Origin of the sequence: Campylobacter sp. RM12654 (assembly GCF_020137585.1) — a bacterium.
In the GTDB taxonomy this organism is placed as follows: Bacteria; Campylobacterota; Campylobacteria; order Campylobacterales; family Campylobacteraceae; genus Campylobacter_E.
Map to the genome: position 1 here is coordinate 1 of NZ_JACGAR010000013.1, position 55,925 is coordinate 55,925.

The 55,925-nt window shown below is 27.3% G+C and carries 50 protein-coding genes; 32 read left to right on the top strand and 18 right to left on the bottom strand.

Going from position 1 to position 55,925, the window contains the following annotated elements; all coding sequences use genetic code 11:
• Together AVBRAN12654_RS05565 and AVBRAN12654_RS05570 are read right to left on the bottom strand one after the other, a co-directional pair.
• The coding region (locus AVBRAN12654_RS05565; protein WP_336614098.1) for a PDC sensor domain-containing protein at nt 1-1,019 on the bottom strand (1,019 nt) is incomplete at its 3' end.
• A gap of 166 nt (nt 1,020-1,185) precedes the next feature.
• On the bottom strand, nt 1,186-2,013 hold the full coding sequence (locus AVBRAN12654_RS05570; RefSeq protein WP_214120101.1) for a prephenate dehydrogenase: 828 nt from the start codon (nt 2,011-2,013) through the stop codon (nt 1,186-1,188).
• 67 nt (nt 2,014-2,080) lie between these two features.
• Here AVBRAN12654_RS05570 and AVBRAN12654_RS05575 point away from each other — a divergent pair, with 67 nt between their 5' ends.
• The gene (locus AVBRAN12654_RS05575; RefSeq protein WP_214120100.1) at nt 2,081-2,488 is read left to right on the top strand and encodes a hypothetical protein; all 408 of its coding nucleotides are present in this window, start codon (nt 2,081-2,083) and stop codon (nt 2,486-2,488) included.
• Between the two features lie 51 nt (nt 2,489-2,539).
• On the opposite strand, the gene AVBRAN12654_RS05580 is transcribed toward AVBRAN12654_RS05575, so the two are convergent.
• The 4 genes from AVBRAN12654_RS05580 to AVBRAN12654_RS05595 are packed head-to-tail and all read right to left on the bottom strand — an operon-like array spanning nt 2,540 to nt 7,515.
• Nucleotides 2,540-3,262, bottom strand: coding sequence for a fumarate reductase iron-sulfur subunit (locus tag AVBRAN12654_RS05580; RefSeq protein ID WP_214117694.1), 723 nt, complete (start codon nt 3,260-3,262; stop codon nt 2,540-2,542).
• A complete protein-coding gene (locus AVBRAN12654_RS05585; RefSeq protein ID WP_214120099.1) occupies nt 3,255-5,246 on the bottom strand; it encodes a fumarate reductase flavoprotein subunit in 1,992 nt (663 codons plus the stop codon). The genes AVBRAN12654_RS05580 and AVBRAN12654_RS05585 overlap by 8 nt, the downstream gene beginning before the upstream one ends.
• Before the next feature lie 18 nt (nt 5,247-5,264).
• Nucleotides 5,265-5,984 (bottom strand): fumarate reductase cytochrome b subunit, encoded by a 720-nt coding sequence (locus tag AVBRAN12654_RS05590; RefSeq protein WP_214117696.1) that lies wholly within the window; start codon nt 5,982-5,984, stop codon nt 5,265-5,267.
• A 52-nt stretch (nt 5,985-6,036) separates the two neighbouring features.
• Complete coding sequence (locus AVBRAN12654_RS05595) at nt 6,037-7,515, bottom strand: DASS family sodium-coupled anion symporter (RefSeq protein WP_214117697.1); 1,479 nt, start codon at nt 7,513-7,515, stop codon at nt 6,037-6,039.
• Nucleotides 7,516-7,966: 451 nt separating this feature from the next.
• On the opposite strand from AVBRAN12654_RS05595, the gene traF reads away from it, so the two are divergent.
• Complete coding sequence (gene traF / locus AVBRAN12654_RS05600; protein WP_336614099.1) at nt 7,967-9,685, top strand: conjugal transfer protein TraF; 1,719 nt, start codon at nt 7,967-7,969, stop codon at nt 9,683-9,685.
• A 38-nt stretch (nt 9,686-9,723) separates the two neighbouring features.
• On the opposite strand, the gene AVBRAN12654_RS05605 is transcribed toward traF, so the two are convergent.
• Nucleotides 9,724-11,124, bottom strand: a complete 1,401-nt coding sequence (locus tag AVBRAN12654_RS05605; RefSeq protein WP_336614120.1) for an alanine/glycine:cation symporter family protein — start codon at nt 11,122-11,124, stop codon at nt 9,724-9,726.
• Between the two features lie 400 nt (nt 11,125-11,524).
• Between AVBRAN12654_RS05605 and AVBRAN12654_RS05610 the strand changes: the two genes are divergently transcribed.
• From AVBRAN12654_RS05610 to AVBRAN12654_RS05630, 5 genes are all read left to right on the top strand, one after another.
• Nucleotides 11,525-12,733: an aromatic amino acid transport family protein gene (locus AVBRAN12654_RS05610; RefSeq protein ID WP_336614100.1), complete on the top strand. Its 1,209-nt coding sequence runs from the start codon at nt 11,525-11,527 to the stop codon at nt 12,731-12,733.
• Nucleotides 12,730-14,094: an L-serine ammonia-lyase gene (locus AVBRAN12654_RS05615; RefSeq protein WP_214117701.1), complete on the top strand. Its 1,365-nt coding sequence runs from the start codon at nt 12,730-12,732 to the stop codon at nt 14,092-14,094. Before AVBRAN12654_RS05610 ends, AVBRAN12654_RS05615 begins: the two co-directional genes overlap by 4 nt.
• Nucleotides 14,095-14,178: 84 nt before the next feature.
• Nucleotides 14,179-15,966, top strand: coding sequence for a translation elongation factor 4 (gene lepA / locus AVBRAN12654_RS05620; RefSeq protein WP_214117702.1), 1,788 nt, complete (start codon nt 14,179-14,181; stop codon nt 15,964-15,966).
• Nucleotides 15,966-16,382 (top strand): hypothetical protein, encoded by a 417-nt coding sequence (locus AVBRAN12654_RS05625; protein ID WP_336614101.1) that lies wholly within the window; start codon nt 15,966-15,968, stop codon nt 16,380-16,382. The genes lepA and AVBRAN12654_RS05625 overlap by 1 nt, the downstream gene beginning before the upstream one ends.
• Before the next feature lie 10 nt (nt 16,383-16,392).
• Nucleotides 16,393-16,806, top strand: a complete 414-nt coding sequence (locus AVBRAN12654_RS05630) for a DUF535 family protein (RefSeq protein WP_336614121.1) — start codon at nt 16,393-16,395, stop codon at nt 16,804-16,806.
• Here the strand turns inward: AVBRAN12654_RS05630 and AVBRAN12654_RS05635 are convergent.
• Both AVBRAN12654_RS05635 and AVBRAN12654_RS05640 read right to left on the bottom strand, forming a co-directional pair.
• Nucleotides 16,803-17,468: a uroporphyrinogen-III synthase gene (locus tag AVBRAN12654_RS05635; protein WP_336614102.1), complete on the bottom strand. Its 666-nt coding sequence runs from the start codon at nt 17,466-17,468 to the stop codon at nt 16,803-16,805. The genes AVBRAN12654_RS05630 and AVBRAN12654_RS05635 overlap by 4 nt on opposite strands.
• Complete coding sequence (locus AVBRAN12654_RS05640; protein WP_336608729.1) at nt 17,465-18,550, bottom strand: CinA family protein; 1,086 nt, start codon at nt 18,548-18,550, stop codon at nt 17,465-17,467. The genes AVBRAN12654_RS05635 and AVBRAN12654_RS05640 overlap by 4 nt, the downstream gene beginning before the upstream one ends.
• 75 nt (nt 18,551-18,625) lie before the next feature.
• On the opposite strand from AVBRAN12654_RS05640, the gene ileS reads away from it, so the two are divergent.
• From ileS to AVBRAN12654_RS05725, 17 genes are all read left to right on the top strand, one after another.
• Nucleotides 18,626-21,358, top strand: coding sequence for an isoleucine--tRNA ligase (ileS, locus tag AVBRAN12654_RS05645; RefSeq protein WP_336612606.1), 2,733 nt, complete (start codon nt 18,626-18,628; stop codon nt 21,356-21,358).
• 94 nt (nt 21,359-21,452) lie between these two features.
• The gene (gene gatA / locus AVBRAN12654_RS05650; RefSeq protein WP_336614103.1) at nt 21,453-22,814 is read left to right on the top strand and encodes an Asp-tRNA(Asn)/Glu-tRNA(Gln) amidotransferase subunit GatA; all 1,362 of its coding nucleotides are present in this window, start codon (nt 21,453-21,455) and stop codon (nt 22,812-22,814) included.
• Nucleotides 22,815-23,131: 317 nt separating this feature from the next.
• On the top strand, nt 23,132-23,752 hold the full coding sequence (locus AVBRAN12654_RS05655; RefSeq protein WP_336614104.1) for a hypothetical protein: 621 nt from the start codon (nt 23,132-23,134) through the stop codon (nt 23,750-23,752).
• Between the two features lie 87 nt (nt 23,753-23,839).
• On the top strand, nt 23,840-24,976 hold the full coding sequence (locus AVBRAN12654_RS05660) for a hypothetical protein (protein ID WP_336614105.1): 1,137 nt from the start codon (nt 23,840-23,842) through the stop codon (nt 24,974-24,976).
• Nucleotides 24,977-25,115: 139 nt separating this feature from the next.
• The gene (locus AVBRAN12654_RS05665) at nt 25,116-25,238 is read left to right on the top strand and encodes a hypothetical protein (protein WP_336614106.1); all 123 of its coding nucleotides are present in this window, start codon (nt 25,116-25,118) and stop codon (nt 25,236-25,238) included.
• A gap of 75 nt (nt 25,239-25,313) precedes the next feature.
• Entirely contained in the window at nt 25,314-25,685 is a 372-nt protein-coding gene (locus AVBRAN12654_RS05670) for a hypothetical protein (RefSeq protein WP_336614107.1), read from the top strand.
• 12 nt (nt 25,686-25,697) lie between these two features.
• Entirely contained in the window at nt 25,698-25,829 is a 132-nt protein-coding gene (locus tag AVBRAN12654_RS05675; protein WP_336612604.1) for a hypothetical protein, read from the top strand.
• 128 nt (nt 25,830-25,957) lie between these two features.
• Nucleotides 25,958-26,917: a hypothetical protein gene (locus AVBRAN12654_RS05680; protein WP_336614108.1), complete on the top strand. Its 960-nt coding sequence runs from the start codon at nt 25,958-25,960 to the stop codon at nt 26,915-26,917.
• A 288-nt stretch (nt 26,918-27,205) separates the two neighbouring features.
• On the top strand, nt 27,206-28,234 hold the full coding sequence (locus tag AVBRAN12654_RS05685) for a hypothetical protein (RefSeq protein ID WP_336609478.1): 1,029 nt from the start codon (nt 27,206-27,208) through the stop codon (nt 28,232-28,234).
• A 20-nt stretch (nt 28,235-28,254) separates the two neighbouring features.
• Nucleotides 28,255-28,404 (top strand): hypothetical protein, encoded by a 150-nt coding sequence (locus AVBRAN12654_RS05690; RefSeq protein WP_214117709.1) that lies wholly within the window; start codon nt 28,255-28,257, stop codon nt 28,402-28,404.
• Nucleotides 28,405-28,521: 117 nt separating this feature from the next.
• On the top strand, nt 28,522-29,583 hold the full coding sequence (locus AVBRAN12654_RS05695) for a hypothetical protein (RefSeq protein ID WP_214117710.1): 1,062 nt from the start codon (nt 28,522-28,524) through the stop codon (nt 29,581-29,583).
• Complete coding sequence (locus AVBRAN12654_RS05700) at nt 29,580-32,366, top strand: VWA domain-containing protein (RefSeq protein ID WP_336614109.1); 2,787 nt, start codon at nt 29,580-29,582, stop codon at nt 32,364-32,366. The genes AVBRAN12654_RS05695 and AVBRAN12654_RS05700 overlap by 4 nt, the downstream gene beginning before the upstream one ends.
• 71 nt (nt 32,367-32,437) lie before the next feature.
• Entirely contained in the window at nt 32,438-33,736 is a 1,299-nt protein-coding gene (locus AVBRAN12654_RS05705) for an HlyD family type I secretion periplasmic adaptor subunit (protein ID WP_214150390.1), read from the top strand.
• Nucleotides 33,733-34,998, top strand: a complete 1,266-nt coding sequence (locus AVBRAN12654_RS05710; RefSeq protein WP_239803651.1) for a TolC family protein — start codon at nt 33,733-33,735, stop codon at nt 34,996-34,998. Before AVBRAN12654_RS05705 ends, AVBRAN12654_RS05710 begins: the two co-directional genes overlap by 4 nt.
• A gap of 1 nt (nt 34,999) precedes the next feature.
• A complete protein-coding gene (locus AVBRAN12654_RS05715) occupies nt 35,000-37,096 on the top strand; it encodes a peptidase domain-containing ABC transporter (RefSeq protein ID WP_214117715.1) in 2,097 nt (698 codons plus the stop codon).
• Between the two features lie 286 nt (nt 37,097-37,382).
• Nucleotides 37,383-37,907 (top strand): hypothetical protein, encoded by a 525-nt coding sequence (locus tag AVBRAN12654_RS05720; RefSeq protein WP_336614110.1) that lies wholly within the window; start codon nt 37,383-37,385, stop codon nt 37,905-37,907.
• Between the two features lie 45 nt (nt 37,908-37,952).
• Nucleotides 37,953-38,582, top strand: coding sequence for a hypothetical protein (locus AVBRAN12654_RS05725; RefSeq protein ID WP_336614111.1), 630 nt, complete (start codon nt 37,953-37,955; stop codon nt 38,580-38,582).
• Nucleotides 38,583-38,631: 49 nt separating this feature from the next.
• Here AVBRAN12654_RS05725 and AVBRAN12654_RS05730 read toward each other — a convergent pair whose 3' ends face one another.
• The 9 genes from AVBRAN12654_RS05730 to AVBRAN12654_RS05770 are packed head-to-tail and all read right to left on the bottom strand — an operon-like array spanning nt 38,632 to nt 46,957.
• The gene (locus AVBRAN12654_RS05730) at nt 38,632-40,326 is read right to left on the bottom strand and encodes a proline--tRNA ligase (RefSeq protein ID WP_336614112.1); all 1,695 of its coding nucleotides are present in this window, start codon (nt 40,324-40,326) and stop codon (nt 38,632-38,634) included.
• Complete coding sequence (gene hemA, locus AVBRAN12654_RS05735) at nt 40,323-41,549, bottom strand: glutamyl-tRNA reductase (RefSeq protein ID WP_336614113.1); 1,227 nt, start codon at nt 41,547-41,549, stop codon at nt 40,323-40,325. The genes AVBRAN12654_RS05730 and hemA overlap by 4 nt, the downstream gene beginning before the upstream one ends.
• Nucleotides 41,549-42,436, bottom strand: a complete 888-nt coding sequence (locus AVBRAN12654_RS05740) for a polyprenyl synthetase family protein (RefSeq protein ID WP_214150441.1) — start codon at nt 42,434-42,436, stop codon at nt 41,549-41,551. Before AVBRAN12654_RS05740 ends, hemA begins: the two co-directional genes overlap by 1 nt.
• A 1-nt stretch (nt 42,437) precedes the next feature.
• Entirely contained in the window at nt 42,438-42,881 is a 444-nt protein-coding gene (locus AVBRAN12654_RS05745; RefSeq protein WP_214119934.1) for a hypothetical protein, read from the bottom strand.
• Complete coding sequence (locus AVBRAN12654_RS05750; protein WP_214117725.1) at nt 42,854-43,006, bottom strand: hypothetical protein; 153 nt, start codon at nt 43,004-43,006, stop codon at nt 42,854-42,856. The genes AVBRAN12654_RS05745 and AVBRAN12654_RS05750 overlap by 28 nt, the downstream gene beginning before the upstream one ends.
• The gene (locus tag AVBRAN12654_RS05755) at nt 43,003-43,497 is read right to left on the bottom strand and encodes a thermonuclease family protein (protein WP_214117726.1); all 495 of its coding nucleotides are present in this window, start codon (nt 43,495-43,497) and stop codon (nt 43,003-43,005) included. Before AVBRAN12654_RS05755 ends, AVBRAN12654_RS05750 begins: the two co-directional genes overlap by 4 nt.
• Nucleotides 43,497-44,513, bottom strand: coding sequence for a D-alanine--D-alanine ligase (locus AVBRAN12654_RS05760; RefSeq protein ID WP_214117727.1), 1,017 nt, complete (start codon nt 44,511-44,513; stop codon nt 43,497-43,499). The genes AVBRAN12654_RS05755 and AVBRAN12654_RS05760 overlap by 1 nt, the downstream gene beginning before the upstream one ends.
• A 9-nt stretch (nt 44,514-44,522) precedes the next feature.
• Nucleotides 44,523-45,077 carry a Holliday junction branch migration protein RuvA gene (gene ruvA, locus AVBRAN12654_RS05765; protein ID WP_214117728.1) on the bottom strand — a complete coding sequence of 185 codons (555 nt, stop codon included), beginning with the start codon at nt 45,075-45,077 and terminating at the stop codon, nt 44,523-44,525.
• The gene (locus AVBRAN12654_RS05770) at nt 45,074-46,957 is read right to left on the bottom strand and encodes a flagellar assembly protein A (RefSeq protein ID WP_336614114.1); all 1,884 of its coding nucleotides are present in this window, start codon (nt 46,955-46,957) and stop codon (nt 45,074-45,076) included. Before AVBRAN12654_RS05770 ends, ruvA begins: the two co-directional genes overlap by 4 nt.
• Nucleotides 46,958-47,019: 62 nt before the next feature.
• On the opposite strand from AVBRAN12654_RS05770, the gene murJ reads away from it, so the two are divergent.
• From murJ to AVBRAN12654_RS05810, 8 genes are all read left to right on the top strand, one after another.
• Nucleotides 47,020-48,432: a murein biosynthesis integral membrane protein MurJ gene (gene murJ / locus AVBRAN12654_RS05775; RefSeq protein WP_336614115.1), complete on the top strand. Its 1,413-nt coding sequence runs from the start codon at nt 47,020-47,022 to the stop codon at nt 48,430-48,432.
• A complete protein-coding gene (cysS, locus tag AVBRAN12654_RS05780) occupies nt 48,419-49,765 on the top strand; it encodes a cysteine--tRNA ligase (RefSeq protein ID WP_336614116.1) in 1,347 nt (448 codons plus the stop codon). The genes murJ and cysS overlap by 14 nt, the downstream gene beginning before the upstream one ends.
• Nucleotides 49,762-51,516: an ABC transporter ATP-binding protein gene (locus AVBRAN12654_RS05785; RefSeq protein ID WP_336614117.1), complete on the top strand. Its 1,755-nt coding sequence runs from the start codon at nt 49,762-49,764 to the stop codon at nt 51,514-51,516. Before cysS ends, AVBRAN12654_RS05785 begins: the two co-directional genes overlap by 4 nt.
• 10 nt (nt 51,517-51,526) lie before the next feature.
• A complete protein-coding gene (locus AVBRAN12654_RS05790) occupies nt 51,527-52,756 on the top strand; it encodes a M16 family metallopeptidase (protein ID WP_336614118.1) in 1,230 nt (409 codons plus the stop codon).
• Nucleotides 52,753-53,646 carry a 4-hydroxy-tetrahydrodipicolinate synthase gene (gene dapA, locus AVBRAN12654_RS05795; protein ID WP_214117734.1) on the top strand — a complete coding sequence of 298 codons (894 nt, stop codon included), beginning with the start codon at nt 52,753-52,755 and terminating at the stop codon, nt 53,644-53,646. The genes AVBRAN12654_RS05790 and dapA overlap by 4 nt, the downstream gene beginning before the upstream one ends.
• Nucleotides 53,646-54,428: an enoyl-ACP reductase gene (locus tag AVBRAN12654_RS05800; RefSeq protein ID WP_214117735.1), complete on the top strand. Its 783-nt coding sequence runs from the start codon at nt 53,646-53,648 to the stop codon at nt 54,426-54,428. Before dapA ends, AVBRAN12654_RS05800 begins: the two co-directional genes overlap by 1 nt.
• Nucleotides 54,428-54,967 carry a CDP-diacylglycerol--glycerol-3-phosphate 3-phosphatidyltransferase gene (gene pgsA / locus AVBRAN12654_RS05805; protein WP_214117756.1) on the top strand — a complete coding sequence of 180 codons (540 nt, stop codon included), beginning with the start codon at nt 54,428-54,430 and terminating at the stop codon, nt 54,965-54,967. Before AVBRAN12654_RS05800 ends, pgsA begins: the two co-directional genes overlap by 1 nt.
• Nucleotides 54,964-55,925: M50 family metallopeptidase (locus tag AVBRAN12654_RS05810; protein ID WP_336614119.1), on the top strand; the 962-nt coding region annotated here is incomplete at its 3' end. The genes pgsA and AVBRAN12654_RS05810, both read left to right, overlap by 4 nt.

Genomic DNA, 55,925 nt, shown 5'->3' on the forward strand with positions numbered 1-55,925 from the left:
GCTCCGAACTCATCTTTAGAATTTAAATCAATCTTGCTTGCTGTTTTTCTTTCGTGATTTATTAGTGCGAATACTTCTCTTAGACCTTTTTGAATGATTTCAAGTGGGCGAAGTGAGAATTTGATTAAGAAGAATAAGCATAATAAAATAATCACTAAAGAAGCGAAAAATAATGTTATATTTTGTTTTAATAAAGAATTTAAAGTATCGTCTATATCGCTAGTTAAATTGGTGCTACAGAATTTCCAGCCTGTTGTATTTGAATTAATACATACTGCAGTTTTTTCATCACCTTTAAAGGTATAGCGAACTGAAATGCCATCTTTTAGATTATTTTCAATCATTTTTATAACATCATCTTGCTTTAATTCAAATTCTTCATTTGGGTGCATTACAAATTCTAATTTATCATCATAAGCAAATATTGTGTTGGTCTTAGAAAAATGTAAAGTTAAAATTTGATTTTTTAAATCTTTAAATGCCATATCTCCACCAATTACTCCAATGATTTTGCCATTTTTAATAATAGGTGCTGAAATTGTCATAACTTTTTCTTTTAATCTCTCATCAGGATAAACTTCTTTACCTAATAAAGCCCTATTGGCACTAATAGCATCTTTATACCAACCCCTACTTCTTGCATCTTGGTCTTTTACTATATAAGGCTCGTTATTAGAGCTAATATAATAAAACTTGCCACTATCAGCCATACCAATAAATAAAGCAGAGAAATTTGAAATTCCTAAATAATTTTTAAGAATTTTAAAGATATTCTCATCTTGATTATCTTCACTAATTGAATTTGCTAAAATTGGTGAGAATTGCTCTATAAAATTTATTCTTGAATTAAAATAAGAATCTACATAAAGCATAGTGGCATTTAAGCCGTTTTCTTTAGCTTTATCAGTAAATGATAATGAATCAGTTTTTGAACTAGAATAATTCACTATACACAATACAATAAAGCAAACTACAAGTGGGATAGCAATTAATGCTGGAATTTTGTTTGTTAATTTCATAATACTCCTTTTTAAAAAATTGCGTTAATGTTACAATTAAAGAATTGAATAATATTTAATAGTAAAAAAATTTTTAAATATCTATGTAGCAATGGTTTAAGCGTTTAAGGAATAATAAGAAAAATTATGATTTCAATTAAAAAAATATTAATTGAAATCAATGAAATTATAAAATCTCTTTTAATTTATTAGCATTCTTAAGCCATTCGTTTAGCTTTTGATATTCATCGTTATTTATCATTTGCTTAAACTCATTTAGTTCATTTATAAAGCCATCAAGAGCATTTAAAACATTTGTTTTATTTTCTTTAAAAATACTTTCCCACATTGCAGGGCTACTCTTTGCAATCCTACTCATATCAGCAAAAGAACCACCTGCTAGGTGTAAAATGTTTTTCTTATCTTCGCAATCTAACACATAATTTGCTAAAGAAAAGCTAATTACATGCGGTAGATGAGATATGATGGCACTATGATGATCGTGTGAGCTTGCATTCATAAAAGTAATTCTCATTCCAATATTACTTAATAATTCTATGGTTCTATGTTGATGAAATACGCTCGTATTTTCGGTATTGCATAATACACAAACAGCGTTTTTAAATAAATCAATCTTAGCAGCACTAGGACCATTATGCTCTGTTCCTGCCATTGGATGAGCTAGTATGAATTGCTCTTTTAAATCATCGCTTATTGCGTTTTGAATACTTTCTTTTGTGCTACCAAATTCTATAATTGTAGTAGTTTTTGGAATATCTTTTAATTGTTTAATAATTTCAATAATAGCTCCAACAGGAACACATAAAAAAATCAAATCACAAGTTTTAATCTCATCAAAAGTTATAATTTCATGAACTAAATTAAGCTTTAAAGCTTCTTTTTCGTGTTCTTTATTTAAATCAATTCCATAAACTCCACTAATAAATTTGTTTTTCATCAAATTTAAAGCCAATGAGCCACCAATTAATCCTAATCCAATTACAACTGCTTTCATAACTTATCCTTAATTAAGATTTATATATGCAAAATAATATAATATTTTTCTAAAAAAAGGAGTTTAAATGGTTGATTTTATTGTGATTTTTTTACACTTATTTTCAGCAATTATTTTTATAGGTTATGTATTTGTTGATGCGATTTTATGCTATGGGTTAAAACAGGCTAATGAGCTAAAAAAGGCTTATTTTAAAAGTTCAGGTATTTTATATGCACTTAGCTTTGTTATATTAATTCTTAGCGGAATTTATCTAGCATATAATGAATATACTAATTTTGCAAATATAAATAAAATTATGTTTTTTATCAAAATAGCTCTAGTAATTTTAATGCTTTTTATAACTTTTATTAGTATTTATATAGCGAGATTTAAAAACAATAAAGAACATTTTTTGGTAAAACAGGCTCATATTTTAGCCTTGATAATATGTTTTTTGATAGTTTTATTTGCAAAATTATTAAGTATTTTATGAGTAGTGAAAAAAGAATTTGAAATAAAATCTTATTTCAAATTCTTAATATTTTTAGCCTTTATTTGTAGCTAATTTGCGTCTTAGGTAAGCGATTTTTGTTTGTAGTGGTAATTGTTTAGGGCAATTATCTTCACAAGCAAGTAAGCTCATACAAGCAAAAATTCCATCATCATCACCAACTAATTCATAAAAATCATCTAAAGTTCTATTATCGTGTGGGTCTTGCTCGTATCTTGCAGCTCTCATAAGTCCTGCAGCACCTATGAAATTAGGTCTCATAACTTTAGTTGCACAAGAAGCTATACAAATACCACATTCAATACATCTATCAAGCTCAAATGTTTCTTCAGCAACTGCTGGTTCAACTCTTTCTTCAATCTTAGAAATATCAGTAACTTTGTCAGTATGTATCCAGCTTTCTACCCTTTTACACATACCTTCCATCCATTCACCTGTATTAACGCTTAAATCTTTAATATGTTTAAACGCAGGTAAAGGCATAAGCTCAATTACTCCATCAGGATAATCTTTAGTAAGAGTTTTGCAACCTAATTTTGGTTTTCCATTAATCATCATTGCACATGAGCCGCAAATTCCTGCACGACAAACGAAATCAAAACTCAAACTTGCATCAAATTTTTCTCTAATTTGATTTAAAACTATAAAAATAGTCATACCACTAGTTTCATCTAATGTATAAGTAGCAAAATGTGGCTTGCTAATTTTACTATGTGGATTATATTTAAATACCCTTATTGTTAGTTTCCTACTCATAATCAACCCCTATTCTTTGATTAGCTGCTTTAAATCTAGCTTGTAATTCATAAGGCATAAGTGCGTCTTGGATTTCTGCTCTACTTTTACCTTCTGCTTGTAATTTTTCTGTAATTTCATCTACTTGTTTTTGACGAACTTCACTTAAAGGATTTTCAATTATATTTCCTTTTGCACCATAACCACGGAATGCTGGTGGCATTTCCATTTTCATAATATCAAGGTCTTCATATTCAACTCTAGGTAAAGTTGAGCCTTCATCCCAATAAGTCATAGTTCTTTTCATCCAATTTAAATCATCTCTTTTTGGATAATCTTCTCTATAATGAGCCCCACGGCTTTCAGTTCTAAGAAGCGCACCACGAGCAACACATAAAGCAACTTTTAACATTCTTGGAACTCTATAAGCTTCTTCTAGCTCTGGATTTGAGCAATTTAATTCTTTATCTTTAATAGCTACTTTTTTGCTCTCTATTAATAATTCTTCAAGGCGTTTTACTGCGTATTCTAATCCTTCGCCTGTTCTAAAAATAGCAACATGCTCCCACATAATATCTTTCATTTCGTTTTTGATTTCAAAAATATTATATTTACCTTCACGATTTGCTATTTCTTTTAAATAATTTGCTTCATCGTTTAAGAATTTTTGAACCACTTGCATATCAGCTACTATTGTATTATTTTTGCAATACTCAGAAAAATAATCTCCTACAATCATACCTGCAACAACGGTTTCAGCACAGCTATTTCCACCAAGTCTATTAAATCCGTGCATATCCCAGCAAGCTGCTTCACCTGCTGCAAAAAGACCTTTCATCTTTGGAGTTTCTCCATTTGGCTTAGTTCTAATTCCACCCATTGAATAGTGTTGCATAGGAAGAACCGGCGCCCAACCTTTTGGACCTTCATCAGCAGGGTCAATTCCATTAAATGTCTTACAAATATCTTGAACATCTCTTAAGTTTTTTTCAACATGAGCACGACCTAAGATTGAAATATCAAGCCATAAATGCTCTCCATAAGGACTTTTAACACCTTTTCCTTTTCTAATATGCTCCATCATACGGCGACTTACAACATCACGACTTGCTAATTCTTTTTTCTCAGGCTCATAATCAGGCATAAAGCGGTATCCATCAACATCTCTTAAAATACCACCATCACCACGGCAACCTTCAGTCAAAAGTATCCCACTTGGAACAATTGGAGTTGGGTGAAATTGAACCGCTTCCATATTTGATAAAGAGCATAATCCTGTCTCAAGTGCCATTGCTGCACCTGTTCCTTCACAAATAACTGCGTTTGTAGTTTGTTTATAAACTCTACCATATCCACCTGTTGCTATCATTGTGCCTTTTGATACAAATGCAGTTAGACTACCATCAATTAAGCTTCTTGCAACTACGCCTAAACAAATTCCATCTTTGTGAATAATTCTAAGAGCTTCCATTCTATCTATGATTTTTACATTATGTTTGATTGCTTCGTTTGCAACCCCAAAAATCATACAATGCCCTGTAGCATCAGCAATATAGCAAGTTCTCCATTTTTTAGTCCCACCAAAATCTCTTGCATTTATAAGTCCGTGTGCTTCTTCTTTTTCTTCTATTGTTACTTTTTGTGCGTTTATAACAACATTTCTAGGACCTTTTGTAATCCTAGTCCAAGGCACGCCCCAACTAGCTAACTCACGAACAGCCTTAGGTGCAGTTTGAGCAAACATTCTTGCTACTTCTTGATCGCATCCCCAATCGCTTCCTTTTACGGTGTCAGCAAAGTGTAAATCTTCATTATCTCCTTCACCTTTATTACCATTAGCAAGACTTGCTTGCATACCACCTTGAACCGCAGCTGAGTGAGAACGCTTAACAGGACAAATACTTAAAAGCGTAACTGATTGACCACTTTTAGCAACTTCAACAGCACTTCTAAGTCCTGCTAAACCACCACCAACTATTAAAGCATCACTAAATTCTACTTTCATTTTAAGCCTTTCTGTTTGTTATAAGCTAATACCAGCTTTTATAAATACTGCTAAATTAGCAAGTCCTAAAACTATAAAGAAAATACTAATAACCCATTTTAATTTTTTAAGAGTTTTTCTTCTAGCTCTTGCAGTATGCACATCATTTCCATCAAACCAACCCCATTTAACGCAAAGTCTATAAAGACCAATACCACCATGAAGCTCAACAGCGAATAATAAAATTAAATAAAACGCCCACATATTATGATTTACAATTCTTTCAACTGCACCTAAAAATCTAATAGTTTCAGGATTAAAAAACATCATTGCAAGGTGCATTGAAGCGAAGAAAAACATAACAAAACCTGTACAGGCTTGAATAACCCAAAGCGTTGTATCTTCGTGTTTTATTAGTTTTGAATGCTCTCTTGCGATTTGCCATTGGCGATAAGTAATTGGTAATTTTCTCATACCAAGAGCAGCGTGAATAAAGAAAATAATAAAAATAATAAGCACCATACAAGATACTAAAGCAGGTTTTGGCGTATCAAAAATAGCCGAACCCTCAAAAAACTTAGCCGTAGCTTCAAAAAATTCAGGACTGATTAAAACGGTAGAAACAAAAAGCATATGTCCCCACATAAAAAGCCCTAGAATTAAACCAGTAGCACTTTGATAAAAATCAAGCTTAGCAGGTAAGCGTGATTTAGTGCCATCAACTCTTTTGCCTAAAAAATTTTCAATTTTACTAGACACTTTAACTCCTTTTCTTAAATTTTTCTCATTTTACTAATGTTTAACAAACGACCTACGAAAAAATATGTGGAATAATGAATTTAAACCACGGATACGCAATAAGTGTGTAAATTAGTAAATAAATAGCTCCAAAAATAGCACCTAATTTCCAAAATTCTGCACCTTTAATATAACCGCTCGCAAACCAAATTGGGCTATGTCCTGTCCCATAAGGCGTTAAAACACTTATCATACCCATTGGAGCTAGTAAAAACATCATAATAAAAGACGCATCATAACCAGCAATTTTACTTGCAATAATTGCAAACACCCCAACAACTGCAGTAACATATGCAGTCCCAGAAGCAAAGAAATATCTTAATAAACAAAATACAAGTAATAATATAAATACTGCTAAAGTAGGACTAATACCACTTAATAAACTATCAGTATATTTTGATAAGAATTCTAAAAATCCAACATTTTTTAATCCACCTGCCATTGTTACTAAAGTAGCAAACCAAGTAAGAACATTCCACGCTGGTTTATTAGCTAAAAAATCATTCCAAGTAATAATATTAGTAACTATCATTAGAATAATTACAATTAAAGCAGTTGTAGTAGCACTAACTCCAAAAGTCTTTGAACCTATCCATAAAATTAGAGCAAGAATTGAAATGCTTAACATTAATAATTCTTTTAATTTAATTGAGCCAAGTTTTACTAATTCTTCTTTAGCCCAAGCACTAATTTTACTAGAGCCTTTAACTTCTGGTGGATAGATATAATAAGTTAATAAAGGAGTGATTAAAAACAAAATAATACCAATAGGTAAAAAGCATAAAAACCAACCCATCCAATCAACTACAGCAATACCTGATTTTGATAATATCTCTAAAGCTAGTGGGTTTGGTGCTTGACCTGTTAAAAATATTGAACTTGAAATACAAGTAGTAGCAAGACTTACCCACGCTATGTAAGCACCTATTTTTCTTGGTTCTTTATCAGGAGAGCTATCATACATAGCAGGAATACTTGTAGCTATTGGATAAATGGTTCCACCACTTCTTGCAGCATTACTCGGAATAAATGGAGCTAAAATTAAATCAGCAATAGCAATTGCATAGCCTAAACCTAAAGTAGATTTGCCTAATTTATTTACTAAAATTAAAGCAATTCTTTTACCAAGACCACTATTTTGATAGCCAATTCCTATCATAAATGAAGCAAAAATAAGCCACACAACAGAATTTGAAAATCCAGTTAAACCCCAATTAATTGCAGCTTCTGAAGTAATTTTTGCACCAACTTCGCCTGATTTTGCAGGTCCAACTTTAAATAATACTGCTAAAGCTATAGCAATAATACCTAAAAAAGCAGGTGGCATAGGCTCTAAGATAAGCCCCACAACTAAAGCAGCAAAAATGCTAACATAAATCCAAGCATTCATACTAAGCTGAGAATAATCAGCAAATAAATACGAAAGCAAAAACACAAGCAAACCAGCAACAACTGGTGCGATAAATTTCCACAACGGAACCTTACCTTTCATATTAACTCCTAAAATTAAGTTGAAATTAATATATTCCAAAAAAGCTAAAGAAAATCTTAATTTTTTAAATAATCATCTAGCTTTAAAAAATTAATATTTGTTCTTAAGCTTTAATTTAAAAACAATTTAAACTTAAAATATTTTAAGGTTAATTTTTAATCATCATTTGCATTATTAAAAGCTAAATTAGTAAAAACCAAAATTCCATTTAATATTTTTGCTTATAAAATATTCCTAATAATAAAAACAAACTTATAAAGCCGACGCTATAAAGTAATTCTACAAATAATTTGCTTGTCATTTTACCAATCTCCTTTTGAGAGATTTTATAAAAAATTATATTTTTTAAGCTAATTAATTAAATAAAATAATCTAAAAATTATTTTTTTGATACATTAAGTAACAATAATAAAGTAACTATATAATTTTTAATATTTTTAAAAGGAAAATTATGAAAAAGATAATATTAACTAGCGCTTTTAGTTTTAGTGCTTTGGCGTTAGAATTTGGTAGTTTAGGCAATATACCTTTGAGTATGGGATATGCTGGAGTTGCACTTAAAGATAATGATTTTGCAGCTTATTATAATCCTGCTAGTTTGATTTATTCTAAAAATGGGGTTAATTTTAGTTTTGGAGCAAATTATAATCAAAAAAATCTTTTAGAATTATCTAATCTTGATAAATCTATAAATAAAAAAATTGAAGCAAATATAAGCAAAATAAAGCATATTTTTAATCCAAACAACAATTCAAGAGCTAATAATTTAAAATTTGGTAATTTTGGTAGTGTTATAGATGATTTTATATTAAGAAACACAAATAGCGATAATGAAGATTTAGCCTTATTAGCAAAAACTTTTAAAGATGAATTAGATGATAATTTAACTAAAGATGAACTAGACAATATAATTAGTGATTTAAAAAATAAAATGCAAGATAATGATGAATTATCTACAACAATAAAAACCGAGCTAATAACTTCAACAAATAATACAAATGAAGAATTAAATAACAATGGCGTTGATACAAAATTATTAACAAATATAATAAGTGATACCGATACAAAAAATGTCTTAGATGTGATAAAGAATTCAAAAGATGGTAATGTTAATTTAGATGATTTATTGTTAGATATTGGAGATACTAAATTAGATACCTTTCTTGATGAAAATACCTTAAATGATATTGAATTGATTTATAATGCAGTTTATGATAATGAAGTTAATTTAAATATATTAAGTGGTTTAGAATATAACAATAATTTAGGGGATTTAAGTGCTTTTTCTGTAAGCTTATTTAATACGATTTCACTTAATACTTATGCTTCGTTAAATAAAGAAAAAAGTAGTTTAATAATAAAAATAAAAGATGATGATAAATATATTTATTTAAAATTATTTAAAAGCAATTCACAACTATTCGTAACCAATGTAAGCGAAGAAGAATATTTAAATCATTCAGCAATGCAAGATAGTGTAAAAAATCCTTTAAATACAACAATGCTAATGATAACAGAAGTGCCAATTAGCTACGCAAATGGTTTTATAATGCCTTATGGAGAGCTTAGTTTAGGTGCTAGTTTAAAATATATGAATATTCAAGCATATCAAGTAGAAAAAGGCATTAAAATAGATATGAATGGAGTTAATTCTAAAGATATAAATATTAAAAATGATTTGCATAATGCAAAATCAACAAATACTTTTGGAATAGATATAGGAGCATTATATAGTATTGATGATTTTTCTACTGGATTGGTTATTAAAAATTTAAATAATCCTAAAATCAAATTCCATTCAAGTAGTATGAGATTAAATCCGCAAGTAAGATTTGGATTAGCATATAAATATAGTGATTTTACTTTTGCTTTTGATACTGATTTAGTTACAAACACAACTTTATCAAATAAATACAATAAATCTCAAATGCTAGGCGGTGGTATTAAATACGAATTTAATGATTATTTTAATCTAAGGGGTGGCTTAGCTTACGATATTAAAAAAGATTATGGGACTATACTTACAACGGGAGCTAATTTCTTTAATATATTTGATATAGCCTTAGCGAGTGGATTAAAGTCTAGTAATTGCGATAAAGATATTTGCAAGGTTTCAAGTAAAGTGCCTAATTATTTTGATTTAAGAATAGGATTTGGATATAAATGGTAAAGAATTTGAATTAGGATTTAACCTAATTCAAATCTTGCTTAATCCCAACATTCAGCGTTTTTAATACCTAATTTTTTAGCACTAAATACAGGGTCTAAACCTCTTTTCTTTTGCTCATCATAATCTTTTAAGCATTTTATTAAAATAGGACTTAATAATAAAATAGCAATGATATTTATAGAAGCCATTGCAGCCATTGTAATATCTGCTAAATCCCAAGCTACTTTTAAATCTAATTGAGAACCAATAAATACCATAGCAACCGCACTTATTTTAAAAACTAATTCGTTTAAATTGTTTTTTGTAAGGTTTTTAACATTTGCATCTGCATAGTAAAAATTACCGATTAATGAAGTTACAGCAAATAAAATAACTGCAAAAGTTATAAAATGAAGTCCCCAAGTACCATAATATTCCATCATTGATTGTTGCACCATAGGTAAAGCATTTAATTTAGTTTCGCCAGTTGATAATTGATTAATGTAACTTTGTGAGAACAATACTAAAAATCCAGAGCATGAACATATAATTAAATCAATAAACACTGAAAAACTTTGAATAATTCCTTGTTTTACAGGATGACTTGTATTTGCTGCTGCAGCTGCGTTTGGAGCAGAACCCATACCAGCTTCGTTTGAAAATAATCCACGCTTAATTCCTATTACTATAACACTACCTGCAAATCCACCAAAAATAGCTTGAAAATCAAAAGCACTATTAAAAATCATTTTAAACACAGATGGTATTAAATCATAGTGCATAGCCATAGCAATAATACTTAATAAAATATAAACAAAAGCCATTATAGGAACAATAATTGAGCTTACTTTTCCAAGTGATTTTGAATTTGAAAAGAATAATGCAAAAGCAACAACACTTAAAATAATCCCTATAATTATACTTGCATTACTAAAGTTATCAGGAAAATATATCTCAAATGCTGAAGTCATAGTATGGCTTTGAAGTCCATTAAATCCATAAGCATAAGTAATAATTAAAATAACTGAAAATAATTTACCAAAAAATTTATTTCCTAAGCCTTTTTCAATAAAATATGCAGGTCCTCCACGAAAACCATTTTCATCTTTGCTTTTATATATTTGAGCTAATGTGCTTTCAGCAAATGCACTTGCACCGCCTATAAATGCCATTACCCACATCCAAAACAATGCACCTGCACCACCAACTACAACTGCAGTGCTAATTCCAGCGATATTTCCAATACCAACCCTTGAAGCAGTTGAAATCATTAAAGCTTCAAAACTACTAACATGGTCTTTGTTGTCTTGCTTTTCTTTTAATAATGTTAAAACATTACCCATCAATCTAAACTGAGCAAAACGAGTATTGATAGAATAAATTATACCTACAATAATTAGTGCAAAAACTAAAAAATAAGTATATAAATAACCATTTATTAAATCTAAAAGTAAATGTATTTCTTCTAATAAACTTTGCAAACGCTCTCCTTAATAAAAAAATTTCAAAAAATCATTATATATAAATTCAAGCGTTTTTGGTTAATTACTTATGTTTGCTGCTTTTATCTTCGCAAGCAATAATTAATCTTTCAAAAGGATTTTTTTGATTATCTGGCTTTTTAATAATGTCTTTTAAGCTCTTTGGATGTAATAAATTCATAATATCTCCTTTAAATTTAAAAAAACGAAGTCATTATAATAAATAAAAGATAATAAATATCAAAATCATATTATTTTTTATAAATTTTAATATTTTGTTACTTTTTGTAACATTTATTTTAAAAGTTTGATTTAAATTTATAATAAGTTATATAAATATAATTAAAATAGCGGCTTTAAATTATTTTAAGGAGTAATAATGAAAAAATGGAGCGAATTTGACAATCGTTGGATGTTTTCATTGTTTGGCACTGCTGTTGGTGCTGGAATTTTATTCTTACCTATTCGTGCAGGAACTGGTGGCTTTTGGCCTATTGTTTTAATGTGTGTATTAATTTTCCCAATGACTTATTTATCACATTTATTCTTATCATATTTTGTAGGCTCTACTAAAGGTGGAGATATTACTGATGCTGTGAATAAATATTTTGGTAAAGAAGTAGGAATTGTGATTACATTTTTATACTTTTTTGCAATTTATCCTATTTGTCTTGCTTATGGGGTTGGTATTACAAATACTATAAGCTCATTTATGGTAAATCAATTAGGCTTAGCCGAGCCAAATCGCTTAATCTTGGCTATTGTTTTAATTACAATTATGATGGCTGTAATGTTTACTAATGAAACTTTAGTTACTAAAGTTTGTGAATGGCTTGTTTATCCATTATGCTTAATACTATTTTTATTTTCACTTTATTTAATTCCACATTGGAAATTAGAAGTTTTAGGTGAAGTTCCAAGTGCAAAGGAATTTATTAGCACAATATGGCTTACTTTACCTGTATTAGTATTTAGCTTTAATCACTCTCCTGCGATTTCAACTTTTAGCCTAAATACATATAATGAGTATAAAGAAAACTCGGACGCAAAAAGAAAGCAAATATTATTTAATAACGCTACGCTTTTATTAGTATTTGTTATGTTTTTTGTATTTTCTTGTATTTTATGTCTTAATAAAAATGAGTTTGCTATTGCAAGAGATGCAAATATTCCAATCCTTAGCTATTTTGCTAATAAATTTGATGGAAATATTATAAGTTATGGTGCTCCTGCTGTTGCGTTTTTGGCAATTTTAACTAGCTTTTTTGGACACTATTTTGGTGCTAGAGAAGGCTTAAATGGACTTATTAAAAAAGTAAGCGGAAAAGCTGTTAGTAAAAATAATGCCTTTACAACTATATTTATGTATGTAACTATGATAATAGTAGCTTTTTATAACCCTAGTATTTTAGGATTTATAGAAGATTTAGGCGGTCCTATTATTGCTGTAATATTATTTTTAATGCCTGTATATGCTATATATAAAATCCCAGAGCTAAGAGTTTATAAAAATGGTGCGGCTTGTTATTTCGTAGCTATTATGGGAATTATCACAATTACAAGTGTAATTTATAAGATGAACTTATGAGTAACTTAAGTATTTTTAAAATCGGCATTGGTCCATCAAGTTCGCACACCGTTGGACCTTTTGTTGCAGGAAATGAGTTTTTAAAAGGTTTAAATTTAAAAGAAATTACTAGGATAAAAGTTACTTTATTTGGCTCTTTATCACTTACAGGTAAAGGACATTTAAGCGATATTGCTGTGGTTTTAGGTCTTAGTGGCTTAAATGTAAAAACAATAAGCCCAGAACAAAAACAAGTTGTATTATTAAGATTAAACGAAAGAAAGCTTTTATTAGGAAATGAATTTGAAATAGATTTTGATGAAAATAGCGATATTATTTTTTCTAAAGAATTTAAAAGCTATCACGAAAATGCTTTAACGATTGAAGCATTTTCAAATAATACTTGTGTTAAATCTAAGACTTATTATTCAGTTGGCGGTGGATTTATTAAAAGTGAAGATGAGATTAGTAAAACTAATCAAACTAATCAAGAAAAAAATTATGATTATTCTTTTGATAGTGCGACGGAGCTTTTGTGGTTATGTAATAAATACAATAAAAACATAGCCGAAATTGCAATGCTTTATGAGCTTAATTTTAATAGCGAAGAATATATAAATAATTATTGTAAAGAGATTTATGAAGCAATGCAAGATAGCTTTAAAGCAGGTGCTAATTCAAATGAACTAATCCTACCAGGACCAATCAAGCTTAAAAGAAGAGCTCCTGCATTAGCTAAAAAATTAATGCTTTTAGATGATAAGAATTTAAATCGTAAGGGTGATTTGGATTTTATAGATTATTTTAGCCTTTATGCTATGAGTGTTTCAGAAGAAAACGCAGCGGGTAATCGTGTAGTAACTGCTCCAACCAATGGAGCTTGCGCAGTAGTTCCTGCTGTGCTTTTATATTTAAAAGAACATGTAAAAAGTATGAGTGAAAAGGACATTAGAGACTTTTTATTAGTATCAATGGCGATAGGTTCATTGTTTAAGAAAAACGCAAGTATAAGTGGAGCTGAAGCAGGTTGTCAAGCAGAAATTGGCTCAGCTTCTTCAATGGCAGCTGCTTCATTTGCCTTTAGTATGGGGGCAAGTCCGATTGATTGTTGCTCTGCTGCTGAAATTGCAATGGAGCATCATTTAGGGCTAACTTGCGATCCTGTTGCAGGACTTGTTCAAATTCCTTGCATTGAGCGTAATGTATTCGGAGCAATAAAGGCTGTAAGTGCAGCTAAAATGGCTATGGATAGAGAGAGTGCTCCTAGCGTTGGGCTTGATGAGGTTATTAAAACTATGTATGAAACAGGCAAGGATATGGATACAAGATATAAAGAAACTAGCCTTGCAGGTCTAGCTACAAATTACAAGAAATTTTGCTAAAAAAGGGCTTTATGCCCTTTTTACAATCTGTAATTTATTATTTTTTGTTAATATTAAAAATCACATCAAAATAATGGAACTTTAATGCAAAATATAAGAAATTTTTCAATAATAGCACATATAGACCATGGTAAAAGCACTTTAGCAGATTGTTTAATCACAACTTGCAATGCTATAGAGCAACGCAAAATGAGTAAGCAAGTAATGGATACTATGGATATAGAAAAAGAGCGTGGAATTACTATAAAAGCTCAATCAGTTAGATTAAATTATACTTATAATAAAGAAAATTATATTTTAAATCTTATTGACACCCCAGGTCATGTGGATTTTTCGTATGAAGTTAGTAGAAGTTTAGCAAGTTGCGAAGGGGCATTATTAGTAGTTGATGCTTCACAAGGCGTTCAAGCACAAACAATTGCGAATGTTTATATGGCAATTGAGCATGATTTAGAAATAATCCCTGTAATTAATAAAATTGACCTACCCGCAGCAAATCCTGCAAAAGTAAAGGCTGAAATTGAGCATATAATAGGAATTGATTGTTCTAATGCAATAGAAGTTAGTGCAAAAGCTGGGATAGGAATTGCTGAATTATTACAAGCAATTTGTGAGAGAATTCCTGCACCAAAAAGTAATCAAAATAAGCTAAAAGCACTAATTTATGATAGCTGGTTTGATAGCTATTTAGGGGCTTTAGCTTTAGTTAGAGTAAGGGACGGAGAGATTAATAAAAACGATGAAATATATTTAATGCACGAAGGCGTAAAGCATAATGTATTAGATTTACGCTATCCACACCCACTAAATCCAATGCCAACAAATACAATTAAAGCAGGAGAAGTTGGTATAGTTGTATTAGGACTAAAAGACATAGCACAAATTAGCGTAGGAGATACAATAACCCTAGCAAAAGATAAAGCAACAGAGCCAATTGAAGGTTTTGCTAAAGCAAAAGCCTTTGTATTTGCAGGGATTTATCCGATTGAAACTGATAAATTTGAAGATTTAAGAGATGCTTTAGATAAATTAAAACTAAACGATAGTTCAATTTCATACGAGCCAGAAACTTCACTTGCTTTAGGTTTTGGCTTTAGGGTTGGCTTTTTAGGTTTATTGCATATGGAAGTTATAAAAGAACGCTTAGAGCGTGAGTTTAATCTAGACCTAATAGCAACCGCTCCTAGTGTTACTTATGAAGTTAATTTAACCGATGGAAGCGTATTAAATATCCAAAATCCAAGCGACTTACCACCTGTAAATAAAATAGACCACATAAAAGAGCCTTATGTAAAAGCTACCATAATAACTCCTAGCGAGTTTTTAGGGAATTTAATTACTCTTTTAAATAATCGCCGTGCAATACAAACAAAAATGGATTATATAACAGAAAATAGAGTATTGCTTGAATACGATATACCTATGAATGAAATTATTATGGACTTTTATGATAAATTAAAATCACTTACTCGTGGATATGCTAGTTTTGATTATGAATTTTGTGATTATAGAGTGGGAGATTTAGTAAAGCTTGATATAAAAGTGGCAGGAGAAGCGGTTGATGCGTTAAGTATTATCGTGCCAAATCAAAAGGCTTTAAGCAAAGGTAGAGATTTAGTAAAAGCTATGAAAGATATTGTGCCTAGACAATTATTTGAAGTAGCAATTCAAGCAAGTATAGGCAATAAAATCATAGCTCGTGAAAATGTAAAATCAATGGGTAAAAATGTTACTGCTAAATGCTACGGCGGGGATATTACTAGAAAAAGAAAGCTACTTGAAAAGCAAAAAGAAGGTAAAAAGCGTATGAAAGCAATAGGTAAAGTATCTTTACCACAAGAAGCATTTTTAAGTATTTTAAAGATTGACTAATGAGCTTAAATTATAATTATATTAGAAAAGATGGTATTATTAAGAATATTATTAGAATAATAAAATTCAATATTAGAAAATTTTATTATAAAAATAATTATGAACGTCTAAATAAGATTTGTTTTAACAACTCAAATAATATAGTTAATTTTTTTCAGAATAATAATTTGTTAGCTATTGATTTATTACACATTCAATATGGTTGTAGAAACTTCAACTTTAATCAAGGATATATAAGTTTTGAAAGAGATTTATCTATTATTAATGAATATTATCCAAATATTTTTAAAACTCGTATGATTCCTGTAATTAATCTAAATGAAGACTATATTATATATTTAAAAAATACCCCTAATATGATTAACGAAGGACTATTTTTTTTTAAGTCTTCATTACAAAAATCAACCAATTTATAATTTAAATTTTATTACCCTAAATGATGGAATATTAATTACTTGTTTGCAAGGTTGCGGTAGTGGAAATAATATAAAAGAATATATTAAAAATTTTACAAAATGTTTTTTTGGTTTAAGACCCATAACATTCATGATTTTTTATTCTTTTATTTTTATTAAAAAGCTTAAATTAAAGTATGTTTATGGAGTGGATGATTTTTATGCAATATCTAGTTTTAAAAGAGGTAAAAAAAGAAAAGGAAAAATTTTAAATATTCACAACCTTGATGAAATTTTTAAAGAAAATTGTGAAGTTATTGAACAATTTCAAGGATATAAAAAATTATCTTTTAAAACTACTCCAATTAATGAAATACCTAGTAATAAACGTTCAATGTATAAAAAAAGATATATGTTTTTAGATAATTTAATATTAAACAATTAATTTATTTTAATTTTATTTAAACTATTAGCTAGGTTTAAGCAATCTTGCAAAGTAGGATAGTCTGAAACAAAGATATTTTTTACATTATATTTTTTTAATTCATTTTCAGTGCTTTTTCCTATTGCTATTATATTTTTTGGAAAAGTTTTGAAAAAATATTCATAATCACGCACTCCTGATGGTGCTAAAAATATCAATATATCTTCATTATTTATTGACCTTACAAAAGGGTTTAAATCATTATCTAAAGGCGTATTTAATCTAGTGTTACTATATGCTATTACAGACCTTAGGCTAATATTATTTAAATCTAAAAACTCATCTAAATCACTTATAATATTTAAAGCCCTAAAATAAACACATTTTAAATTATTTAGCAGTGGCAATATCTCGTTTTTAAATTCACTCGCGTGAGCTGATTTGCCTGTATAAAATACATCTAAGCCTAAACTATTTAGGTATTTCGTAGTTGCTAAACCTATACTAAAAATCTTTTTATTTTTTAGATTAATATTATTTAATACACAAGATTTAACGGCATTTTTGCTAGTAAAAATACAAGCATCAAAATCATCATTAATGCTAAAATTATTAAAAATTATTTCATTTACAAAAATACTCTTTATATTTGTTTCGTTTTTTAAACCAACTACATAAATCATTCAAAAAACACTTCTCTTTCAAGTTTGCAAAGCAATAAAGCACAAGCTAAAGCACATTGATTTTGCTTATAAATCCTATCTCCAAGTAATTCTAATCTCTCGTGCAAAATCAAGCCTGTATCACTAATAGCACATATAAAAGCTACACCGCTTTTAACGCCTAAATCATCGCTATCTCCTAAAACCCCCGTGCAAGTTATAGCGTAATTTGCCTTAGTTAATTTTAATACCCCCGTAGCCATTGCTAAAGCACAATTTTGAGAATAAACTGCTTGATTTTCTAAATGAATATCTTCTACATTTAGCCAAGCTTTTTTGCTTTTGTTTGAGTATGTTATAACACTACCTTCATAAACACTACTTGAGCCATTAATTTTAGTAAAATTACTAGCCAATAATCCACCAGTGCAGCTTTCTGCGAAGCTTAATTTTTTGTTATTTTCTTTTAATTTTTTAATTATATGCTCGTATAAATTATCAGCAAAAATCACTTTTTTAGGGAATAATGATTTAACGGAATTTAAAAGCCCTATTTCATCTGAATATTCATTAGTATTTACTTTGACATATAATAAATTATCAAGTAGTGAATAAATATTAAGACTTACTCCATAAGGCTTTACGCTAGTATTTAATAATATTTCAGCACTTTCTAAATCCAAATCACTTATTAAAAAATCATAACTTTGTTTTGTATTATGCAAAATTTCAGGTAGATAAAACATACTAGCTTTTAATATATTAATCATAACCCCATTTAAATCTATTAAAACTGAATTTTTCTTATAATCTTTAGGATTTTCTACTATAAACTCATCATCAATTAAACTCAATTCACATTCTTTTAATGTAGCTAGGATTTTATTAATCATAGAAAAAGAATACTCATCAGCAATTATCGTTACTAATTCATATTTTTTAACATCTATTTCTAAAAGAGTATTTAATTTAGAATCATCATCATTAAGCTTAATGATAGTATTAGCAAACAAATTCTTCTTAGCCAAACTTCTATCTACAAATTCACAAAAACTACTATTAAAACTCAAATCTTTTGTAAAATATATTAATAAATGTTTCATTTCTTATCCTTTTATTTAAAAAAGTATAGCAAAATAAGTGCATTTTAACAATCAAAAAATATTAAAGGCACATTTATGGATTATAAAGATACATTATTATTACCCAATACTACTTTTGAGATGAGAGCAAATCTTTATGAAAACGAGAAAAAAAGTTTTGAAAAATTTTCATCATTTGCATACGCACAATTAAGAGATAAAAAAGCACCTAAATTTATCCTACACGATGGCCCTCCTTATGCTAACGGGCATTTACACATAGGTCATGCTTTAAATAAAATCTTAAAAGATATGATTAATAAAACTAGATATTTTCTAGCTAATAATTCAATTTCATATACTCCTGGTTGGGATTGCCATGGTTTGCCTATTGAACAACAAGTTGAAATCAAATTAAAAGATAAAAATCCAAGTATAAAAGAAATTCACGACGCTTGCACCGAACACGCAAAAGAATTCATAGGTATTCAAATGAAAGAATTTAAAGACTTAGGAATAATTGGAGATTTTGACAAGCCTTATTTGACTATGGATTTTAAATTTGAAGCAAATATTTACAAAACTCTTTTAGAAGTAGCTAAAAATGGTTTATTAATTCAAAGAAGTAAGCCAGTTTATTGGAGTTGGGCTGCTAAAAGTGCTTTAGCTGAAGCAGAAGTTGAATATGAAGATAAAGAAGATTATTCAATTTTCGTAGCATTCAAACTAAACGATGATGCAAAAGCAAAACTTAAATCTTTAGGAGCAAATGATAGTGTTTTAAACAACGCAAGAGCTGTTATTTGGACTACTACTCCTTGGACTTTACCAGCAAATAAAGCAATCGCATTAAATAAAGATGAGCTATATGTTTTAGGAGAAAATGGTCTTATCGTAGCTAAAAAAAGATTAGAAGATTTAGCAGAATTTAATATTAAACCTGTGCTTGAGTTTAAAGGAGATTTTTTAGAAAATACAAACGCATTAAATCCTTTAAACAATAATCTATCTCAATTCATAACAGGAGAGCATGTTTTAATGGATGGCGGTAGTGGTTTAGTTCATACTGCACCAGGACACGGAGAAGATGATTATTATGCTTGTTTAAGATACAACATAGAAGTAGAAATGCCTGTAGGAGATGATGGTTGTTATGATGAAAATATCAAAAGATTAGTGCCAAATAAACCTGAATTATTAGGAATGCATGTATTTAAAGCAAATGAAGTAATTATTGAATTATTGGGCGAAAGTCTTTTAAAATGCTCTAAATTTATACACTCATATCCATTTTGCTGGAGAACTCATAAACCAATAATTTATAGAGCTACTAAACAATTTTTCATAGCTATGGATAAAGAATTTTACAATGGTATGACTTTAAGAGAATTAGCTCAAAAATCACTTGATGAAGTGAGTTTTTATCCAAAAGCAGGAAGAAATAGAATAGGAACTATGATTAGTAATAGACCTGATTGGTGTATTTCAAGACAACGCTCTTGGGGTGTGCCTTTAGCATTCTTTAATGATAAATCAGGGAATTTGATTATGGATTTTGAACTTTACGAACACCTTGCAAGTATATTTGAAAAAGAAGGTGTAAGAGTATGGTGGCAAAAAGATATTAAAGATTTATTACCAGCTAATTCAAAATATAAAGCAGATGAATTAGAAAAAGTTACTGATATTTTAGATGTTTGGTTTGATAGTGGCTCTACATTTAACGCTGTTTTAGCTAGTGGAAATTACGATATCAAAACAACTCAAGCTGATATGTATTTAGAAGGAAGCGACCAACATCGTGGGTGGTTTCAAAGCTCATTGTTATTAAGCGTTATTTTAAACAAACAAGCACCTTATAAAGCAGTTTTAACTCACGGATTTACCGTTGATGAAAAAGGTAGAAAAATGAGTAAAAGTCTAGGCAATGTAATAGCGCCAGAACAAATTGCAAAAAATTATGGCTTAGAAATCTTTAGACTTTATATAACATTATGTGATTATTCAACTGATGTTAAATTAGGTGAAAGCATATTAAAACAAACTAGCGAACAATATAGAAAAATAAGAAATACAATAAGATTTTTATTAGCAAATACTAGCGATTTAAAAGCTTATAATTATAATTTCAGTGATTTAGACAAAATGATTTTAAATAAAGCTAATAATGTATTTGAGCTTTACAAAAAATCATTCTTAGAATATGATTTCGCTAAAGGTATGAATGCACTTTGCACATTTTTAAGTGCTGATTTAAGCGGTGTTTATCTTGATATTTGTAAGGATAGCTTGTATTGTGATGCTAAAGAAGATAGCAAAAGAACAGCGTCAATTACTGCAATGGCTTTAATACTTAAAAAATTATTAGTTTTACTAGCACCTGTATTAACTCATACTACAAATGAAGCTTGTGAACACGCAAACAAATTTATATTAGGCGATATTAAGAGTATTTTTGATTTAGAAGATTTTGATTTTGCTAGTAAAATCACACCTAGCAAAAACGATTATGAATATTTATTAAAAACTCGTGTTAAATTCTACGAGCAAATTGATATATTAAAAAAAGATAAAATAATCAAAAGCACATTAGAGCTAAATCTAGCTACTAATGATGAAGTGATATTAAATTATGAAGAAGCAGCTGATTTTTATTCATTAAGTAAAATTGAAGCTTTAAATAATAACGAAGCTTTGGCAAGTTTTGAAATTGATAATAAAACATACAAAATCATAAAATCAAATCTATGCAAATGCCCTAGATGTTGGAAATACTTAAGCCTAAGCGAAGAAAGCTTATGTCCTAGATGTGAAAGGGTGTTAAAATGAGCGAACCTGTTAGCTTAGAGCTAATAGTCGGCACTATTATAGTATTAGCTATAATTAGTGCTATTGGAGTAATTTTAGTAAATAAAGGAAAGAAATGATAACTTTAGAACAAGCATTAAAATTAAGTGATAATGAATTAATAGAATTAAAAAAAGAACTAAATAAATTAGCATTAGAAAGCAAACATTTAGGAGCTTATGTAGAGCAATTAATCAATACTCCTTTAGATGATGTTGATTATCTAGGAGTGCCTGTAGCTATTAAAGATAATATTCAAGTTAAGGGCTGGAGCATTACAAATGGTTCAAAAATAATGCAAGGATATTATGCACCTTATGATGCAAGTGTGATTAGCAATATGAAAAAACACAAATTCGCACCATTTGGAAGATGTAATATGGATGAGTTTGCTATGGGTAATACTACAAAAACAAGCTTTTATGGAAAAACCCTAAATCCTTTAAATAATACTTTAGTTCCAGGTGGAAGTAGTGGTGGTAGTGCTGCTGCGGTAGGTGCAAAAATAGCTCTTGCTGCATTAGGAAGCGATACAGGTGGAAGTGTTCGCCAGCCTGCTGCATTTTGTGGTTGTGTAGGTTTTAAGCCAAGTTATGGAAGAGTTAGTAGATATGGACTTGCTAGTTATTCAAGTAGTTTAGACCAAATAGGAGTATTAACTCAAAATGTAAAAGACGCTAGTATTTTATACGATGCGATTGCAGGTCATTGTGAGTTTGATAGCACTAGTGCTGATATTCAATTTGTGCCTACATTTGATAAATTAGACGCTAATAAAAAATACAAAATCGCAATTATTAAAAATTATATAGATTCATGCTCTGATGAAATAAAAACACAAACTTATAAAGCTATAGATAAATTAAAAGCTTGTGGTCATACCATAAGTGAAGTTAGCCTTGCTGATAGTAAATACGATGTAGCTGCTTATTATATAATAGCTTGTGCTGAAGCAAGTGCTAATTTAAGCCGTTACGATGGGATTAGATATGGCAATAGAGCTAAGGAATTTAAAGATTTAAACGAGTTATATGTAAATACTAGAAGCGAAGGTTTTGGGCTTGAAGTTCAAAAAAGAATTTTATTAGGAACATTCGTGCTTTCGAGTGGTTATATTGACGCATATTATAAAAAAGCTCAATTAGTAAGAGAAGTTATCACTAGAAAATACAATGAAATTTTAAGCGATAATGATTTAATACTAATGCCTGTTGCACCAAGTCTTCCAAAATCATTTGATGCGAAGACTAGTTCTGTTGAAAGCTATTTAGAAGATATTTTTACTATTTCAGTTAATCTTGCAAAGCTTACAGGTATTAGCGTGCCTGTTGCTAAAACTGAAGATAATTTAAATGTGAGCGTTCAATTAGTAGCAAAAAGATTTGATGAGCAAAACTTATTAAATGCAGCATTAAGCTTGGAAAACGCTGTTAAATAACCTACCCTATTCTATTTTAAATTCTAAGAATTTAAAATAGATTTTAATCACTTTTAGCACTTCGCTTAATATTTATATTATGTAATTTTTATACTTCATACCTTTTTTATCGTAAATTAACTATCTAAATAGTGATTAAATTGTAAATTAATAAAGTTTTTTGATATTTTTATTTAAGTAAATGCTATGATATTAAAAATAAAGAAATTTGAATGCTTAAAATTTGGAATGTTACTATTTTTAGTTGTGGTTTTAATTTAAGACATTGATTGTGCTATATAGCACCATATAAATTTATTAAAAAAAGGTTAGATGATATGCAAAGAGATTACGATAAAGAGCCGATAATTATCAAGGATATTAATACATTTTTTGATTTTTTACCTGCTTTTGTTTGTATGATAATAAGTTATATTGCGTATTTTCTAACAGATAATCCTAGCTCTTCACTTCATAGAAATGTTTTTATAATTATGCCATTTTTAGCACTACCTTACATAAGACCTTTTATAAAGTGTAAAAGAGAAATCATAATTACTAAAAATACCATTAATTATCTAAATAATGGCGAAGTGTTAGAAAGTATTGATTTAAATAAGCCTTTTAAGATATATAAAAGCTTTTCGGTAGTTCATCACAAATCACAAAAACCCCATGAAGTAATTCAAATTTTATGGATTTTTTTACTACCTGCTACTATCTTACAATACTTTATAAATTTTATTCTTAAATTATTTTATTACATATTTACGCTTAAACTAAAATACTATAAGGTAATGGATTCAGTAATTTTATTGCAAGATGAAAAGATTATAAATATATTAAGCATTGAAAAATATCACGAGCTTGAAAAGTATTTTAAAGATAATCATAATATCAATATAAAAGAGCTTAAAATTTATTTTGATAAATATGGTTATGTTTATGAAAAGCTTTAAAAACTAAAATACTTAATTTAAATTCTATAACTTTGATATTTTTATTTAAGTTAGTGCTATGATATGAAAAATAATTAGGTGTTGAAAATGGAATTTATTTTATTGCATATTATTGTGCTTATTACATTTTTTATTGTTTTAATTAAACCAAAAGGTTTTAAAAGAAAACTAATGTGGTTTGCTATTTGGTTTTTTGCATTTTTTGGTGATATATTTATAACAAATATTGTTTTTTATTACAATGCAAATAAATATGCTACAAATACATACCTTGAGACTTTTAAAGGAAATTCGCTATATATTGGTGAATATAAGGTTAATCTTATGGATAAAGAGAGGTATAAAATAAGCGAATATTATATAGGAGGATGGATTGGCTCTATATTACCAGATTTTTATATGCGATCACTTTTGGATAATAAAATAAAATATATTGAATATAAGGAAATAAGCGACCATCCTATAAATAATGGAAAATATTTTAGATTTTATTCAAGTAATGAAGATGATAAAAATTGTATGGTTTCAAAAGATTTAGAGTATAAGCTATTGTTTACATTGGAATATGATAGAAGCGATGGAACTAAAGGTTTTATAGAGTATGAAGAATTTTTAGAACTATATAATAAATATTATAAAAAATATTTAGCAGGTAATAGCAATGTTTTTTGGGAAGATTATTTAAGAAAAAATATGTTTCATGAAAAAATTCCTACTGAAATAAAAGATTTAATAAAATATTTAATACAAAAACATAATATGCCAGAAGATAGAATAAGATATCTAATTATAGATATGATGGAAGCTTATAGAAAAAAGAGTGCCAAAATTGAAGAATTCTACAAAGGTAAATGTATAGCAAGAGTAGAGATAGATAAAAATGAATTATCAAGATATGAATATGTAAAATGCACAAATTCTGATTATGAATATATATGTGATTATCCTGATATAAAAGATAAACTTTGGACTAAATTTGAATACTTTGCTTATATAAAAGATAGGATTAATAATAAAAAAATAGCTCAGAGTATTCTTGCTTATAAAACCGGCACACCTTTTTCTTTATATACTATAATAGCTACAGCTACTTCTCCATTTTATACAAGTGGTACTCGTGCTTCAGAAACATGTAGTAAAAATATAAGTGTGCGTGGTGGCGAAGAATGCAATGATATATTTATAGACAATTTTATTAATAATAATGAGATGAAAAATAAGTAATTTTTACATATAGCAAAATAAAGCAATAAAAATATTTAAATTCTAAGAATTTAAAAATTATATTTCAACTCTAAAATACATTTACAAACCAAAAAATATTCTTAAATAATGCTATGATATGAAAAATAAAGGAGAATAAATGCTTAAAAAAATTTCTTTATTACTTATGCTAGTTTTTAGTTTAAATGCTTTTGAATTTGTTCATAAAGATAAAATACCAAAAACTTCTATATATACTTTATTTAATTTAAGCAAAAAATGATCTAAAATTGAAATAATCTTTAAACCACAAAGAAAAGATATAGGAGAGCATTTAGGGTTTTATGCTTTTTATCCTATGTATTTTTGCTATGGTAAAATAGGTAAGGATTTTTATTCAGTTCATTTATATGATAAAAAAATAGAAGATAATATACGAGACCCTTATTATCCACTTGCACTTGATATTAAAATATATGAGCTTACTAAAGATGGTAATGAGATATTAGTATTTGATAAAGTCGCTAAGCCAAATGATGATACATACGTAATAGGTAGTTCAACTATGAGTATTAAAGGTGAAAAGGTTGAAATGGTACAAAGACATTCTAGAATTTATTTTATACCTGAAAATAAAACATATAAAGCAGTCATTACAAATCTAATAGATGATAATATAAGGGGTGATTTTACAAAAATCGCAATCACAGCTTATAGAAGAAAAGTTTAATAAGGAGAAAGAATGGCAAATTTTAGATTAGATTTAAATGATGATTTTACAAATATTATCATTATACCCATGGGGACAAAAACTCTTAATAAAAATAAAATTACAAATTATAAAACTTCTAATTACTATTTTAAATTCTTGTAAAAATTATGAGAATTTGAAATAAGGATTTAAAAATATTACAAAAAGTAACAATTAATAAAAATTAATAAAGTTTTTTGATATTTTTATTTAAGTAAATGCTATGATATTAAAAATATTTAAGGTATGGTATGAAAAACACATTAGAATTCTTAAAAATACTTTTTAAGATTTTTATAATAATTGAAATAGTGATTGCTTTTTACTCAGTTTTTGCAGGTGTTATTTTTAGCATTGGCTCAGATGTAAATGTAATTTATTCAATTATTGTTTGCTTTTTAGCAATTAATAGTTTGTTTTTTGGTTTTACAGGTCAAATAATAATTTTATTTTACAAAGGACTTATACTTTATCCACTAATATATCTTAAAGTTTTTATAATTATATTTTTTATAATACTTTTCTTTAAATTAAGAAAGAAATTTAATAAAAAACTTGCTTTTAAATATAGCATAATTCCTATGATAATAATATTTGCTTTATATAATTATTTTTTTAGAACCATACCTGATTACTCAAGTAAAACTCATGAAAGAATAGTAACTCTAAGTGATTATAAAAAATATCAGCAAGGCTATTGTTTAGAAGAAGATAGGATATTACCTAAAGATGAGCTTTATAAAAGAGTAGTGATAAATTTTTTAAAAACAAAAAGATGGGATGAAACATATAAACACTTATCTTTTTCTCTTAATGAAGATAATGAAGATAAAATAAATTATTACATTCATAAAGATTTTAATTTAGATAATTATAAAGAGTTTTTAAAACAACGAGCCTTAGAAAAAGAATATTTTTCTTTAGATGAACTTCAAGAAGTTGATTATTCTAAGTATCTAGCGATAGATACTAAAAACAACAAAGCAGGGTTTATTAAACCTGTTATTTTGGCAAATAATTCAATAAAACAATATTATGTATATTTAGATGATAGTTTTTATTTTAAAGAAAACACAATATTTTATAAAAAAATACATTTATATACACTACAAGAACAAGAAAAAAATTTAGATAAATTGATAAAAAAGTTTAAAAACTATAAAGATGATTTTACTTACGGAATAGTGTTTGACAATTGCGGTAATTTTTAATTTCATTTATATAATAAGGAGAAAGAATGGCAAATTTTAGATTAGATTTAAATGGTGATTTTATAAAATATTATCATTATACCCATGGGGACAAAAACTCTTAATAAAAATAAAATTACAAATTATAAAACTTATAATTCTTATTTTAAATTCTTTAAAAAATTATGAGAATTTGAAATAAGGATTTAAAAATATTACAAAAAGTAACAATTAATAAAAATTAATAAAGTTTTTTGATATTTTTATTTAAGTAAATGCTATGATATAAAAAACAATTAAGGTTATATTATGAAAAAAACATTAGAAATCTTAAAAATACTTTTTAAGATTTTTATAATAATTGAAATAGTGATTGCTTTTTACTCAATTTTTGCTGGTGTTATTTTTAGCATTGGCTCAGATGTAAATGTAATTTATTCAATTATTGTTTGCTTTTTTGCAGCTAATTATTTTATTTATGAAAATTTAAGTCAAATAATAATTTTATTTTATGAGGGGTTTATACTTTATCCACTAATATATCTTAAAGTTTTTATAATTATATTTTTTATAATACTTTTCTTTAAATTAAGAAAAAGATTTAATAATAAAATAGCTTTTAAATATAGCATAATACCTATGATAATAATATTTACTTTATATAATTATTTTTTTAGAACCATACCTGATTACTCAAGTAAAACTCACGAAAAAATAGTAACTCTAAGTGATTATAAAAAATATCAGCAAGGCTATTGCTTAAAAGAAGATAGGATATTACCTAAAGATGAGCTTTATAAAAGAGTAGTGGTTGATGATTTTACAAAGTTATTAGTACGTAAAGATATTCTTTATAAAATGATTTATAATAGCATTACAAATCATGAATATGAGATACATAAAGATATAAATCTAGATAATTACAAAGATTACTTAAGAAAAAATATTTATTCTAAAAGATATGTTAATTACGATGAATTAGAACCGGTTGATTACACTAAATATCTAGTAGTTAAAAATAATATAGTTGGATTTACTAAACCTATTATTTTACTTGGATGGGGTGCTTCTGTTTCAATTTCAGTTTATACGGATATAGCCTTTGAATTTAAAGATAATATATATAGAACCTATAGCTTTTATCTTATTGATGAATTTGATGAGCGTGAAGATAAAGAAAAAGAGTATAAATATAGACTTAGAGTTTTTAATCATCAGCTTTTATCATACGAAGCTGATATAAAGGAAAAACGTAGTTATATACGCAAATTTGATAATTGTGGTTATTCAAATTTTAATCCAGAAAAAGAAGCAATTGAGATCTACAATGGTATTTAAAATTATAAAAAGGAGAAAACATGGCAAATTTTAGATTAGATTTAAATGATGATTTTACAAGTGAAATATTATCATTGTATTTGTGGGGACAAAAAAGAGCTCCTAGTAAAGATGAGATTACAAATTATAAAACTTATAATTCTTATTTTAAATTCTTTAAAAAATTATGAGAATTTGAAATAAGGATTTAAAAATATTACAAAAAGTAACACAATAATTAATTTTAATAAAGTTTTTTGATATTTTTATTTAAGTAAATGCTATGATATGAAAAATAAAGGAGAGTTATGTTTAAAATATTAGCTATTTTACTAATTACAAATATTTATTCATATCAAATAAATAAGTTAAAAATAGAGCTAGATAGTATTTATAAAAGCTTTGCATATATTACAAAAGAGATAAAACAAGACCAAAATGAGTTTATAAAAATCATTAGTAATTGCAAAGATGATAATAATTGTATTATAAGTTCTTATAAAGCTAGAATAAAAGAGCTTAGCACTAGTCTTGAAAACTCAAAAACCTATCCTAAAGAACTAATAGAACATATAAAAATAATTCAAGAAAACTCAATAGAATGCAATAAAGATAACTATATGCGATATGAGCATGGACGATTTATTGATGAGCCAGAAAAATGTAGAAAATTACTAAAACTCAATAATTTTTGGCAAGATTTTTTTAGATATAAGGATATAAAAATAAAGCCAAAAATTGTAGATGCTAAGCCTTACGCAAGCCAAGAAGTAAAAGATACTCTTAAATACTGCTGGGATTTAGGGCTTGATAGAAAAGTTTATAAGTATATAAAAGATTATAGTTCAGATGATAGCAATGATAATGTCAGTTATCGTTTTATAGAAGTTGATAAAAATAATGAGCTTTATATTATAAGTAAAATTAAAGGTAAAAAATACATAGAAAAACATAAAAGTATAACTATAAGTGATGTAGTTTTAGATGATAAAAATTACTTAGCTTTATCAGGTGAAATTGGAAATATATTATTTATAGAAAAAGATTTTTGCAATCATCCTATGAAGAATAAAAATCTATTAGAACTTTTAAAAAATTCTAATAAAATGAAAATGTCAAATAAATATTACGAAGAAGCAAAAGAAACTTTTATTATAGAGTATAAGGGTAGTGATTATATTTTAAATTATCATAAATTTAATAATTTAAATCATATTAGATATGACAGTTATTATAATATAACTTTTATTGATATTTTAGATATGGTATCTAATGTAATTTATCAACCATATTCAGAAAAAACTCTTAATAGATGTAATAAATTTAAAATTTTTGGTTGTGAAACAAATCTAAAAAAGGAGAAAAAATGAGTTTAAGTGGTTTACATAGGGTAAAAAACTTTAGTAGTGAATTATATAATAATATTAAGAATAATGAAGGTTTTGATGTAAAAGTTTATCTTGATAGTAAACTTAGACCTACAATTGGTGTTGGTTATGAATTAATTTCTCATAAAAATACTTGGAGAGAACATTTTAAAACAATCAAACTTAATGTTAGCAATGAACAAGCTAATGATTTTAATAATTTAATATCTGCTTTATCTAAAATAAAGTCTAAAGATGAAGGCAAACGTATTATTGAAAAGTATTATAACAATAAAAATAGCATAAAACTAACTAACGAAAAAGAAGCAAAAGAACTTTTTTATACTATATTGCCAGATTATAAAAAAATGATTATTAAAACAAGTAATAATCCTAATCAAGGAATTAGTGAAGAAATGTATAAATATCTAAAAGATAGCAAAGAATTAATAACTCTTATTGATTTAGCGTACAATGGGGGTAAAAAATTAATAGGACCTGGTTTATCTAAAGCTATTGAAGAAGGTGATAGAGCTAGAGCTTGGTTTGAGATAAGATATAATTCTAATGGCGGGAAATCACGAAAAACTAGTGGTTATGGAATTGCACAAAGAAGAATAAGAACTTCAGATTTTTTTGGGCTTTATCCTGATGGCAATGTAGATGAAGAATATCATATGAAAGTAGTTAGAATGTATGCTGACTATAAAGATAAAATAATCGGAGAAGAAACCAGCATAGAAGAACCTAGTGAAAATGATGGTAAGAAAATAGGAGAAGCTTATCAAGGTACAAATAGTTTTAAAAGCCAAATCTCTACAACCCTTAAACATTTTACTAATGAAAATCAAATTAGTGGGGATATTGTATTGCTTGATAATACCCATAATAAATTAGGTGAAAATACAAATTTAAATAAAAATGATTTGATTATCATTGATGGTGGAGAGCATAAGATTAGCGATATAAGCGGTAATGATATTTATTATGTTCGTAATGGTAAGGTTACAATAGACGATAAGGATGGAAAAGGTCAAGTAGTATTTAATGGCTCTACATTAGAAGGTGGCTCTTATGATGAAGATAGGAAAGTATATATAGATGCTAAAGATACAAGTATTACATATGAGCTTAAAGACAATAATGATTTAATAGTAACTAAAGGCGATAGTAGTATAACCATACGCAATTTCAAAAAAAGCGAAGATGGATTTTTAAATATTAATTTAAAGGATAATCCAGGCAAAGAAGTAGCTATAGTAATAGATACAACAGGTTCTATGGGAGATGATATAGCAACTTGCAAAGCAAATGCAAAGATTATAGCTAGTAATATCTTTAAAGAAAATTTTTATTCTAAAATATCAATAGTTACTTATAATGATAATGATATAAAAACAATTGGAACTTACACTGATTATCAAGGTTTTTTAGGTGGAATAAATAGTGTTAATTTGCAATATGGTGGCACAGAATACACTATGGCAGCTATCTTAGAAGGAATGAGTCGTTTTACACCAAATAATCACCTGAGTAAAGAAGTGTATGTAATGACAGATGAGCCTGGAGATGATAATCATAGAAGAGATGAAGTAGAAGGTAGAGCTAAAATTTTTTATGTAGCAGGTCTAAGAAATTCAAATAATACCAATAAATACGAAGATACTTCAGTAAAAATTAATTTTATAGCTATTCGTGATGAGTTTGAGCATTTTAAAGATTTAGCTAAAAATACTAATGGAATGTATTTTAATTCAAATTCAAGTGAAGAGCTTAGCGATGCTTTATTTGAATTAAGCAATATAGGAACCTCAAGCAATGATACAATAGAAGGCAATGATAAGGATAATAGCCTTAATGGATTTGGTGGAGATGATACGCTAGTAGGTAAGGCTGGAAGCGATACTTATACATTTACTGGGCTTAATTTTGGTAACGATACCATAATAGAAAGTAATTTAAATAATATTGATAAAAATACAATTATTTTTAAAGATGTAAGCTATAAAGATGTAAGATTTAAAAAAGATTTAAATGATTTAAAAATTACACTTAATAAAGATAATAGCGTAACAATAAAAGATTTTTATAATACCAATAATGAAAGTAAAATTAGTAGCATAAGCTTTAGTGATGTTACATTAGATGAACTAGCTATCAAAAGAAGCGTAAGTATGCAAGCAAACAAAGAAGCAATAATATTCTTAAAAGAAAAAGATTTTAGCTTTTCTAATTTTGCTACATCAACATTTGCAGTAGCCTATCAAGATAATGCAAGTAATATAAGCACATCTTATAAAGATGATGTAATAATAGGTAGTAATAAAAACGATATTATATCAACCAAATTAGGCAATGATACTTTAATCGGTGGTAAAGGAGATGATAAGTTATATGGTGGATTTGGTAATGATATATATGTTTATAGAAAAGGTGATGGAAATGATTTAATCTATGACGATGGTGGGCAAGATGCTTTAAAATTACAAAATTTAAAAGCTGATGAAATATTTTTGATAAAAGATGGTAAAGACCTGCTAATAAAGTTTAAAGATGATGATACAAATAGCATAAGAGTAGCACATCACTTTGCTTGGAAATTTGGCTATCACAATCAAATAAACACAATAGAACTTGATGATAATAAATTCATCAATACAAAAACAATAGATAAACTAATAGAGCAAACTAGTGCATTTGCTAAAAATAACGGCATAGATATTCATAATATTAATCATATAAACGATGATAGATTAAATCAAATCTATATGAGTGCTTGGAATTAAGCAAATTACCCTAAATTAATTTAGGGTAATTATTATTTAAGTATTTAAAAAATATATTAATTAGGTAAAATATGTTTAAAATTTTTAAAAAATTTGATGATGATACACACGAATTTAAACCACTTTTAGTAGAGTTAGAAGATAGACCGCAAAATCCATTAGGTAAAAGTATTTTATATATAGTTTTATTTGTAATAGTTTTTAGTATTGCTTGGCTAATACTAGCTAAGGTTGATATAGTGGTAAGTGCTAGTGGTAAAGTAGTGCCTGATGGAGAAATTAAAATAATCAAACCTTTAGAAAACGGAGTAATTTACAAAATTCTTGTAAAAGAAGGTGATAAAATAAAAGCAAATGAGCCTTTAATACTAGTTGACCCAAGTGTATCTAAAGTCAATTTAGAAAGTAAAAAAGAGAATTTAAAAGCTTTAGAAGATAGTTTAAAAAGATTAAATGCACTAAGTAACGAGAGCGAATTAAAAGATGTTAGTAATGCAGAATTAAGCCTATATCAAAACCAATTAAATAGCTTTAAAAATAGCATAAACACTTATGAATTTAAAATCAAACAAACTATTAATTCATTACAAGCCAATAAAGAAGAATTAAAAAGATTAGAAATAGAGCATAAATACACAAGCTCAAAATTAAATAGACTTAGCAAGGTAAAAGATATAATCGCTTATAAAGATTATGAAAATTTATTAAAAACAAAGCAAGATTTACAATTACAAATACTTGTAAATAAAAACAAATCTTTAGAATTAGAAAATAAATTAAACGAACTCACAAAAGAACTTGAGAGTTTTAAAGCAAATTTTATTGCTAAAAATTATGATGAACTCTTAAAAACTAAAAATGAAATAGCATTATTAAAGGCAGATATAAACGCGATAGAATTTCAAAGCCTAAGGCAAGTTATTTCATCACCAGTTGATGGATATGTAGGAAAATTATTTGTAAATACTGAAGGAAGTTCTGTATCAAGCAATGAGCAATTAATATCAATAATCCCAATTGATAAGCCACTTATAATAAAGGCAAATGTATTAAATCAAGATATAGGATATCTTAAAAAAGGGCAAAATGTAGCTATCAAAATAACCACATTTAATTTTCAAAAATACGGCAAACTAGATGGAATTTTAGAACATATTGGAAACGATGCTATAAAAGATGAAAAATTAGGAGATATTTTTGAAATTAAGGTAAAACCTTTAAAAAATCATTTGATAGTAGATGGGGAAGTAAAAGAAATAGAACCAGGAATGCAAGTAATAGCTGAAGTAAAGGTTGGCAAAAGAAGAGTAATAGAGTTTTTCATATATCCTATTATTAGATATCTTGATGAAGGGCTTAGTATTAGATGAGAATTATTTTTGTTTTTCTTATAATGCTTAGCACATCAATAGCTAAAGATTTTTACACCATACTAGACTATGCACTTAAAAATTCTCCTATCATAAATATAGCAAAAATAGATATTAAAAGTGCTAATTATAATTATGATTTTTATAAATCATATTTGTATCCAGAATTATCATTTAATGCAGATTTTAAGTATTCAAATACAAAAAGTAATGATTATAAAAGAGAGCTTTTTAGCGATTATAACAATCATCAAAGCACAATATCACTTATATTAAAATATGATTTATTCAAATTTGGAAATGATTATTATAAAATCAAATCAGCCAAAGAAAATATCGCTACAAGTAATTACAATAAGTGTTATAAGGAATTGCAATTATCACTAGATTTATTAGAATACTACAAACTCGCACTATTAAGTGAAAATAAATTAAAAACATATAAAAATTTAAGCCTTGCTTATGAAAGTTTATATAAATTATCAAAGAGATTAAATAAAGTTGGAGAATTAGATTTAATCAATGTAAATTCTTATTTTTTGGACTTTAGTGATGCAAAAACGCAGATTTTAAAACTAGAATTTGAATTAAGAAATTATTTATCATATATATCGTATTTATCAAATCTTAATATTGATAAAATAGATGATTTTAGTAAAATTGATGAAATTGCTTTAGACTTTTTAGAATTTGAAAAAACAAATAAATTTTTAGAATTAAATTCTAAAATAAAAAGCTCAATGTATGAACTAAAATCCCTAAATCAACGCCCTACAATAAGCCTTTATTCAAGATATGATTTTTATGATAAAACCAAAAATAATTATCAAGACCTTGCCGATAGTTCTAAAAAACACGGGTACTTAGTAGGAATTGGGATTAACTATATTATATTTGATGGATTTAAAACAAGTTCATCTAAAGAGTTAAAACAATTAGAAATAAACAAATTAAATCAAGAGCTAATACAAGCAAAGCTAGAATATGAAAAACAAATAAACGAGCTTATATTTTTTATACAAAACAAAGATGAAATAATAAAAACCTTAAAGATAATAAGCAAAGAAGCAAATACAAATGAGCTTTATATACAAAAACTACACAAAACTGGTGAAAAATCAAAATTTGAAGTCATAAATGCAAGTATAGAAAATTATAAAAAACTCCAAGATTTAAATGAATATATAATAAATGCAAATGCAAACGCTATTAAAATTAATTTAATAAATAATCAATTTAATAATTGTAAAAAAGGATATTAATATGCATACAGCCTTAGGTTGCTTATCACTTTGTGCACAATTTGCAAATATATCAATAGATATTAATGCGATTTGTAACAAATACGCTTTAAAAGATAGCGAGCCAAGTATTTACGAACTAGCAAAAATCGCTAAAGATAATGATTTTAAGGTAAAAATCAAAAAGCTTAATTTAAAAAACCTTCATTTATATAAAGCACCTTTTATATTTTTGAAAAAAGATTTAACATATTTTGTAGTTTTAAAACTTGATTTTAATAATCAACAAGCTCTTATTTTTGATGGTGGAAAAGAAGCAAGGCAAATTAGCTATGAAGAATTACATAATTTATCAAGTGATAAAATCTTAATCCTAGCACACAAATTATTAAACGATAGTGTAAAGTTTGGCTTCTCTTGGTTTTATAAAAGAATGCTAAGTTATAAGGGTATTGTATTACAAATTTTATTAGCAAGTTTTGTTATGCAATTATTTGGCTTAGTTACACCTTTATTTACCCAAGTAGTCCTTGATAAAGTCTTGTTGCACCATAGTATAAGCACACTTAATGTAATTGCTTTTGCATTTTTTAGCGTTATTGTTTTTGAAAGTTTATTAAGCCTTAGTAGAAATTATATCTTTACTCATACTACTACAAAAATTGACGCAAAATTAGGCAGTGAGTTATTTACACATTTATTATTGTTACCTATGGTGTATTTTGAGAATAGAAAAGTAGGCAACATAGCAGCTAGAATAAGAGAGCTTGATAATATAAGAGATTTTATAGCCAACAAATCAGTAAGCGTGATTTTAGATTTGTTATTTAGTATAGTTTTTATTTTGATGATGCTTTTATATAGCGTGAAACTAACATTTGTTTCATTAGCTTTTGTGATTTGTATTGCTTTGATTTATTTTTTTATAACGCCTATTTTAAGAGCAAGGCTTGAAGATAAATTCCAAATGGGAGCAGCATCTAATTCATATCTAGTAGAAAGCATAACAGGAATGCAAACCATAAAATCCCTAGCCATTGAAGGTAGTATGAAAAAATACTGGGAAGATTATTTAGCAAAATATTTAAAATCATCTTTTAATTTAAGTAATCTAAGCAATATCGCAAGTACTTTTGCTAATTCTTTACAAAAGCTTATGACATTAGCGATTTTGTATTTTGGAGTAGGATTAGTAATTGATGGGAGTTTAAGCGTAGGACAATTAATAGCCTTTCAGATGTTTGCTAATCAATTTAGCGCCCCTATTATGCGACTTGTAAGCTTGTGGAATGAATTACAACAAGCTATTTTAAGCGTAGATAGATTAGGAGATATTTTAAATACACCGCAAGAGCAAACTACAAATAAACCTATATCGCTAAATCAAGTATCAGGTAATATAAAATTTGATAATGTAAGCTTTAAATATAGCCCAAATTCTAACTATGTCTTAAACAATCTAAGCTTTAACCTACAAGCAAATAAAAGCATAGGAATAGTAGGACGCAGTGGCAGTGGTAAAAGCACCATAACAAAACTCATAGAAAGACTTTATATCCCAAACGAAGGCTCTATTTATATAGATGGAATAGATTTAAGACATTTAAATCCTTATGTTTTAAGGAGTAATTTAGGCGTAGTTTTACAAGAAAATTATTTATTTAGCGGTAGTATCAAAGAAAACATAAGCCTATCAAAGCCAAGTGCATCAATGCAAGAAATAATAAATGTATGCAAAATAGCAGGAGCACACGATTTCATAAGCGAACTTAGTGCAGGTTATGATACTTTAGTAGGAGAAAGAGGCTCTGCATTAAGCGGCGGTCAAAGACAAAGAATAGCAATAGCAAGAGCCTTGCTACATAATCCAAGGGTTTTGATATTTGATGAGGCTACTTCTGCACTTGATTATGAAAGCGAGAAAATCATCACATCAAATCTATCACTAATCAAACAAAACAAAACCTTTATAATAATAGCACATAGATTAAGCACGGTTAAAGATTGTGATGAGATATTAGTCCTTGATAAGGGTAATTTGGTTGAGTGTGGAAATCATACAAAACTAATGGAACTTAATGGATACTACGCACATTTATACAAACAACAAAATCTATAAACCTAAAACTATAAATAATTTAATAAATATTATTTATAGTTTTAAAAGAATTTGAATTATGAATTTGAAATTAAATCAAAAAATATTTTTTAATATTATTTATTACGAAAAGTAACATAATTTTAATAAATATTTTTAAATTTTATGAATTTTTATTGTTTATTTGCTATACTAAACCATAAAAGTTGTTTTATATTTGGAGCGATAAATGTATTCTAAGCTGATAGAGTTTATAAAAAAATCATTATATTATTTGTTTGTACTTCTTTTTGCATTAATAATTTTAATGATTGGTATTGTTTCTATGGCGATATATAATTTTTTTCAACCTTACGATTATAGTGATTTTGTTAAGGTAACAAAGGAATTAAAAAAAGTTGAAGAAATTTTATTAAAGCAAGGATATAAACCATATTATGATTTTGGTGATAAAAGAACATATAAGGTAAATTACAATGAACTTGGATATGGTTGCATTATTGATGAGTTACAAAAACAAAAATACGCTATTCAAAATTTTTTTGTGAGATACCTACAAACGCATTTAGAAAAAATCAATAATTATAAAAGTATAGATAAAATAAAAGAAATAAAAAAATTTAGCAAAGATTTATTAAAAACTTCACAAATCTATGAATTTAATTACGAGCTAACAATTGATGGTTTTGAGCATTTTTATGATAAAAATTCTTTTATTTTTAAAGATGGAAAATTATTTGTAAAATATTATTACTTTAATTTTAATAATAATTTGCTTGAAGAAAATTATGAGTTTTTAATAGATGATTGTGGTTATATTGAGCGTATGTAGTAAAAGAGTTAGTATGAAAGTAATTAATAATTGTTAGGATTTTAAATGTTTTTTAGAATAGTTAAATTAATAAAAATACTGATATTTGTTATAGGTTTATTATGTTTAATACTTGCTTTGTGTTATTTCGCATTAACTTATTTTATAAGTAATAACACCGACCCATTAAAAGAATTTAATGAACTTAAATCAAAATTATATAGAATTGAAGCAGACCTAAGTGAGAATAATTTGAGCTATTATGATTTTAATACTGATAAAACTTATAAAATAGATTATAATAAATTCGGCTATAAGTGTAGAATTGAATACCTAGAACGACAAAAACTCGCTATAAAAGATTATTTTAATCGACATGCAAATGTAGAAAAATTAGAAAAAGTTCAAAATTATAAAAATATAGATGAAATAAAAGAAATAAAAGAATTTAGCAAAGAATTATTAAAAACTTCAAAAATAAATAAATTTAATAATGAGCTAGTAATAAAAAATGATAAATATTTTTATGATGAAGCTTCATTTGTTTTTGAATCTGAAAGATTGTTTGTGAAGTATTATTACTTTGATGAAAATAATGATTTTAAAGAAGTTAGTAAAGAGTTTTTCATAGATAGTTGTGGTTATATTGAAAATATATATAAAGCAATAAGTTCTAAAGGTAGATTTAGATTATAAAAACTATAAATAATTTATAAATATTATTTATAGTTTTAAATGAATAAAATTATTTTAAAAGATTTGATAATTTATCTTTAACTTCGTTTGAGTTTAATTCTAGTTTTTCAAGTGTTTTACGAGCTCTAAATTCTACCAAATTATCATCAAGTTTTTTACCCACTACAACAGCATAAGGTGTGCCTATTAACTCATAATCACTCATTTTTACACCAAAACGCTCATTTCTATCATCTAATAAAACCTTAATGCCATTAGCCAAACAATACTCATATATATCATTTGCAAACTTAATTTGCTCTTCATTTTTAATATCTGATATTATGATTTGTAATGTAAATGCTGAAATATTTTTATCAAAAATAAGCCCATAATCATCATTATTACATTCAGCAATTACTGCTAAAAGCCTACTAATTCCTATACCATAACAACCCATTATAAAAGGTTTTGCCTTGCCATTATTATCAAGATAAGTTGCATTCATAGCACTTGAATACTTATCGCCTAATTTAAATATATGCCCTACTTCAATGCCTTTTGTAATTTTTAAAGCTTTATTACACTTATGGCATTCATCATTTTCTTTAACCAAGCTTAAATCATAAAAACGCTCTTGTAAAAAGCTAGTTACCTTAAATCCTACATAATGATAGTCTTTTTCGTTTGCTCCACAAATTAAATCGCTTTCATTTTCTAACTCACTATCTATGAAAAATCTAACAGGACAATCCTTAAGCCCAATAAATCCTGGAACTAAATTAGCTTTTATTAATTCTTCTTCACTTGCATCTACTAAATCAAGTGCATTAGCTGCATTTAAAGCCTTAGTTTCATTTAGCTCATCGCAACCTCTTATAAAATATACTATGATTTCTTCTTTATCTACATATATTGCTTTTTTTGCTACTGCTTTTATGAAATTATGCTCTTTGCATTTAAAGAATTTAGCTAAATCTTCTATGGTTTTTACATTTGGAGTGTGAAATTTTGCAAAATCAGCTTCTATTTCTTTAATAAATTTTCTTTTAGCTCTTTTTGCTGTTTCTATATTAGCACAATATCCACATTCACAAATAGCCAAATCATCTTCTCCACTAGGACTAATCACCATAAATTCTCTTGAACCACTTCCACCAATTGCTCCGCTATCTGCTTCTACAATCGCATAATTTAACCCTAATTCATCAAAAATTTTACAATACGCTTCTTGCATATTTAAAAACTCAGCTTCTAAAGACTCAAGCGAATCATGAAAACTATAAGCGTCTTTCATAATAAACTCACGAGCCCTAAAAAGTCCAAATCTAGGTCTTGCTTCATCACGGAATTTAGTTTGAATTTGAAATAAATTAATAGGCAATTGTTTATAGCTTGTAATTTTTCCACGCACAAGCGCAACTATTGCTTCTTCTGCTGTCGGACTTAGGATAAAATCATTTTCTTTTCTATCCTTAAACCTTAGCAATTCTTTACCAAATTTAGCACTTCTTCCACTCTCATCCCAATAATTTAACGGGCATACAAAACTAAGATTTAAATAGTTTGCTCCTGCATTTTTCATATGCTTAATTACAATATTTTTAATATTTTCTAATACTTCAAGCCCTAATGGTAAATAACTATAAAGTCCTGAGCCAAGTTGCTCTATATAAGCTGCTCTACTAAGTAAAATATGACTTTTTAAGATAGCATCTCTTGGTGCTTCTTTTGTCGTTGGTGCGTATAATTTTGAAAATCTCATTCGTTTTCCTTCACATTAAATAAATAATTTAAACTTTGCGTTTCTAAACCTTCATCATCAATATTTTTAAGTCTTATTGTAGGTTCGTGCAAATAAGACTTCATAACTTGTTTTGCGAATTTCAATGCTTCTTCATTATCACTATTTTTTAAATAACCTTTCTTAATTGCTATTTCTAATTCTTGATTTATGATTTCATCTGCTCTAATTCTCATAGCTTTTATTATAGGAGTTACTTGAATTACATTTAAATCCTTATAAAACTCATTAACCATTTTTGCAACTACACTAAAAGCAATTTTTGCTTCTTCATCTTTAAATTGCATATTTTTCTTAACTATTTCATTTAGACTATCAACGCTAAAAACTTCTATCAATTCGCTATTTTCAAGCTCAATATCTCTTGGCACAGCAATATCAAAAAAATACCTTTTAAATTCAACCGGACTTATAATATCTTTAGTAATTATAGGCTCATTTGAACTAGTAGCACAAAATATAAGCTCATAAGAATTTAAAATAGAGATTAAATCTTCATAATCTAAACATATTAAATCTAGTTCATTTGCTAGTTTTAAAGCATTTTCTTTGGTTCTTGAAATTATCGCAATATTTCCTTTTGTATGATTTAGCAAGTGTTTTGCAGCTAATTCTATCATCAAACCACTTCCTATTAAAAGGATTTTTTTAGTTTTAATATCACAAATCTCTCTTGCTTTTGCTACTGCAACAGAACTTACTGATACAGAGTTTTTTGAAATAGCAGTTTTATTTCTAACCATTGCAGCACATTTAAAAGAATAATTAATCGCTACTTCTAAATTAGGAGAATAATTAGCACTTTGCAAGGCTTGTTTTAATTGACCTGTGATTTGAGTCTCCCCTATTACAAGGCTATCAAGTGAACTTGAAACACTAAAAAGATGATGAATAAACCCACTGCCTTCGTAAATATCAGGAGAATTTTTGATAAGTTGCTCATCAATCTTACAAATTAAACATAAGCACTTTATTATGTATTCATAAACACCCACTTGGTTTTCAATATAACACATTATTTCTATTCTATTACAGGTGCTTAAAATCACGCATTCTTCTATGTAATCATTAGCTAAGATTAATTTATAAATTTCTTTTTTCTTAAATTCATCACTTAAAGCTAGTCTTTCTCTTACTTCAATACTTGTATTTTTATGAGTAAAACTAACGCTAAAATAATGCATCAAAACTCCCTAAAAATCATTTTTTTAACGATTTCTTTTAATTCATCGCTACTTGCGTATTTTAATGCAAGTTCTCCGTAATTTTTAGCTTCATTTATACTTGCATTTATTAAATCGTATTTTAAAAATTGCTCTTTTATCCACGATAATTCATCTTTGCTTAAAGTCTTACAAAAATAAGACCTTAGCCTTGCTTTATCATCGCCTTGCAATTTTTTATCTAGCATAATGTATGGAAGAGTAACTTTGCCTTCTTTATAATCATTTAGATTTGGCTTTCCTAAAGTAGCTTCATCTTGAGTAATATCTAAAATATCATCAACTATTTGAAAGGCAATTCCTAGATTTTTACCAAATTCTTTATAATCATTAGCGTTAGGATAATTAGCTAAAAGTGCTGCTGCATATGCACTCGCTTCTATTAATGAAGCAGTTTTTTTATAAATCATTTCATAATATTTGCTCTCATCTTCATTAAAGCTTTCTCCAAGCTCTACATCAAGCAATTCGCCACTACTAAGTAAGGCAACTGCACGACCAACACAGGCTGCTATTTCACTTTTAAAAGAGCATAAATTATAAAACGCAATTGAATATAAAATATCGCCTAGCATAATAGCAGTTTTATCACCATAAATTGCATTAATACTTGGAGCATTTCTTCTAGTTAGTGCTTCATCTATTACATCATCGTGCATAAGTGATGCTAGATGAATACACTCAATTACTGCACATAATTTATAAGCTTCATCACTAACTCCAGCTATTTTTAAAATCAGTTTTGAGCGTAATCTTTTGCCGTGATTTACCTTGGCTAAATACTCATAAATACTAGGATGCTTTAACTCTTTTATAAATTCATTTATATAAAAATCTATCTTTTCCATACTACTTCCCTTTTAAATTCTTATTAAACTCAATATCTACTCTTCCATCGTTATCAATAACTAAAACCCTTATTTTAGCTTTATTATCTTTAAAATCCTTAAATTCTAAAAAAAGTGTAACTTTATCAATGCTAGGATTTTTGTAATTAGGCAAAATTTGTTCTTTAACAAAATCAAGCCCCCTTCTAAGAGATAATACATATTGTTTTCTATAATTTTTATAATCTTTAAAATTAGTTAGCAAAATCAAATTCGTATTATCAAAATGCGTCCATCTAAAGGCATATTTTTGCCATTTTTCTTCACCCTTAGGACTTATGAAAAACCATTCTAATTCATCTTTTTTTAAAATATATTCTTTTTCATAAGCAAAATTAGGCACACCCGCAAATAAATTAATACTAAAAAAAATCAGTATTAAAAATCTATAATATTGTTTGGACATTCTTTATGATAAACCCCAGCTGCGTCATAATATTCATTACAATCTTCATAATAATGAAGTCTAATTCCATCTTTACTAGCACACGAGCTAAAAATAATAGCTATTAAAATAATCAATTTTTTCATGCTATCAACCATTGAAATAATTTTTTAAGCTCTTCACTTTCACTTCTTCTATTTTTATGCTTTTTTCTCCATTCATAAGGATTTTGAGCGTTTTTATCTATCCATAAGCCTTTTAATTCTTGTCTTGCTTTTAACTCATCGCTTTTATACATATTTGTATAATAAGAATACGCCCAAGCACAACCTTGCTGAACTACATAGCGATTTATATCTACCTCATCTAAATATACAATTGCTATGGTTCTTTTATATTTATCTTTGCCTTTGATTTTCAAATCAACCTTTTTGCCAATTATTTTAGATGACAAAACCCTAGTACAATATGCACCAAAATTCTGACTTGTTTCAGGTGCGTCAATACCATATAATCTAACTTTTGTTTTTTTCTTGCCTTTTCTTACTTGAATAGTATCTCCGTCCATTACTTTTGATACAAAATACTCTCCTGCAAATAGATTAATACTTAGCAAGAATATCAAAACAAATCTCATTATTTAGCTCTTACAATTTTATTTAAAAATGTGAAATTTTCTTTAATTTTAAAATCACTTTCAATAGATTTTGCTAATTTTTCTAAAGAAGATTTAAAATCATCAAATAAATAATTAGCATAAGAACCTGGATTTGGATTAATCTCATTTAGATAAATCTCATTATCTTTAATAAAAAAATCACATCTAATTAAAGCACCTTTAAACAACGGCAAATAAAGTCTAGTAAAAGCGTCTTTTAATTTATTTACTAACTCATCATTAAGTTTTACTTCTTCTATTTTTTCTTGTTTAAAGCTTAGATATTTTTGGTCAAAATCTAAATGACCATTTTTCTTAGGCTCTTCAATCTTTGAAAATACAATTTTTTCGCCATCAAAAAATCCTGCTAGATTTACTTCTTGAATATTTTCAATAAAAGGCTCTGCTAAAATCTTGTCATCAAATTCATACGAGCTATCATACGCATAAGCAAAATCTTCTTTATTTTTTACTATATTTATACCTATACTACTTCCAAGCCTAGCTGGTTTTAAAATAACAGGTAATTCAACCTCATCATTTTTGCTTTCTAATAATTTATAAGCAATTGTTTTAACCCCTACTTCATTTGCATAAAGTTTAGTTAAATGTTTATCAAAACTAAGCACACAAGCAGCAGTTCTAGGGCCTATGTATTTTATATTATAAAAATCAAACATAGAGGCTAATTTCCCATCTTCGCCATCTTTTCCATGAACTATATTAATAGCTATATCAAATTCTACTTTTTCTTCGCCTAAAAGCTTTTTAAGATAAAAGCCACCTTGTTTTAATACTAAAGGCTTAAGATTTTTAAAACCACCTTTTGCAAAATAATTTGCATTCATATTGTTTTTATCTATTAAATAAAACTCATTATCAAAACTAACATAAATAAAAATTACATCATCTAATAATTTTGCCACAGTTACAGCACTTACTATGCTTATTTCATGCTCGTAAGAATTCCCACCAAAAACCATTGCGTATTTCATTTATTTTCCTTAACTTAATTTTTTAAGAGCTAGTTTTATTACTTCGCTAACACTATTTGCATTTATATCTTTTAAAGCTTTAATCACAGCTTCTTGTTTAAAACCTAAAGCAAGTAAAGCTTCACTAGCTTCGTAATAATAATTATTCTCCGCACTTATTCCTAATTTGATTATTTTATCTTTTAATTCTAATATTAATCTACTTGCACTCTTAGCACCAATTCCTGGAGCTTTACATAAAGCTTTTGCGTTTTCGTTAATAATAGCACTTTGCAAACTCGCTACATCCATTGATGATAAAAGTGCCATAGCACTTGTAGCACCTATGCCATTTACTTTTATTAAGGCTTCAAATAATATTTGCTCACTTTCATCTAAAAAGCCATATAATTTATTTGAATCTTCTTTAATAATTTGAGTAATTAATAAAGCTACTTTATCTCCTTTATTAATCCTAGCAGCACTTAATAAGCTAAGATTTATTCCATACCCTACTCCATAAGTTTTTAAAATTATAAACGCAGGAGTTTTTTTAATAACTTCACCTTCTAAATAAACTATCAATAATCTTCCTTTTCTTCCATAAATTCATCTTCGTAATTTTTAACTTCTGTTCTTTTTAGCTTTACTATTTTTGCACTTTCTTCATCACCTATCATAACTCTTTCTAATTTTAAACAATATAAATCTTCATATTCTTTAGTATTATAAGTTAGTTCAATATCAGGATAAAGTAATTTGAATTTAATTTCATTTAAATTCGCCCATCTTTTAGTATTTATAACCTTTGCTTCATAGACTTTATTTTGCAATCTTTTTAAATCATCTTCTAAATCTTTATGCTTATCTTTAAAATCTTTTAATTTAGTAATTAAATCATTATATTCAAGCACAACATTTTGATAATCTCTAATTTTTTGCAAAAATGCAGTAGGTGGAATAATATTACTTTGTTTCATCTCTGCTAATCTTTGTTTAATTTGCATAATACTATCTTTATTAGCGTCTATGATTGATTTTTTACTATCTATAATTTTTGGTAAAGATAATAGATTTTTATTTACTTCGGCTAATTGACCTAAAGTTTTTTCAAGACTTTTAACAATTATTGGAGATTTACTAGCACTTACTAAGAATTTGTTATTTTCTCCTAAACACTCTTTAACAACTGCAATATCACTAACTTCTATAGTTGTATTAGTTGTGAGCGTATCTATCATTACTTTATTTGCTATGATTTTACCGCCTAATGCGTGTTTTACTCTTACATTTTTTCCTATAATAACGCCATTTTCAAGCCTATTTACTTCTATATCTTCGCCTTCGCAATAACCCCTATGCACTTCTATATTGATTTTTTTCGCATAAATCTTACTTTTTGAATGAGTTTGTCCGCCTATATTTGCAATCTTTGCTTTTACTACTGAATTTTGAGCGATATTTCCTTTTACATTAAGTGTGCTTACTTCTATACTAAGATTTGCCCCTACTGCGTCTTTTAAATAATCTTGTTCATCAACATTTAAAGTAATATCTTTATTAATACCTGCATCAATTGAGCCTGTTGTTTTAAATTCCACAGCTTGAACGCTAACACTATCTTTTATATCATACAATTTATCTCTATAAACAAAAGTTACATAGCCATTTATATTTGCATAATACTTTATACTCAAATCATCTTCAAGCATTCTAATATTTTCACTAACCTTAAAATCAGGCTCACTTATAATATTAGAATTAGTAGCGTTAATGATATTTCCTTTTAAATCCTTACCATTAACAGCCTTTATTGGTTTAATAAATTCAATTATTAATTCATCTTTACTAATAGCATTTATAAAACCACGCTGAGAATAATCAATTTTAGCATTTTCATCTACTTTTTTATCTTTATAATAAAGCTTGGTTTCTGAATTAATAGCATTAATTGGCTCAATCCCATTAGCTAAAACTATACTAGCTTCCATAATTTGCTTACTTTCAAATGCCTTTAGCATTTTTACAAGCTGCTCTTGAAAAGTAAATTCTCTAATGCCTAGTAATAAACCTGCTTTTATAAATTTTTTATTAATTAAATCTCTAATATTTTCTATATATTCAGCAAATTCTATTTTATCATCATAATTTATAGCACTAAAATTTGCTACTACCTTAGTAAGATTTTTATTTGTTCCTATCTTAAAATCAATTAATGGAACAATATTGTCTATTATTTCTATTTCGTATATTTGTTTAATTTCCATATCGTCATTAAAGAATTTATCATCGTTAAATACTTCTAATTCGTGTTCTAAAAGGGTTTGAGACATTCCATCTTTAGTAATTATTGTCTCATAATGAAGAACCTTAAAATCTAAATTATTTATATCTTTTCTATATCTATTTGCATAATTTGTTAATTCATCATAAGGTTTATCTGTTTTGATTATGTATTTTTCCAAATTGTAAAGCCTTTATTTTTTTTCGTTAATATACCTAAAAATAAATTAAAAAAGTAAAATGAATGAAACAAGAACTAATAAAAAAATATTTTTTCAATATTTTTGGTATTTTAATATCAAGAATAAGTGGCTTTTGTAGAGATTTTTTACTAGCTAGATTTTTAGGGGCTAGTATTTATTCTGATATATTTTTTATAATGATAAAGCTTCCGAGTGTTTTTAGAACCTTATTTACCGAAGGCACATTTAATCAAAGCTTTTTACCAAATCTAGCCAAAACTAATCGTAAAGGCGAATTTTGTGTAAAGATACTTATAATTTTTATAGCTATACTTAGTTTAATAGCCTTAATTGTTTTTATGTTTTCTAATATCTTTACTAATCTAATAGCCTATGGTTTTAATGATGAGATTAAAAAAATATCAGCACCTTTAATCGGGCTTAATATTTGGTATTTAGTGATTATTTTTTGTGCTTCGTTTTTTGCGTCTTTACTTAATTATAAAGGTAGATTTTTTATAACTAGCATAAGCGCTTCTATTTTTAATTTTGCCTGTGTAGCAGCTCTTTTAATATTTAAAGATTTAGAAAAATTACAATTGCTTAAAATGATTACTTATTTTATTTTAATAAGTGCTTTTATTCAAGTAATTATTTTAATGATTGCTTTAAAGGATAATAAAATCTTTCATTCTATGATAATTTATGTAAAGAATTTAAATCATAAAAATAAAAAAACTTCTCTTAAAGGCTTTTTTAAAAATTTTAGCTCATCTTTAATTGGCTCATCAAGTTCACAATTAAACTCATTGGTTGAAATTGCTCTAGCTAGTTCATTAGCTCACGCAAGTATTTCATATCTTAATTATTCAACTAGACTTTATCAACTCCCATTAGCCTTAATTGCTATAGCTTTTACTCAAGTATTTTTCCCAAGCTTAATTACTTATATTAAACAAGGAAAAATTCAAAATGCTATTTTAAGTATTCAAAAAATATTTGAATTAATGCTACTTTTATTAATACTTGCTGCATTAACAGGCTATATTTTAAGCGAAGAGATAATTAAACTCTTATTTGAGCGTGGAGCATTTACAAATGAAAACACACTTGAATGTGCTAAAGTCTTAAGGCTTTATATATTATGTATAGTTCCACTTGGAATTTCAAAATTATTTTTAGCTTGGATAAATGCAAATTATTTACACTCAATTGCTGCTAAGATTTCAATAATGTCTTGTTTTATAAGTATAATTGCAAGTTTATGTTTGATAAAAGATTTTGGTATTTTAGCCTTTTGTATAAGTGCTAATATTTCTGCTTGGTTTATACTACTTGCTTATCTTTTTGTATTTTCTTATGCTAGATTTTTTAGTATTTTAAGACCTAGCGTTTGCTTAGGAATTATCTTTATTAGTGTAATATTTGCTTATGTTTTAATATATTTAAAAGGATTTTTAAATGCAATTTTTTAACTCACAAACTAGAAAAAAAGAAGAATTTACATATAAAAATGAATGTATAAATATATATGTTTGCGGTCCAACCGTTTATGATGACGCACATTTAGGCCATGCAAGGTCAAGCATAAGTTTTGATTTATTAAAAAGAGTAATTAAAGCAAATGGTTTTGAAGTAAAATTAGCGAAAAACTACACAGATATTGATGATAAATTAATCAAAAAAATGAATGAAAGTGGCAAAAGTCTAACTGAAATTAGCGAAACTTATATTAAAAGTTATGAAGCTGATATGAAAGCTTTAAATGTTTTAGAGCCTGATATTAGCCCAAGAGCAACTGAATATATTAATCAAATGATTAGTTTTATTGAAAAATTGCTTGAATTAAAATATGCTTATAGATTAGATGATGGAATATATTTAAATACAAGTTTAGATAAACTTTATTTAAGTATTTCAAACAAACCTCAAGATGATACTATCTCAAGACTTGAAAATGAAGTAGATAAAAAGAATGCAAGTGATTTTGTATTATGGAAATTTGATGAGAATTATTATAAAGCAAGTTTTGGCACAGGTCGTCCTGGTTGGCATACTGAATGTGTTTGTATGATTTTAGATATTTTTCCTAAATTACACATTCATTGTGGTGGAGCTGATTTGTTGTTTCCACATCACGAAAACGAAGCTTGTCAATGTCGCTTAGCAACTAAAAACGAACTAGCTACTTTTTGGCTACATAATGGCTTTGTAAATATTAATAACGAAAAAATGAGTAAAAGTCTAAATAATAGCTTTTTTGTAAAAGACGCTTTAAAAGAATTTAGCGGAGAAACACTTAGATTTTATTTACTAAGCACTCATTATAGACAAGATTTTAATTACACAATTACTGATTTAAAAGCTTCTAAAAAACGCCTTGATAAAATATTTAGAGTGAAAAAAAAGCTTAATTTAAATGAACTAGATTTAAAAACAATAGCACCCAATAGTGAACTAAAAGCAAAATTAGTTGAAGCTTTAAGCGATGATTTAAATACTTCAAAAGCACTTGCAATTGTAGATGAATGGGTAAATTATGCAAATACTATAAAAGCTAATGATGAGCTTAAAAATGAGTTTTTAGCTATTGTTGAATTATTAGGAGTTGGAGTGATTAATCCTAATGAATATTTACAAAATTGTGATGAGAAATTCCGTATTCAAATTCTAAAATTAATTGATGAAAGAAATGAAGCTAAAAAAAATAAAGATTACGCAAAAGCCGATAGTATTAGAAATGAATTAAGTAATTTAGGCGTAAGCATTCAAGATAGCGCTAATGGTGTTGATTGGGAGATTTTATGAATTTAAAAGAAATAGAAAATCAAAATGTATCCCAATTAAAATTATCTTATGTATTAAAAAGGTTTAAGCACTATTTTAAAGATTATAAAATAAGATTTTTTCTAGCAATAATAGGTATGATTTTAGCTTCAGCTGGAACTGCTGGTAGTGCTAAGATTATTGAACCGATTTTAAATAAAATCTTTGTAGAAAAAGATGTAACATTATTATATATCTTACCTTTAGGTGTGTTTGCTTTATATTTTATAAAGAATTTAGGTCTTTATATGCAAACAATTAATATGGGTTTTATAGGTATAGAAATTACAAAAAGACTAAGACAAAAAATCCTAAAAAAAATCATAGTAATGGATATGAAATTCTTTCAAAAACACCCTAGTGGAGAGCTAATATCACGCTCTTTAAATGATATTGGAAGTCTTCAAAATGTGCTTACTAATTTCATTCCTGATATTACAAGAGAAATAATTACAACTTTAGGCTTACTTTATGTAGTGATTTCTCAAAGCCCAAAATTAGCTTTTTTTGCATTTATTATCTTACCTGCTGCTATGCTTCCTATTAGATATTTCATAAAAAAATTAAAAAGCATAGGAGTAGCAACACAACAAAATTATGCCGAGCTTACTTCAAGACTAAATGAGATTTTAGGCAATATTGAGCTAGTTAAATCATCAAATGCTGAAAAATTAGAGCTAGAAAAATACAAAAATAGCAATGAAAATGTAGCAAAATTAATCTATCGTGGAACTAAAATAAATGCCTTTACAAGCCCTATTATGGAAACTTTTGGTGCTTTAGGCGTATCGGCAACTATAATAATAGGTGGAATGGAAGTTATAAATGGCTCTATGCAAATAGGCAATTTTTTCTCATTTTTAACGGCTTTATTTTTGATATATACTCCTGTTAAAAGAATTACAAGTCTTTATGCAAGTCTTCAAACAAACCTAGCAGCTAGCACAAGGACTTTTTATTTGCTTGACCTTGAGCCTGATATTAAAGGCGGAGATGAGAATTTAAATCAAGAAATTAAAAGCCTAAAATTACAAAATGCTAGTTTAAAATACGATAATAAATTAGCTTTAGATAATGTTAGTATAGAGTTTAAAAAAGGCGAAATCACCGCAATTATAGGAAGAAGTGGTAGTGGAAAAAGCTCTTTAGTAAATACTATTTTAAGATTTTATGAGCTAAATTCTGGAGAAATTAAAATAAATAATAACAATTATAAAAATTATTCACTAGATAGCTTAAGAGAAAAAATAGCAATAGTTACACAAAATATTTATTTATTTAGCGATACTATTGCAAATAATATTGCTTATGCAAATGAATTTGATGAAGAAAGAGTAATCAATGCTTTAAAACTTGCAAATGCTTATGATTTTATAAGTGCTATGCCTGATGGAATTTATACTAAACTAAGTGAAAAAGGTAATAATTTTAGCGGCGGTCAAAGACAACGCCTAGCACTTGCAAGAGCGTTTTATAAAAATCCTGAAATAATAATTTTTGATGAAGCAACAAGTGCTTTAGATAATGAAAGTCAGAATTTAATATCAAAAAGCTTAGTAAATATTAAGCAAGATAAGATAATTATTCTAATAGCACATAGATTAAATTCTATTGCAATTGCTGATAATATTTTGATTTTAGATAATTCTAAAATGGTGGGATTTGGAAACGATAAAAGCTTAGAAAATAATGAATTTTATAAAAAATTAAAAGAAAAATTTGAAGAATGTTAAAAGAGATAAAATGAATATAGAAAGTAAAGTATTAAAAAATGGCTTAAAAATTTATGCCATAAATCTAAATGATAATTCAGGTGTAGCTAGTGTAAATATCTTTTATAAAGTAGGCTCAAGTTATGAAGAATTAGGCAAAAGCGGTATAGCACATTTGCTAGAACACTTATCTTTTAAAAGCACAAAAACTCATAAGGCTGGAGAATTTGATGAGATAATAAAAGCATTAGGTGGAGTAAATAATGCTTGCACTAGTTTTGATTACACTCAATATTATGTAAATATCGCAAATATTCATATTAAAAGGGTTTTAGAATTATATTCTAGTATGATGAGTGAGTTATTGTTTAATAAAGATGAGTTTTATAAAGAAAGAGATGTAGTCCTTGAAGAAGAGAGATTAAGAGTAGGAAATGATGCTTTTGGGTATTTATATAATGCTATTTATAATTACGCTTTTATAAAGACTAGTTATCATTGGACGCCGATTGGATTTGCTGATGATATAGTAAATCTTACACCTAAAATTGTAAAAGAATTTTATACTAAATTCTATGCACCAAATAATGCTTGTATAGTAATTAGCGGAGATTTAGCTAATATTGATATTTTTAGTATGTGCGAAGAGATTTTTAGTAAAAAATCAGCAAAAAAAATCACACAAAATAAAGTATATGAGCCAGATAGAACAGGTCTAAAAGAAATAGAACTTAGTTTTCCTAATCTAAATTCTAATATTTTTGCTTGTGCTTATAAAATACCTGCATTTAATCACAAAGATTTTGAGTATTTAAAGGCTATTTCAATATTTTTAAATCTTGATAAAAACTCAATTATAAAAAATAAAATGATAAATGAATATAATCTATGTGCTGATTTGGACTTTTACGCACAAAGCTCTAAGAATGAAAATTTATTTATAATTTTTGGAGTTTGTAATGATTTAGTAAATACAAAATCAGCAATAAAGCAACTAAAAAAATTAATTAATCAAACAAAATTTAATAAATTTGATACAAGAACAATTTATAATCAATTAGAATTAAGCATAAATCAAGTAAAATCCAACCCAAGTGCTTTAGCGAGTGGAATTGGTAAATTTGAATGTTTTGGAGATGTAAATGTATTTTTAAATTCTCTAACTTCAAAAGAATTAGATTATAAAATTTTAAACCAAGTTTTTAAAAAATATCTAAAAGATGACAATTTAACTCAAATAATTTTAAAGGAGAAAGTATGAAAAAAGAAATAATAGGTGCAATGACAGCTTTAATAACACCATTTAAAAATGATAAAATTGATGAACTTAGTTATGAAAAGCTAGTTAAAAGACAAATAGCAAATGGAATTGATGCCGTAGTTCCTGTTGGAACCACAGGAGAAAGCCCAACTTTAACTCATGAAGAGCATAAAAGATGTATAGAAATCGCAGTAAGTGTTTGTAAAGGAACAAATACTAAGGTTTTAGCAGGTGCAGGTTCAAACGCAACTCACGAAGCAATATCTTTAGCAAAATTTGCTCAAGAGTGTGGAGCTGATGGGATTTTAAGCATTACTCCATATTATAATAAACCTATGCAAAGTGGATTATATAAACACTATGAAGCTATTGCTAAATCAATTGATATTCCTATTATGCTTTATAATGTTCCAGGAAGAACAGGTTGTGAAATAGCTAGTCAAACTATAATTGAACTTTTTAGAAATTGTCCTAATATTTACGGAGTAAAAGAAGCAAGTGGAAATATAGATAAGTGCGTAGATTTATTAGCAAACGAGCCAAAACTAAGACTTGTAAGTGGAGAAGATAGTATAAATTATCCTATTTTAAGCAATGGTGGTAGTGGTGTGATTAGCGTTACTTCAAATCTTTTACCAAATGAAATTGCTAATTTAACTCACGAAGCTTTAAAAGAAAACTATAAAAATGCAAAATCTATTAACGATAAACTTTATAATATAAATAAGATTTTATTTTGTGAGAGCAACCCAATTCCAATAAAAGCAGCAATGTTTATAGCAGGATTACTTCCTAGTCTTGAATATCGTTTGCCACTTTGTGCTCCTAGTAAAGAAAATCTAAAAAGAATAGAAGAAGTTATGAAAAATTATGATATAAAAGGATTTTAATGCAAGAGATTAATTTTAAAGATAAAGTATTAGTAATAAGCGGTGGAACTCGTGGTATAGGTAAGGCTATTGTATACGAATTTGCAAAAGCAGGTTGTAATGTTGCATTTACTTATAATTCAAACGAACAAATCGCACAAGAAATTGTTGCTGATATTGAAAAAACTTACAAAGTTAAAGCTAAATGCTATCCATTTGATATACTTGAGCCTGAAACTTATAAAGATTTATTTTTAAAAATTGATGAAGATTTTGATAGGGTTGATTTCTTTATCTCAAATGCAATTATTACAGGTCGTGCAGTTGTAGGTGGATATACTAAGTTTATGAAACTTAAGCCTCGTGGAATTAATAATATCTTTACAGCTACTGTTAATGCTTTTGTTTGTGGTGCTCAAGAAGCAGCTAAGAGAATGGAAAAAGTTGGCGGTGGAAGTATTATTTCAATTTCTAGCACAGGGAATTTAGTTCATATTGAAAATTATGCAGGTCATGGGACAGCAAAAGCTGCTGTTGAAGCAATGGCTAGATATGCAGCAACTGAATTAGGCGAGAAAAATATCCGTGTAAATGTTGTAAGTGGTGGTCCAATTGATACTGATGCTCTAAAAGCATTTACTAATTATGAAGAAGTAAAACAAGCTACAATGAATTTAAGCCCATTAAATCGTATGGGGCAACCTGAAGATTTAGCAGGTGCTTGTTTATTCTTATGCACCGATAAAGCTAGTTGGGTTACAGGACATACATTCATTGTAGATGGTGGAACAACATTCAAGTGATGAATTTACCTAATCTTTTGGCTAGTGCTAGGATAGTCCTAGCACCAATTTTATTTATATTATTAACGCACTCAAATGTGTTGGTTAATACTCACAATATACATATTTCTTGGATAAATTATTTAGCAGCTCTTATTTTTACTATTGCTTCTATAACTGATTTTTTTGATGGATATATTGCAAGGTCTTGGAATCAAAAAACAATTTTAGGAGAGATTTTAGACCCTTTAGCTGATAAAATGCTTACTTTAGCAGCGTTTTTAGGGCTTATGATGATGGGAAGGGTTAATGAAATTCTAGTTTATTTTATATTAGTTCGTGAGTTTTTTATAACTGGCTTAAGAGTTATGATAGTAGCTGATGGGCTTAAAATCGCTGCAAATATGAGTGGTAAAATCAAAACAACATTTCAAATGTTAGCAATTGGATTTTTACTAATGGATTGGTGGGGAAAAGATATTTTATTTTATCTATGCTTTTTCTTTACTATTTATTCTGGGGCTATTTATGTAATAGAATACGCTAAGGCAAAAAAATGAAGAATATAATTCTCACTTTTATTGTTTTAGCTTTTTGCTTTTGGCATTATGGGGCTAGTTTTTTAGGCACTATTTTAATACTTTCTTTTTTGATATTTTTTCATGAATTAGGGCATTTTTTAGCTGCAAAATACTTTAAAGTTAGAGTTTTAACATTTAGCATAGGGTTTGGAAAGCCAATTTATGTGAAGCATTATAAAGGCACTGATTATCAAATATCAAGCGTGTTTTTAGGTGGATATGTCAAGATGAAAGGTCAAGATGATAGCGACCCTACTCTTAAAAATTATGATTATGATAGCTATTCGGTATTACACCCATTTAAAAAGATTTTAATTCTTTTTGCAGGTCCATTTTTTAACCTACTTTTAGCATTTTTAATCTATATAAGTTTAGGTTTTGTAGGGGTTGAAAGGCTTAGTCCGACTATTGGTGCGCTTAGCGAATATGCTGATACAAAACTAAAAGTAAATGATAAAATACTAAAAATCAATGGCACTAAAATTAATAATTTTTACGATATAAAACCACTCGTAAATGATAGTAGTATTAATGTAAAAGTATTAAGAAATAATGAAATTTTAGAACTTGATATTAAAACTTACGAAGGCAAAACTCAAAATATTTTCGGAGAAATCATCACAAAACCACTATTAGGAATTGTGCCTAAAAATGAGACTTTTATAGAATATCATAGAGATTTTAGTGTGTTTGCTTGGGCTTTTAAAGAGAGTTTAGATGGGGCTTTTTTAATCCTTGAAGGTCTTAAAAAATTAATATTAGCTGAAGTTAGCCCTAAAAATATAGGTGGAATTATAAGCATAGCCGACACAACTACAATGGCTACTACACTTGGAATTTCAAAACTGCTAATAATCACGGCTTTACTATCAATTAATCTTGGAATTTTAAACCTTTTACCTATTCCTGTGCTTGATGGCGGGCATATAGTTTTTAA

Coding starts and splice junctions, on each gene's coding strand:
- AVBRAN12654_RS05570 (WP_214120101.1), bottom strand. CDS start 2,013: ATGAAAGCAGTTGTAATTGGATTAGGATTAATTGGTGGCTCATTGGCT.
- AVBRAN12654_RS05575 (WP_214120100.1), top strand. CDS start 2,081: ATGGTTGATTTTATTGTGATTTTTTTACACTTATTTTCAGCAATTATT.
- AVBRAN12654_RS05580 (WP_214117694.1), bottom strand. CDS start 3,262: ATGAGTAGGAAACTAACAATAAGGGTATTTAAATATAATCCACATAGT.
- AVBRAN12654_RS05585 (WP_214120099.1), bottom strand. CDS start 5,246: ATGAAAGTAGAATTTAGTGATGCTTTAATAGTTGGTGGTGGTTTAGCA.
- AVBRAN12654_RS05595 (WP_214117697.1), bottom strand. CDS start 7,515: ATGAAAGGTAAGGTTCCGTTGTGGAAATTTATCGCACCAGTTGTTGCT.
- traF (WP_336614099.1), top strand. CDS start 7,967: ATGAAAAAGATAATATTAACTAGCGCTTTTAGTTTTAGTGCTTTGGCG.
- AVBRAN12654_RS05610 (WP_336614100.1), top strand. CDS start 11,525: ATGAAAAAATGGAGCGAATTTGACAATCGTTGGATGTTTTCATTGTTT.
- AVBRAN12654_RS05615 (WP_214117701.1), top strand. CDS start 12,730: ATGAGTAACTTAAGTATTTTTAAAATCGGCATTGGTCCATCAAGTTCG.
- lepA (WP_214117702.1), top strand. CDS start 14,179: ATGCAAAATATAAGAAATTTTTCAATAATAGCACATATAGACCATGGT.
- AVBRAN12654_RS05625 (WP_336614101.1), top strand. CDS start 15,966: ATGAGCTTAAATTATAATTATATTAGAAAAGATGGTATTATTAAGAAT.
- AVBRAN12654_RS05635 (WP_336614102.1), bottom strand. CDS start 17,468: ATGATTTATGTAGTTGGTTTAAAAAACGAAACAAATATAAAGAGTATT.
- AVBRAN12654_RS05640 (WP_336608729.1), bottom strand. CDS start 18,550: ATGAAACATTTATTAATATATTTTACAAAAGATTTGAGTTTTAATAGT.
- ileS (WP_336612606.1), top strand. CDS start 18,626: ATGGATTATAAAGATACATTATTATTACCCAATACTACTTTTGAGATG.
- gatA (WP_336614103.1), top strand. CDS start 21,453: ATGATAACTTTAGAACAAGCATTAAAATTAAGTGATAATGAATTAATA.
- AVBRAN12654_RS05655 (WP_336614104.1), top strand. CDS start 23,132: ATGCAAAGAGATTACGATAAAGAGCCGATAATTATCAAGGATATTAAT.
- AVBRAN12654_RS05660 (WP_336614105.1), top strand. CDS start 23,840: ATGGAATTTATTTTATTGCATATTATTGTGCTTATTACATTTTTTATT.
- AVBRAN12654_RS05665 (WP_336614106.1), top strand. CDS start 25,116: ATGCTTAAAAAAATTTCTTTATTACTTATGCTAGTTTTTAGTTTAAAT.
- AVBRAN12654_RS05670 (WP_336614107.1), top strand. CDS start 25,314: ATGTATTTTTGCTATGGTAAAATAGGTAAGGATTTTTATTCAGTTCAT.
- AVBRAN12654_RS05675 (WP_336612604.1), top strand. CDS start 25,698: ATGGCAAATTTTAGATTAGATTTAAATGATGATTTTACAAATATTATC.
- AVBRAN12654_RS05680 (WP_336614108.1), top strand. CDS start 25,958: ATGAAAAACACATTAGAATTCTTAAAAATACTTTTTAAGATTTTTATA.
- AVBRAN12654_RS05685 (WP_336609478.1), top strand. CDS start 27,206: ATGAAAAAAACATTAGAAATCTTAAAAATACTTTTTAAGATTTTTATA.
- AVBRAN12654_RS05690 (WP_214117709.1), top strand. CDS start 28,255: ATGGCAAATTTTAGATTAGATTTAAATGATGATTTTACAAGTGAAATA.
- AVBRAN12654_RS05695 (WP_214117710.1), top strand. CDS start 28,522: ATGTTTAAAATATTAGCTATTTTACTAATTACAAATATTTATTCATAT.
- AVBRAN12654_RS05700 (WP_336614109.1), top strand. CDS start 29,580: ATGAGTTTAAGTGGTTTACATAGGGTAAAAAACTTTAGTAGTGAATTA.
- AVBRAN12654_RS05705 (WP_214150390.1), top strand. CDS start 32,438: ATGTTTAAAATTTTTAAAAAATTTGATGATGATACACACGAATTTAAA.
- AVBRAN12654_RS05710 (WP_239803651.1), top strand. CDS start 33,733: ATGAGAATTATTTTTGTTTTTCTTATAATGCTTAGCACATCAATAGCT.
- AVBRAN12654_RS05715 (WP_214117715.1), top strand. CDS start 35,000: ATGCATACAGCCTTAGGTTGCTTATCACTTTGTGCACAATTTGCAAAT.
- AVBRAN12654_RS05720 (WP_336614110.1), top strand. CDS start 37,383: ATGATTGGTATTGTTTCTATGGCGATATATAATTTTTTTCAACCTTAC.
- AVBRAN12654_RS05725 (WP_336614111.1), top strand. CDS start 37,953: ATGTTTTTTAGAATAGTTAAATTAATAAAAATACTGATATTTGTTATA.
- AVBRAN12654_RS05730 (WP_336614112.1), bottom strand. CDS start 40,326: ATGAGATTTTCAAAATTATACGCACCAACGACAAAAGAAGCACCAAGA.
- hemA (WP_336614113.1), bottom strand. CDS start 41,549: ATGCATTATTTTAGCGTTAGTTTTACTCATAAAAATACAAGTATTGAA.
- AVBRAN12654_RS05740 (WP_214150441.1), bottom strand. CDS start 42,436: ATGGAAAAGATAGATTTTTATATAAATGAATTTATAAAAGAGTTAAAG.
- AVBRAN12654_RS05745 (WP_214119934.1), bottom strand. CDS start 42,881: ATGTCCAAACAATATTATAGATTTTTAATACTGATTTTTTTTAGTATT.
- AVBRAN12654_RS05750 (WP_214117725.1), bottom strand. CDS start 43,006: ATGAAAAAATTGATTATTTTAATAGCTATTATTTTTAGCTCGTGTGCT.
- AVBRAN12654_RS05755 (WP_214117726.1), bottom strand. CDS start 43,497: ATGAGATTTGTTTTGATATTCTTGCTAAGTATTAATCTATTTGCAGGA.
- AVBRAN12654_RS05760 (WP_214117727.1), bottom strand. CDS start 44,513: ATGAAATACGCAATGGTTTTTGGTGGGAATTCTTACGAGCATGAAATA.
- murJ (WP_336614115.1), top strand. CDS start 47,020: ATGAAACAAGAACTAATAAAAAAATATTTTTTCAATATTTTTGGTATT.
- cysS (WP_336614116.1), top strand. CDS start 48,419: ATGCAATTTTTTAACTCACAAACTAGAAAAAAAGAAGAATTTACATAT.
- AVBRAN12654_RS05785 (WP_336614117.1), top strand. CDS start 49,762: ATGAATTTAAAAGAAATAGAAAATCAAAATGTATCCCAATTAAAATTA.
- AVBRAN12654_RS05790 (WP_336614118.1), top strand. CDS start 51,527: ATGAATATAGAAAGTAAAGTATTAAAAAATGGCTTAAAAATTTATGCC.
- dapA (WP_214117734.1), top strand. CDS start 52,753: ATGAAAAAAGAAATAATAGGTGCAATGACAGCTTTAATAACACCATTT.
- AVBRAN12654_RS05800 (WP_214117735.1), top strand. CDS start 53,646: ATGCAAGAGATTAATTTTAAAGATAAAGTATTAGTAATAAGCGGTGGA.
- pgsA (WP_214117756.1), top strand. CDS start 54,428: ATGAATTTACCTAATCTTTTGGCTAGTGCTAGGATAGTCCTAGCACCA.